Below are 42,850 nucleotides of genomic sequence, written 5' to 3'. Positions count from 1 at the left end.
TCCGGAAAAAACACACGCTTGCGGAAAATGCCCTCTTCCATTTCAAGGATGCCATTCTTATCGATACACCCTCCGGAAATGCCGGTGAGGAATTCGCCGAACTTGGCACAATCTCCGAAGGTAATCGGAAAAGGAGTACCATCAGCCTTGTTTTTGTGAAGAAAAATATCCTCCATTCCCTCAACAGAACCAGCTTTATCCGCATAGCCAGCCTTTATCTTTTGACCATTTACCAGCAGATAATCTTCAATATATGAAAGCAATTCAAGCAAATCATAGTTACGATGTTTATGACCGACACCACCGCCAGAACCAAATATGCGAGAAAAAAAGTCTGCGAGGTAATACCCAATTGCAGCTACATTAGTAGTTGACCATTCCTCTGAATATGGATTTTGTATGGGAAATAAGGCCCCCTCGGAAAGTGGTAAGCGGGGAAATTCAGCAAGCCGAGGGGGCACTGTAAAAGAACCGACTTCAGGTACGGTAATGTTGAGAACGTCTGTAGGGACATCGGTTCGGGGAAGATTTAGTAATGGACGAGCGTCGGCATACTTGAATGTGAACGTATAATTGCTTGGAAGTTCGCGGTCTGTATAGCTGACATTGCTGTCTGTTACAACTATCCGGCGCAAATAATTACCGGCGTACAGATACTTGCCATTTGACGGGAAGAAATCAAGCAGCCATTTGCGCTCATCTCCATTCAGGTAACCAGTATTTTTTTGAAACTTCCTCTCCGTGTCTACACGGTATTCTGAAAAAATTTCGTCAATTTCAGCAATATTATGCGTGTGTTCGCCATTGAATACAGTGTTACCATATGCTCGGAATGTATCGACACCTCCCAAAGAGTTTTCAAACAATATCCACTGTTCCTGCTCCGACTTCATGTTCTCAGCATAATACCGCTGGATATATGTGAGGCGTTGTCCGGATGTGCCCTCAACCCATACATCGTAATATGCAGGTAATTTATGTTCCAGCCATCCCGCAACGACAGAGTATTGTAGAGGCATGGTATAAGCTATACCTGGCATCAATTCTGTAACAGTATAATCAGTCTGAGATTTAACAGTTCCAGACTCATCAGTAAAGTATGCGCGGAGTTTGACTGTACCGGCAACCACAGCATAGTAGGTCAGGAACTCCGGAGAATAATAAGTGACCGGCTTTACATTCGGCTGCCAGGTGAGGAAATTCTGTGTCAGGAAATTGGTGGCGGAGTCAGTCAAGCGGTCCACTCCAGAGCGGATAACGCGAAAGGTGATTTCAGTGGAGTCGATGACTGCTGTGAAATCGGCAACCAGGTTGGTTTGCTGATATACCTCTCCGATGTCTTTCAAGCTGTATGACAGAAACGAGTGTACAATTTCATGTATATCTATCTCCATCACTCCGTTTTCGTCAGGAGCATATACCTGGGACACCAGTTCTTTGTCGCCGGCCTTCAGAGTGAATGTCGTCTGCCGGGAAGAGCCGATGATGAAATTCTTCAGGTTCATCGAGAGCGACAGCATGTCGGGCTGTTGGATGATATTCATTATACTTTCTGTTTTTGGTGCGAATTTATGTGGATTGATTGCATGCAGAAAGGACAACGCATCATCAACCGCCTTAATCTGTAATCAATTGGGGAGTCATGTAAACGGACACTCTTCTATAACAGATTTCACCTTCTCCCCGGCGCGGATAATACATATAGCTGTAGTAGTCCGTCCGCTTGTGGTACTGTCCGCCTGCGGCATACTGTTTCTCGGTGGGCGGTGCAAGATAAACGATGGTCATGTCCACCAACGCGCCCGCCTCGAAGCCTGCTGCTGTCCATTCGTCTTCCGTCATTTCGGATAGCGTACAGTTTACCTTCCACTTGTAGGCAGGCATCTTCATCCGTTCGCTCTCGTCCATGGCCATGGTTACGGGCTCCTGGAGCTGCGTAGTGAGCAACGTTGTATCCATTGGCATATTGTTGCCTCCGAGAGTGTACTTCAGCACGTCGATGAGGTATTCCGAACCGCCCAGTGCCACTTTCCGGTAGACGGGGAGGGCTTGCTTCATTGTGTTCGTCATCAGTAGCGGAACTGTTACCTTGTGCAGGGCATTGCGCAGCAAGGTGTCGAAGTCTCGCCAGAATTTTTCATAGATACCGATAGGGCCGTTGTACAGAAGGGAGTAGCCACGCGCGGCATCGTGGTTTGCCCCGACGGGCAGTCCGGTACTGTTACTCAAGGCGAAAGCCAGCATGGGATTCTGGTCATGGGAGGTTTCGGTCAGGTAGGGATCGCTTGTCGTTTCCTCACTTTCCTCACTTTTCGTACTTTCGTCCGCTACCCGGATAGTACTGTTGAGCATCCTTCCTTCTCCGATATAGGGGGCAGTTACGGAATTCCCGTATTCTCTTCCGTTGATAGTGCCCTGCACGAAAAACATTAGGCTGTCGAAACAGAACTGACTGTCGGGCACCTCCACTTCATAGTCATCCAGTCCTTCTTCTCCGGCATAGAACGGCAGGTTTCCGTCGGACACTACCCTGATGACGCCCTCCCTGCCATAGCCCATCCTTACGTATCTGCCGGATGCCATGTCATAGTAGGCCGTGGGGTATTTGCGCTCCAGCTCGGTGGTGCTGTCAAGAGTGCTTCCATTGCTGAGGGAGCTCTTTGACGATAGCTTCAGCTGACGGGCTGTCTCGTAATTGATTTCCGGTTGTCCGGCCAGACAAGCCGTCAAGTCTGTCGGGTTGCGTGCGGCTATCATGTCTTTGAAAAACTCTATGCGGACGGTCTTGGCCACTTCGTCTGGAACAAACTCGCAACAGAACTTCTTGCGGAAAACTTCGAGCAGGGTGGAGCATAGGCAGTCGGGCACCAGGTGGGCCAGCAGGATGGTGCCGTTCACCAGCGCATCGGCAGTATTGTTGATGAACACCATGCTTTTGAAAGGCTCGGTCTCGGTGAAAAAATTCGGTTGCAAGGTATAGCCGAAATAGGAAAAGATACGTTCCAGTAGGTAGGTGGCACGGATGAAGGGCGTAATGTAGTAACCGGGATCAAGTGTGATTATACGGCTGTCCACCTTCTCTGTACGGGCATATGAGTTGTATAAGCCTTGTTTCCTTGTGACTCTGGGACGGACCTGCATCGGCCTTCCATTCTCGTCCATTACGCAGGTGACGTTCACTCCGCGTTTTTCCCCGTCCAGCTCGATGATGACGGGGAAGAGGGTGAAATGCGGATTGGTGTTGTCGAGCAACGAACGGCACCAGCTGATGCCCTGCTCTACGGTTTCTACTCCGGGTACGGTCTCGCTGCCGAAAACGGCCGGTACGGCAACTTTCTCGATGCGCGAAAGGAAACTGCCCTCGTTCATGTAGAATGTCGTCGTTATCTTCTCTTTCCGCTTGGCACCGAGTATGGCTTGCCGGGCGGTCACACAGTAGTCACCGTCTCGGATGCTGCATGTGATGTCTGTCTGCGGCTTTTTACGGTTGGCCACCATATCGGGGTAACCGGTCAGTTCCCGGTTCAGGTCTGTATCCGGGAGATCCACCGGAAGTGACTGCTCACCATAATCATTGAAGAACAGATTCGGACGTTCGATTTCAATTTGCGTGTCAGGTATCAGTTGATAGGCTTTTCCTGAAGAATGTACTATTTTCATGATGAAATGTTATTTACTTCCTATTTTACGCGAACGGTTCCGCAATTCCTGCTTGCGTTCAAGTTCAGATAGAGTGACGGATGCCGGGATGCCTTCTTCATCAATACGGATGATTGCATTGGCCAGGCGTTCCATCAGTCTTGGAGGCAGAGAGGTTCCTGATGGCGCAGGCGGTACCGGCACTGCAGATTTCTGGGCATCAATGGAGCCACCGGATGAATAACCGGCCATTCGAGCACGGATTGCCTGGTTAAGGTCAAGTGTCCTTATGGTACCGGCCTGCTGGGACTTGTCCAGTATGTCAAGTATCGGTGCGACGGTAGGGTTGCTTACAGCTGCATTGCTGGCCACCCATTCTTTGGATTGTCCGGAAGGCCCTTCACCTACTATGACAGTAGGACGGTCAATGAATCCCCGTGCATCAGGGTCGTAGTCGGCATCGGGAAAGAGCTTTCCATCCTGGGCGCGCCGGACATCAATCTTGCCTCCGGACTGGCGACCGGTGGCAACGCGTGCGCCGGTACCGGAACTGCCGGAATTACTGCCGGAAAGAGTCATATTTTTGATTTTATCCCGTTCAGCTTTGGCACTGGCCAATTGTGCGGCTCCGGTCACGCCCATAAGGGCTGCTGCGATTGAACCCGCAATCGGTCCCAAATCTGCATATGCTTTCATGATTGACACAGCTGTGTCTGCGATGATTTGTGATGCCTTGATTGCAAAATTCACGTCCGCATATTTTTTCTGTATATCAAGCTTTTTCTGGGCCTTTTCGTTTTCCAGACGTTCCACTTCTTCCGTATTACCTTGGGCTGCCTCAATTTCCGCATCATATTTTGCATCGACCTGGTCCATTTCCGCTTGCTGCAATGCTTGAATGGCTCCGGAAAACAGACTGGAATAATAGTCAAACTGCTTTTTATAACTGTCCCGTTTGAGGTTCTGGACGGCTTGCTCATATTGTTCCTCAGTCAGAAACTGCTGTTCACGTGCGAGCCTGAGCTGTTCCAGTTCCGCATTGAACCGTTCCTGCTGTGTAGATAAGCCATACTGGTCACGAATGGACTGGATGCGTTGTTGATGTTCGGATTCAAGTTGTTCCTTAGCTCTAAGGTAGGCACTGTCCAATTCTGTCGTATCAAGATTGTTTTTCTCAGCCATTTCCTTACGCGCCTGGTAGGATGCCTCAAGAACCTTGAGTTGCGCGGCATAGTCTTCATCAACTGTAGTAATCTTGAACTCTGATTTGAAGTCCTTGACAAGTGTATTCAGCTTTTCCTGCAGTGAAGCACGCTTGGCATTCGCCGCCTTCTCCGCATCAATGACACGTTGATTGGACTTCCGGACGAGATTTTCCTTGGTTTCTGCATTGGAAATGGCCATGGATATGGCGTCCTCATAATAAGACTGTTCTATGATGAGCCTATTTTCCGCATACGATTTTTCAAGTTCGAGTACCAGCATTTCATTTTGTTCCTTACTCATTTTTCCTGATGCCAGAAAAGCTGAAAGAGCGGCAAACGATTCATTATACCATTTCTGTTGGGATTGCAGTTCTTCCTCCCTTAATGCTTCAAGAGACTTGGCGGCTTCCTGCTCCGTAGAGACTTTTGCTTTCTGCTCTTTTTCAGCAGCCGACTTTGCTTCTTTGGCAGCCTTTTCAGCCTTCTTCCTGGTCGCGTCAGAGTCCTCTGCCGGGAAACGTTTGTTGTATATTTCCTGGGCTATTTCTACATACTCACCGGCTGCATCCTTATTGTTCTTTATCCAGGCTTGCAACTGAACCTTCTCCATCTTGTTGAAGTTCTGGCGTACTTCTGCAAGCTTCTGCTGGTTCTTGACGGTTTCTTCAATAGTCTGGCCGTTCAGTTGTTTCAATTTCTCTTCGGCACCCAGAATGAGGTCACCATACTTTTTTATATCCTGCTCTATTTGCGGAAGAGCTTCCGTATTGATGTATGCTGTCGGTGCGGCAAACATACCGTTGTTCTGGAAAACAGTCCTTCCACCTTGTTTCTGCTGTTCCAACAGATTCTTATATGCCTGGCGGTATTCTTCCAATTGCTCTGTTGTTTCCCGGATGGCTTTCTGATTCTCAAACTTTAGCAGCGCCCTTTGTTTCTTAAGGAATTCCTCCACCTTTTCGCCTGAAATTTCGATGGCATTCCCGTACTGGTCGAATGCTGTCGCTGCGCCAGGTACCATGTTCCTTATCTGGGCTATGACATTGGCCAACTCTTTCTGTTCCTCAGCGGAACGGGAGGACTTGCCGGTCAGTTCCTCGTATCGGTTCAACAGTCCCGGCAATGCGCTCTCAAGCTGCACCATCTTGTCGAAATGGTTCTCGTAGGTTTCCGTATAAGTGGTGAACATTTCCCCAAGTTTAGTGAAGAATCCATTGGCATACTTCAACATGGATTTCCAGAACGGCTCCAGCTTTTTCCCCACTTTATTGAAAAAGACATCCATTGTGTCTCCAAGGTTGGACTGGATTCCTTCAAGTTCCTGCATCTGCACGGCCATGGAACCGGCAATGCCGTCGACACGACCGAGAGAAAGAAGATAATCCTTGATGGCATCCTCAGAATTGCGCACTTCGGTAGTCACTCCCCGGAAAGAGAACTTTGTAGTCTCCCCGGATTTGGAAGCCTTGATACCGAACTCCTTCAGACGTTCGTTCTCCCCGGTCATCGCATCAAGTATAGCCTCAATGAGCTGATCGACGGACTTTCCTTGGGAAGCGGCAAGGTCTCCCATGTTGACAAGCTCCTGGCTGGTAGGCTTGACCCCACGATTAACAAGCTTGATATATGCTTCAGTCCATTCCTGCAAGGACGATGGGGTGTCTGCTGCCAATTGCTGAAGCATCTTCATGGCATCATTGGCCTTCTTCTGCGACTGGAAAGTATTCCGAAGGACTGCCTCGTATTTGGCGAATTCCTTGCGTGTCTCGTATGCCTGGCTATGGACATCCTTAAGCCATCCGACAACCTTAACGGCAATGAAAGCCTTGGCTGCCATTTTTAACTTGGACATCCAATTCACGCTGTTGCCGAACTCATTGTTCATGTTGTTACCTGCGCTGCGTAACTCGCTCATACGGGCACGGACTTCTCTGAGACGGGTATTGAGCTTGGCATATTCTTCCGGATTCGCAGATTCAGTCATATCATCCAAAGCAGCGGAAAGCTCCTTAGCTTCTTTCTTGAGCTGTCTCATGGTGAGATCGTTGACTTTCAAGTTACGGGTCAGCAGACTTATTTTCTCATTGTTTTTGGAAATTTTGGCAGTATAGTCTTTGCACTCTTTCGCAAGGTTCTGATAGTCTTTCGTGTTCTTTTTGCCTTGGGCTTCGAGCTCCACCATAGCCTTGCGGCGTTCGGCCTCTTCCTTTTTCAAAGCCTTGGTTTCCTTGGTCAGTGTATGCAGCTCTTCCTGAAGCTTGGAACTGTCACCTGAGATTATGAGTTTGATTTCGTCTTCGGATAAATGCTTTTTTGCCATAATGTTACCAATTTGAAGTATTTTCGTATTGAAGTGCCTGCTCCAGTTCCTTGCGAATATTGGTACGAACTTCTTCCGTGAAACCGTACTTTATTTCCGGGAATGTCTCATGATACAGCACTCCCCAGACCACCCGGTTATAAAGAGCAAGATTACGGCGAATATGACGGGAAATACGGTCACTGGCTCCACGGCGGTAATGGATGTCAAGGAAGCGGAGATATGGGAATATACGCAGATAATAGGCTTGTTCCGTATCTGATTCCTGGGCAATGAACGGACGTTTCTGAAGATGTGCCACCAGGTCACCGGACTGTGAGTTGAGATATGTACGCACAACTTTTTCTTGTGTCTCATAAATAAGGTTGATGCCTTGAGACATTATATCATGGACAAAACGTTCTCTGATAAGCTGGTCTGTAATCATATTCACTGTTATTTCCAGCGAAGATAGAATAGGGGAGGGGGTACGGAAAGGACATAAAACGAAGGGGCAACTATTCATCACGAACAATTACCCCCTATATGACAGTAGTATTTAGTTTCTCGCTTGGAGCATCCACCGGAAGTCCAGTCCTGATGAACCAGGACGGTTCTGGTATTTATAACCGGCATCAAGCATGGCTTGATGAACCTGCTCCTTACTAATTTGCGCTCCAGGATCAATACGGCGAATGGCGTCGTAGACTTCATCCGTAGTGAACCAGTGGGTGGCATGGCGTGCATCTGGAGCTGGTTTGAACGATGCGGACAAGGATGCTATATGGATACTGATATCGGTAATTTTCTGTTCTTGCTCTTTATTTTTCATTTTGTCCTCCTTTCTCATTAACATCAAGCGCATGCTGCAGGCAGGAAATGATTTCACGGGCATCCTCCGCAGAGATGTCACACATCACAAAGTTGCCATAATAAGCAAGGCAATATTTATACTCACTTGTTTCAGTTCCTGTGCAAAGACGTTCGGCTTGAACATAAATGTCTTTTTGTGTTATAGACTTGATACGGTTCATTTGGCACCTCCTTTCTGGCACTTCTTTGCCTTATAAACGCACAATGCAGTGACCACAACCAATGGTGGGAACACCATCCCGGCACATGCCCATACGATGGCGCGGAAGTACCAGCGGTCTGCTTCGGTCTTGACTTCGCAGTCGGGAGCCAAAGCACGGTAGTAACGGCGCTGGAGGTTATTGACTTGCTCGGTAAGAGCGTTAACGGATTCGCCCACGGTAGGGATGCCGGAGGCAGGCACGTTGAGAGTGCCGGAAATTTGATTTTTCATATACGAATCGTTTTGTTTGGCATTAATGGCAAGTTCTCGAATACACGAACGGCTGTCATTTTCCCGTTAAAGTCGCCAAACAAAACGATTCGTATTCCCGAAGGGTCCGAAAATGGAAAAGACAGCCGTAAGTTTCGTATATGAATTTGCTAAATACTTAATGTTTAAGCAAATCGATGGACATAAAAAAAGCCCAATTTCGTATTGAGCGTCTACCGGACGCAACGGGATAGATGATACTATCGTTTTATTTGGCACTGCAAATATGGGATTTTTTTTTGAAATAAAAAAGAAAGCTGACGAAATATTGCAATATTTCGTCAGCTCTTAAATATATAAATACTTGTATTACCCTATATAAGTAACTTACCAATTATCATCTTCGCTTTGAATAGTGGCTCCTTCTTTTATAACCTTTTCAACATTAACAAAAATATCAGAACTGATTTTAGCCGCTTGTTCTTTCAGCATTAACCATACTTTATTGTGATACTTCTTTTGCATACCTTTATCAGTATATTCATCTGCCTTAGTAAGAACTCCTAATTGTGCTTTTTTCTGATTTCCTGGTTTGTTATGATGAAAAAAATGAGAAACTTCTACTCTTACCCGTCCATCACGTGCTTGCAACTTTAAATTATAGTCTAACCATCCTTCATACGCAGAAAGCATCATACTGGGAGAATCGAATACAGATGTAGCTTTCCCTATAAGAATTCCTGCGTCTTTATCATCCATTTGAATAACATTTTGGGAATTAGCATAATAAATAGCCATAAAACTACGTAGTGCAGCGTATAGGCTATTTTTGTCTGCATTATTTTCGGATTGAATCACTTTGAAAAATTTTAGTTCTTCGTAATTGTTCTCTTGTGCATGAGTGAATAAGGTCAAGCTCATCAGCACAAATAATAAAAGTGCCTTTTTCATACAGTATGAATATTAAGTTATAAGTGCAAATATACCCCATTTCTGCACATGTTAAAATTTTCATGTGCAGAAAATGCATTTTTGTTCAATAAAGAAGAAATACATAATATTTTCTTTATGGAATTTGTGCATAAAGAAATATTTATGTATATTTGCATTGTCATTAAAACAAAGAGATATGGAAAAAGAAACAAAAATGCAACTGGTTGCAAAGCTTACCCAGTTAAAATTGTTATCTAAAATGTATGAACACACTTTCAAGAATGCAGGAAACCAAATGAGTAGGCAGAAGATGGATGAACTCTTGGATGCAAAACTGGAAACAGACAAACAGATAGCACTTTTAGAAAAGGTTTTGAAAGAATTGGAAAAATGAAGTTAAACAAGCTCCCCATAAGGGGAGCACAAAACAATAAGCTTATGGCACTTAAAGATGATTTGAAGAAATTGCATGAAATCGCTCACTCCGGCACACCGGATGCCATGGAGAAATATGTTGCTCTCTCTGATGAAATAACCAGTAAATACACAGATCAAAAAGATGTTGATGCAATAGCCGATTTCCTAATCAATGGCTACAAGGAGGTTTCATCAGAAGCTGAAGAATTGAACAACTATATCACATTGAAGCAACAAATAGCTCCCTATACGGAAATCATTCCATTGGGATACATTGCCAAGAAGTATTTCGGTAAAAGTACCGCATGGCTTAGCCAACGTATCAATGGCAGCAAAGTTAGGGGTAAAGTTTATACGCTCAGCAAAAAGGATTTGGAGACATTCAACTTCGCTCTCCAGGATATAAGCAAACAATTAGGTTCACTCTCCATATCTTGAGAGACGTTTTATGACAACTTATCCCCGTAGTATGAACCGCTACGGGGATTTTTCGTTCTACCGACCACATCAATATAAAGAAGGCTTTCACACAAGTTGGAAGCCTTCTTTTGTTTGGAGGGGATTATTCTACTTTCATATACCCGTTGGAAAGCAAATCCTCCAAAAAATGCTCCGGGGTATCAGCTCGGACTACATGCCCCGTCTGGTCATGGAAACGGTCGGCGAAATGGTACATATACTCCTGGTCAGTACATTCGCTGTCGAAACGGCTGCTTTCACGGAGTTTGGTTACAAAGTCTGCAGGGCAGGAGGCGGCAATTATACCGCCATCCTGCAAAGTGTAAGTTGTCATCATATTATGCTAATTTTTTGGTTCTCAATTTGAAAAATACTTTTTGGTCGGCTGTCAGAAAGGGGATATTTGAAAGCGGGCATCCCGAATTCACCATGCCATGTTTTGCAAAGGTAATCATGTTGGCGGCAAACCGTATCCAATTTTCCATCTTTGTGAAATTGGTGGTACCCGAATGCTGGCGAAATTCAACTGTGCGGTGGCGTGCGTAAGCCTCAAGGTTCAATTTGTGGTAGCGGTCGTTTCCGAAGGCTGAACGTAGCTGCATGATGTTCTCTGCCTCCGTTATGCTGCGTTCCGAAATTCCGGTAAGGCATTTGCAATATCTGTTGTTCCGGCGGGTACCCGGCATAAAGGAGTCGATTACCGGTTCGAGGCGGCGGTAAGTTATTGCAAGGTTGCGCCAGGTTTCAATGGTAAAGTCTGCAGCGTCCATGTGTATATGAAGGCCGCAGCTGTCGTTCACCTTCACATTGCAATAATCGAGCACCCAGCATACCTTCTGAAGTTCCTGCAATCCGGCTTCCCCTTCAAGTATCGGGCTTACCAGCTCGAAAGTATCGTTCCCTCTAAGACTTCTGTCTGTAACCAGCTTCCAATGGTCGCGGGTGTTATGGTTGTAACCTTCCACTGCAACTGCAATTCCGGCCTCACGAAGTTCACGGGCAAGAACTCCCTTTTCGCAGTTATATGCCTCTATCTCGATGCCGAAACGTCTGTTGAAAGTATAGTCCAATTCGGGGCAGGCTGCGATGGCCGGTTGCTGGCCGAATCTTCCGGCTTCCAGCATTTTCTTATATACGTTCTGCACGAAACCGTAATTTCCGTTTGTTACCAAATCGGCTACCTGGCGGCGGGTCAGACCTAAAAGAAGGAGCTGCTGTATCTTTGCCGTCTTTGTTATGCTCTGGTTAAGAATGTTTGTAACTTGTTCGTTCATAATGTTTTATCCTTTATTTTTCGTACAGCTAAGGTAACACTATTAACGCGCATAACGTAGTAATATCTTGTTTATTATCAGTGTATTAGCTTTGTTTAGCTTGAGTAAAAAATGATTATTTTTCGTGGTAGGGATGACGGAAAAGAGTAATCAGGAGTAGCTCCTGACCGCGAACTTCGACAGCCCACAGCCAGGATGGAAATAAACAACATGAACAAAAAGTTTCTGAACCATTTAATGGCCCGATATTTGCTACTCACTAAGGGATGGTTTGACATTGAATAAATCGGTTGCTGCAGAACTGAACATGAGTGTCCAACCTATGGATTTGAATTCGGATGAGACAAAAGGGATAATGTCATGATTCTCCGATATCTTATCAAGCCATGGTAAATCCTCAGACCGTGAATCGAGAATAAGCCTTTTCCGAAGTGCCGCAAGGAGAGACAAGGTCATTTCCGAGGCAATGGCCGTCTCAACCATGTCTGCGGAATCCGAAACTTTCATGGCTATGGTAGCTGCAAGTTTCTGGCTGTCAAGAATGGAGTTGTGTGTGTCACGGCTTGATGTGAATTCTCCGAAATCCACGAACAGATAGTTGCCGGTAATATTATCGACGCGCTTCTTTACGTAATCGTATGACTGCCCGAAAACGAGATTCTCAAGTTCGGGCATTATCGGTTCCGGGAGTTTTTTGACATGCCCAAGCAGTTCCGCATATTGGACAAAGTCACTTGAGCCGTTGGCGAACATGGAGACAACCCCTTCCTTTTGGGGAAAACGGGCAAAATATCTGAGTAAATCAAGTATCATAGGATTTCATTTATTATGTGAATTGGAAGTCTGGTTTCTCTCGCAATATCCGCTTTATCCATTTTGGCCGCATGCAGGCTGCGCACCGTATCAATAATTTTTTTCCGGAGGATGGTCAAATACTGGATGACATTCATGTGTTCGATGGTTTCAATATCCCCAAACCCGTCTGAACTCAAGTTGTACAGAGACTCAAGTGCACCCGTGGAAATGGCAGAAACTTTGGTCTCCTCAAGTTCTGTAAGCAACTTGAACTCAGTTTTGGTAAACAGATAATTGATGAAGGCCTGAAAATTGAAGGCTATGGGAATAAGCTCATCCATCGGCAGCCCAGTGAACTTCTGTGCCAACTTATGCGCTCCGGCAGATGAATACCGGTCCGGATAGTAAAGGATAGCGGCCAATAACGGAAGCTGCTCTTTCGGACATACAAGGAGACCACGTGCCTCAATGAACTGGAGTGCCGTAAGCGAGCAAGTAAGACGGTTGAACATGGTTTCTATATTATAGGCAAAAAAAGTTTCATCCTCAAGATGTATCGCCGGAACCAATTGTTTGCAGAAACATGAGTCGACTGCATATTTGTAGTCCAGTCTGTCCAGATACCTGGATATGGTTATTCCATGCAACCGGTGTGGTGGTATCTTCTTACAGAGTCTGTATGTTTCAGAATCCAGTTCTTGGAGTGCTGCATCATTATCCGGATAGACAATTGTGAAGGGAAATGTCACCTGCTCTGCAAGCCAGGCCACATTTGCCCATCCATCCGTATTCCTTATTTTTTGAAGATTCCATCCCATAATCCGGCAAACATAATTCACACGAACCATGCCGACGGATATTTTTCCCTCCGCAAACCTTTGTATATCACGCATGAGTGCTTGGAAGTGATAAGGAGTTAATCCATCCCAGGAATTGGGGATGCTGTATTGCATTCCTTTTGCTATAAAATCTATTGTCAACATGGCATCAGCATTATTATGTCGTCCGGACGGTTAAAGGATGTGTTCGTATCTACAGAGCCGGAACTGTCCGTTGACAAAAGCAGATCTATATTGGCCAGTTCCCGCTTCACCTCTTCAAGCAGAGAAGCGGACAACTCAAGCATGCGGGCTTGCTCATCCTTCCCAGACCTGCTTGCCTTAGACTCGTCAAACAGACTTCTTATTGTCGGTGGAAACTCTATAATGTCAAATCGCCGCAGGGCAATGGCTATGGTCTGCTTGGCGAGGCATCGTTTGAGGAGACGCAGTACCTCTTCCTTTTTCTCTGCCCGCTCAAAATAGGCCGATATCCCGTCATCCAGCGCTTCGCTCTGGATCGGTATAGTCCGGAAAAAAAACAGATAGGACATGTCTATCGTATACAGCATGTCGAATTCCTCCGTACTCTTTATTTTAAGAACATCAAGCATCTTCTTGTATCTCGTTTCCTTCCAGGAAGGTACAGTTTGACTGTTGTCAAGCAACTGGATGACAGTATCCATGGCATTATAATAGTTCTCGATATACGACCTGCGCATGCTTTCCTGCTCATGCTTGTATATATCGACATCATCCTTACGTTTGGATACAACATCAAAAATGAGCTGTTTGGCCATGGTAAGATTGGCCATCGCAAGACGCAGGGCCTCCTTCAGTTCGCCCTCGTCTGCCGTCAGATCGGTGTAGACATCTTTGGTAAGGATGATAACCATCTGCTTTTTTGCAGAAATGGCAGACGAATTGAGCTGGTCGAAAGTGACATTGCTCTCTGCATAGGGAGCATACTTCCGGAATTCCGAAATGGTGGTAAACAGTTCTTCCAATATTCTCATGACTGTTGCTGATTTAGTCTGTTTTGAGGTGAAACATCTTCCTGGCGTGCCGGGACTTCGCGATAGAATCCAAGACGGTACCCCTGGCTGTATAAATGGGGAAAGTTTATCTGTATGGCCATATTGAACGGTTCGGAGCAGATTTCGTCTTCCGATGTCAGTGACATTATGTATATCAGATAGTTGTAATACGCATCGGCTCCTGATTTGGATATGACTCCGTCCTTGCTGACACTGGATATGGAGGAGTCAAGTCCCACGCTTGACAGCAGCACCTCATCGGCACGTTTGTCATAGGATATCAAGGCATCGATATATTCCTTGTATTTCAAATCAACCGTCTCTATCTTCCAGCGTTCCTCTTCGCCCTGGCTGTTCTTGAAGCTGATTGTCGCATATGCCTTACCCTGGTTGTCTGCACCGGACAGATAGCGGGATATCTTACGTAGTTCAGACTGCAGATACTTTATCAGGGTGGATTCCTTGAATTCCGAACCAATCACGATGCCATTGTACATCAGTTCTTCCTCATTGTTCTTCTTGCGCCGTTTATTCTCGTCGCAGAGTTTGGTTATCTGGATCCTCTTGGACTCAAGCCAGGCATTGGGGATGACAATGTGTATCTTGGCGGCAAGCGAATTACGTAAAAAGGAGTTGATATAATCAGCCGTATCGTTGGAACCCTTGATGTAGGACCTGGTACCGGCATGGGTTTCGTTCACACCGTAGAACTCATCCACGGATTTTTCCCGGTGATGGGAAATGGCCGCAAATCTGTAATTGGCAAGCTCCGAAAAGGAAAACTTCGGATAGATGCGGAAACTGGAGGTGCCATACCCCCAACGCCCTACGGCAATGTAGCGGAAATCCCGGTAGTAGACAACATCTGTCGCCACATCCTTCTTGGTGGTGGCCAGCCTGCAATGTCTGTTCTCCATGGCTTCAAGGCCGGCAACGGGCATCGTCCCTCTTGCTTTTCCCTTTGTGAAGCGCCACTTTACGAAACAGTCCCTGAAATAGTAGTAGTTCTTGATGATTGACTTCGCCACTTCCTTATAACCCGATTCAAGACCGCGCTGTTCCCAACTGTTGAGCCAGTCCATGATTTCCGGACAGTCAACCCACTGTTTCTGAAGTTTCCCGTCCACGATTGCCGGCTTGTACACGGCAAGCCCATGACCATACAGCATGTTGACCTGCTTGGTAATCAATCTCGGCAGAAGCCGGTTCTTCTTTATGTCGGACGCGACTTCCTCGCATTTCATGTTGTTGGAGCCACGGCTGCACACCTGGAATCCCTGGATGCTCTGCCACTGCGTATCCGGAAGACTTCCTCCACTCAGGGGGAACATCGGATCTGGTTCCAGGACTGAAGCCATCGGTCTGTCTCCAATCTGGAAAGATATTACATTGTCATCGTCAAGATAGCAACCGAAGTTGCCTACCATTTTGAGATTGCTTTTACTCATAACCAATCTATTTTATGAAGTTTGAAACCATCTTGAGGAAAGCCCATGTACCTGATGAGAATACGGTAGCACATCTTGGGTTCCCCGTCTGCATCTGTAAACAGAAAGAAGTTGTCACTGTCTATACTGAATCTTTCTTCAGGCAGTTGAGTACGCCATCTGCATCCTTCTTTAACTGTCAATGTGGCTGATGCCTCCCCCTTATGCCTGGAACACGGGAAGAAGGCAATGGTAAAGCAGCCGTCAGGCAGTTTTGATATCTCTTTGGCCCATTGCATCGCTTGAATACCGGTCATTGTCATTTCCATGCCCGAAAGTAGCAGGTTTCTACTGCGGGAAAAAGGACGGAAAGCCCCCTCCGTCATATTTCCGAGGAACCTCGAAGAATGCCTTGCAACTCCAAAACTCAGCGGTGCGTGCTGAACAACGCCTCACGAAGAAAACGCTTTCCTTTTTCAAAAGCATAAAAGTTTGGTTTCCAAACAAAAAGCGTTTGTTTTAATGTCAAACGATACCATTATTGTATCTATACTGACTATTTTTATAGTGAAAAACAGCCGTTATATAGCCAAATTATCAGGTAAATTGTCCGGCATGGACGATAATTCACTCAACACTTTGTTTCCATAACGCCCGAAAAGAAGATAAATCAAGGCACTGGGAAGCTGCGTTGTCAGCCCGGCCTGGTTCTTGAGAGGCACTTTCTTTTCCGAAGATTTGTCCAGCTCGATGCGGCCTTCCGTTTTTTTCAACGGTGACAGCATAATGGCACTACAAAGGTTCCTGCACTCGTTTTCGTCTATTAAAATTTCCGGCAAGGCATTGCTCCGGCCTCCAAACATAAGAAGCAACAACTTGAACTGCTGCCAATGGTAGACGGTGGCCTGCCCTTCGTTCATCAGTTCCACCTCAAAGCCATAACTTTCCAACTCACGCTTCAAGGCACGGCTGTCGGTGGTTATCTGTTCCAGTTCCTCACGGCGTTTGTTCCCGGCACGGTCAGGGTAGAGAATGATACGCTTATTCAGGGAATCAGCACCGAAAAACTCATAGAACTGACGGGCGAGTTCGGGCTGTTCATCCGGGTAACAGCAATAGAGTTCCTTTATAATACGGAGCTGACGGCCGTATTCCTTTTCCTGCCCGACAACAAGGCTGGAAAAGTGGCCGGGGTCATATCCTACCAGTAGCTCGTCACGCTTGTTGTAGTGCTTCAAATAGCGGGCTGTGAGTAGAAAATGTTCCCGCAGGTCAAGTCGTAGAATGGATTCATAAATATAGCTGTCTGAATACTGATGTTTCTCCTTGTTGTAGTTGGCGAAGAACTTATTGATAACCTCCTTATGGCGGATAGCGCAGATGGAAGTGAGGAATTCGTCCATATCCAAGGTCTCAAGCTGCGTCTTGAAGAACTTCGGACCGAGAATATCCTTGTTGCAGAAGGAACTGGCACGGACGTACAACGTGGTGTTACGGCGCATGTCCGCCAGGCGGGGCTGCCATAAAGATATGATGCGATTCTGCCTGATGATTTCAAGACGGATACGTTCAAGGGTAACGGGATTTGTAGTTTCCCGTTGGGAATTTATAAGTTTGTATTTCTGATAGATAGCTGCATTTACATGAAGCGCAACTGTAGATATTTCCCCCATCAGTTTCGTATCCATATTCTTCTCATATTCCTCGAACCAGTCATCTTCGCCGAGGTCCACACGCGCGGTATCGGATACGCCCGTGATTCCTTGGTAATAAGGTGACCGGCGTATTTCGGCACTGGCACCACGGAGGGAAGGGAACAAGCGGGTTTTCAATTTCTCCCCTTTGTTGTGTTTCATCTCTTCAATGATGGCGTGGACGGCAGAGCGTCCGGCAACGGACTCCGGCTGGTCCGAGCTTACCAACTGGATGTGATGGCCATCCCGGAAAACGACACTGTGTTTGGGGTAGGATATGGGATATCGGGGCTTGCGGAAATGAGAAGGGAGCTTATTTTCGCCCACCACATAATCGATGCCATACTCCAGCATGGAACGTACCTTCCCACCTACGGTGACTTCCCTGGAGAAATAAGCCTGAAGGTTGGGCCATACGTTCGTCATCAGGGCAACGTAGGTCTTATGTACCAGAAACGACAGCTCGCCTGGCATGTCATTGGCCACACGGATGATACGTGGGCCGGTGATACCTTCCGTCTTGCCACCTGCACGCGCCACTTCGGCAAATATGTTGTTGGCATCGATGACATTGACCAGTATCTGCATCTGGTTCATGTAGTATTCCTCAAACCGGGAAGTGGTTTCAATATCAGTTTCCATCTTACTCTTCATTAAGTTCTTCGTATTCAGCTTCCTCAATATCCGCATCGCGCAGCAGACGCTTCTTCTCGGCCTTCTCGATGGGAAGGTTCTCTATCAAGTTCAGATAGAAGCCTTTATTGTGCTTGGAGGCAATCTCCTTCAGGGAGGCCTTGCTGTATCCCAGGTCTTCCGGAGTAAGTTCGGGAGATATCAGGAAGACGATCCCCAGGTTACGGTCGGCTTCGGCAATCTCGGCGGCACGGCGACGGCACTCCAGGGCGGCGGCATAGCACTTGCCCTGGGTCTTGTAGTCACCGGCAGCCGCACATAGTTTGGCAAGATCCTCGTACTTGTCGGCATAGTTGGACTCCCACACCTTGATGGACACATTGTTGTCGATATTGAAGTAATTGATGGCCGCATAAATGCGTGCCTTACATGTACGTTCATCCACATTAATCTGCTGCTGGGCATTGATGCGCTGGCGCAGCTGCTTGGCGGCACGGGTGATGTTACGCTCGTATTCGTAAATCTCCGCCGCCCATTGCAGCTGCTTGAGGAATAACTGCACATCGGCAGGAATGCCATCACACTTCCCGGTGGTGAGGAATGCGGTTATCAAGTCCGGATGTATCTTATCAAGGGTGTCGAGTCTGGTCATATTCCAAAAAGTTGGTTTCTTAAGTCTTTGACTGTCCGTTCCTGCTTACGTGTTTCCAAGGTCTCAATGGCCGACACATCACCGGTCTCGGCTTTCTTGGCAAGTTCGGCATCGATATTGTATTCTCCCAGGGCACAACCGTTATGGTAGGCGTCGTAATATACGTCACCGGGTATCGACAGACGGACTATAAGTGCCGTTTTTTCTTTCCCACGCAGGCCGAGAAGCGTACATATACGGTGGGGAGTGTACCCCAAGGCACCGAAAGTACGCACTTGGGATACATATTCGTCACCTATCAAGGTGGCCTTATCGACATTTGAAGTTGGACTGATTTCATTTTTCATGTTATTGTTCTATTTCGTTGATGGTCTTATATATCTGATATATCACTTGCGGCACCATGGCATTTCCATAGGCTTTTATTGCTTCTGTCCTCCATCTGGAATAAGAGTTTTGACGGATGGACCGGGAGCCTTTAAAAATGGCATCAGTATCCAATAAGTCGGAAATCCCATCATCTCCTCGACAAATAGGGGGTTGAGTTGGGAAGTCTTCCCAATACCGTAATCCGCATGTATTTCCCCACGCAGACTCGTTCTCTGGAGAGAGGGATTTTTCCTTGTCGAGCCTCCCTTCCAATCCGACGCAGTCGGTGTGCTCATCAGATGGAAAATCCTTCCAAGTCCCACACTTCCGTTCGAACCGTTCTGATTCACTTTCCGAAACATCCCGTTCTTCGTAATGATAAAGCGGTCGTTCTGTCCTATTACTGCACCAATTGAACTGTCTGCCGCTTGAGGAGTAGGAAGAAGTCCCCCATAAACAAGCTGGCTTAGCAGACTGTTGTATGTCGTTCCGTTCTTGTACCCCTTTTTGAGTGTCCTTTCCTTCATTTTTTCCGGTGCTTCGCAACGTTGGACAGTCGTGGGAGTCTGCAACAAATTCGTACGGAGGTATTCTGCCATCCATATCCGATTTTCCTTTGCTCCTTTTTTTTCGTAATCTGAAGCTGTTGTTACAAGCGATGAACCAGACTCTGTCTCTTCTATGGGGCGCACCGACGGCACAAGCCGGTATAACAATCGGTTGGACAGTATATCCTTCGGCTTCAAGATCCTTGCAGATGGTTTCGATGACAAACTCTTGTTTATCCTCATGCTCCGTAGTCGGCATACTTTCCATGTCAGCCTTCTTGCTGGGTTGTACCATTGATAAGATGCCAGCAACATTCTCACCAACAACCCAAGGCGGTCTGATTTCCCGTATGGCACGTTTAAATTCCGGCCAGAGGTAGCGGTTATCTTCTGTTCCCTTTCTCTTTCCGGCCACACTGAACGGTTGGCATGGAAATCCTCCTGTGAGGACATCAATTTTCCCTTGCCATTCTCTAAAATCTGTTTTTGTGATATCCTCATAACTTTTTGAATTAGTGAACCAATAATTAAGTACTTGTCTGCAAAATGGGTTGATTTCGCAATGGAATACATTTTCCCAACCCAACCAATAAGCGGCCAATTCCGGCGCACCTATTCCGCTGAAAAGTGATGCATGTCTCATTGGATTACCTTGTTTGGGCCAGTCATAATCTTTGCTGTCTGTTCCACATCATGTGATTTCCCGTTCCGAATCAACCGGATGGGCTGTTCAGGGAACATGGCGCGGTACCTGTGAATGGTGGCTGTAACATATTTCGGGTCTATCTCCATAGCATGACAGATACGGTCTATCTGCTGGCATGCCATGAGTGTAGAACCGGATCCGGAGAAGATGTCGAGGACTATCTGACCGGGAGTGCTGGAATTGGATATAGGATATGCCATAAGGGCTATGGGCTTCATTGTCGGATGTATGGCATTGCGCTGCGGCTTGTCGAAATTCCAGACGGTAGTCTGCTTACGGTCGGAATTCCATTGATGTCCGGCACCCGGTTTCCAGCCATAGAGACAAGGTTCATGCTGCCATTGATAATCCTGGCGTCCCATCACCATAGTATTCTTTACCCAGATGCAGCATTGTGCAATCTTGAATCCCGCTTTCCTGAGAGAAGCCCGGAAATTCTCGCCTTCACTGTCCGCATGGAATATATAGTAGGATCCTCCCGGCTTGAGTACGGCGAACATGACAGAGAACACCTGCCTGAGAAAGGTGGCGAACAAGTCGTTTTCCATGGAATCGTTCTGGATGGTGAGTTCCTCCTCTGTACCGCCTTCATAGTTCACGTTGTACGGTGGATCCGTGACGCACAAGTCCGCATGTTGCCCATCCATCAGCGCCGTGATGTCCGATTTGGAACGGCAATCGCCACACATCAGACGATGGTTACCGAGTAACCATATATCGCCGGGTCTGGCAATTACAGTATCTTCAGATGCAGGAACATTAAAATCGATGGCATCTTCCTGCACATTTTCCGACTCATGCTCTTGGGCAAACAAGGGAGATACCTGCCCGAAATCAGTGGTCTTGACCTCATAACCCAGGTTGAAGCGCTGCAGGGTGTCAGAATCTATATTATATTTTTTGAACAGCAGGGTATCCGGATTCCTGGTGGCAAACTCGGAATTATAGGCTGCTATTTCCTCTACCGCTTCCTTCTTGTCTGCCGCAAAAATGGGTTCATAAGGTATTTCCGGTATTGTAAACCCAGACTTGCGCAATGCAAGCAGTGCCTTCCGTCTCTGATGGGCATCGATAATCCAGAGCTTTCCGTCCGGATCCTGCCAGGCTTTGAATGCATACTTGAAACCACGGGTGATGATAAGCATCTGCAGTTTCGATAATTTGTCAGGATCAGACTTCTTGAAGTCTTCCTGAAGCTCCAAGAACGAATCCAGCGGGGCAGTAGGCAAACCACCCAAATTAAATACTTCTATCAGCTTTTCCATTTTACTTCGAATTGAATTTTTGCAATATTGCTTTGAACAGTGATTCCCGTTCACGGTGACGTCGGAGATTCTCCTTGTCTTGGGTGCGCTTGTTTTGCCTGTCAGCGCGTTTCAGGTAACACTCGTATCTGCGGATATTGTCCGTCACATTCTTATGCAGGCGCAGGAACTCCTGCGGGTCCGTCTGCAGCAGCTTCTCCAGTTGTGCTCTCTCTGACTGGTGGGCTATGAGCGGATGAATGTAGAGGAACTTCCCAGTGTCGTTGAACGATTGCAGCTCATCGAATGCCTGAAGATTACGGATACGCAGTTCCACCATGTCCATGATGTCATGCTTCTGCGGTTTTCTTTCCAGACTTTCGTCGAGCTGCTTCATCTGTTTCCAAGTGACCACGCGGTCGTTGTAGATGAGTGTGGCTATTTGGACTTGCGGGTCGAAGAGGTTGTCCCAGTCGATTTGCGGGTATTCCTCTTGCTTTTGGACTTTACCGGAACCTTGGCCGGCTCTTTTTTTTTCTCTTCTTCCAGCGCCTGCTCAGTCTCCTGGGCACGGGCTTCCGCTTCATCCCTGGCTTCCTCCGCTTCATCGGCACGCTGTTCGGCTTCTTCAGCACGGGCTTCCGCTTCATCAAGCGCTTGTTTCAACTCTTCTGCCGAGTTGTCAGCCGGAACTGTTTCAGGCTTTTCAATGTCGTCATGTGGACCGGTTCCTTCAGCATGTGTTGTTTCCCCTTTGGGCATTTGCTGTTTTTTTTCGGCCGGTTTTTCCGCAGCAGGGGCTTCTGTTTTCTTTTCTCCGGCATCTTCTGCCTCTTTTGCGATCATAGCCCGGCGATACTCACGTATCTTCTCACGTGTAGCACAATCTAACAGTGCATAAAGGATATCATCGGCATAACGTTTGGGATTGCGTGAGAATGTGGCAAGCTGCGGAAATCCAGGAACTTCTTTAGCCAGTAACTCAAGGTCATATTGTGCCACATCCGGATTCCGGAGAGCCACGAAATGTGTCTTCTTTTCTTTGAAACTATACATAACATACAGATTTAAGTCTTACAAGCCAACACGCTGCCTATAAGGGAATTCTGCTGACTTGTAAGAGGTGTTTTTTACTAAGCTGTCTGCACACGGCTGCCGGATACCTCGACAAGTGTAGAGGCATCAAGCACCATGAAGGTGATGGAAGAACCCGCTTTGGCTGTCCAGGTAGCTCCATCCTCAAGCACAAAGCTGTTGCCGTCGGCAATGGTGGCCGCCTTGTCGGTACCGGTACCCTCAAGTGTGATGTAACGTCCCTTATCATTGGCTGTCAATCCGCTGACAGTGGAAATGGCGTATGTGCCTTCATTGCCATCGGGGATGGTATAACGGTTGTTGGTGGATTTAATGGCAAGTGCCGTTGCGCCAGCCGTGTGAGCAGCTGCCGGAGCACGGACAATATCGCCCGTATACTTGTAGTACTGGTCAATGCTTGTACGTGTGAAGGTATAGGTTACATAACGCCCGTCCTTGTCATTTTTGGACTCGAAGGAGGAGAGTACCATCGGACGGTCATAGTTGCCGAGAATATACCACTGCGCATCGCCCACTTCCTTGAAAAGGATGATGAACTTGCCTCCGGCATGCTGTTCAATGAAATCGAGCAGCTGGTCACGCATGCCGCCCATGACGGCAACAAAAGTGTTGGTACCGCTGGTGGTAATGTCTCCTTTCTCACCGGTTGAAGTGTAGGTGGGAATATCGTGCGCCGCAAAGTACTTCATGTATTGTCCGGCTTTCATCGGGATGGTGCTTATCTCACGCTGCTGGTTTGGAAGCGGAAAGGGGACATCGGAATTTATCTGGTCGACATCCACCAGGTAAATCTTGTAGGCTATATTCGAGCCGTGCGTCTTACGGTCGGATACATCGTCCACGTCACCGATGACCATCATGGCGGCCAGTGTGGTACCGGAAAATCCGTAAATTCCCAGCACAGAACCGGGAGACATGACCATATCAAGAATAAACACGAGTGCCAGAAGCACCATCAGCGAAAGGAAAAACCGGACCTGCATCTTACGGGCAGCCTGGTTCCCTTTACGGAAAGGATTTGAAATTCTTTTTGCTTTCATACAATTTTAGTTTTTAAGTTATAAAAAACGGAGCGGGCTTAAGTGGACCCGCCCCGCGCTACCTGAAAACAATCTGTTCTTATAGACAACCAATTATCTGACTCCAGGAATGTTGGGCTGGAGTGCAGCGTTCACCTTGCGTACACCGCCTACCTGACGTTCCAGTTCCAAGAAGTTACCCTTACTGTTCAGGATTACCATTATATAGTCACCCTCTTTGGTCGGAGTATAAGCTTCCGTAATGTCGGCAAACTTGTCCGACTTGGCGATGGTAGTGGCATTCTCCGTGCTGCCACATTCAATGATGTAGGCTACACCGGCTTTGGCATTCGTAATATCCGTAATCGCTTTGGCTCCAGTGTTGGCCGCTGTTATCTGCCAGAATCCCTTTGAAGCATCGACAGTGGTCGCGTCCGCTGCCATATCGACGGTAGGTTTGTTTATGAAGATCTGCTGCCATTCGTAATTGTTGGCCTTCAGTTTTTCCAGGCTGTCAAAACGGCGGCCGGTGAACGAAGCGGCGGTGCCTTCTTTCCAGGTGGACCATGCCTTTACCAGTTCCATGTCCTCTTTCACCTTGATAGAGAGCATCTCGCCCGGTACGAATTCCAGGAACTGGAGGTTGCCCGGAACATCCATGAACATGAGGGGAAGCTGACCGAGGTAAGGCAACCAGATGATACGCATATTCGTGTCAGGTACCACATTGCGGTAACTGTCTGGACCGGAAAAGTCAATGTCCTTTCCATATTTGGCGCGGACATTCTTAATCCACCAGGGAAGATGGGTCTTATTCAGATAGAGGACGTGGCGGTCAAGATCCATGTCTTCTGTGCAGGATGCCACCACATCGCCGACAAACTCCTGAACGGAATCCAACATGTTGGAAGCCGTGTAGCTGCGATAGGACTCATCGTCATGGGGAAGAATCTTAAACTCATGCATGTAGCGGACCAGTGTGTATATGATTCCGGTCGATGCGTTCAAGTAACTGCCTGCGACACCCGTTTCCGGCTTGACATAGATACCCCGCATACGGCGTTTATTCTGCTCCACCTGCGCAGTTTCCAATGAGTTTAGGATGCAGAACTCGATCATGGTCCACTTGATAGGATCGGAGCCTTCCTTGTTCAGATAAGCGATGTACATGCGCTCCAGTTCTTTCATCGGACCGAACTTGAGTTTGATCATCGCATCATCCACATGACCCATCTCGTTCTCAAGCTTCATGTCACCCTTCCAGATTTCACCCTGCTGGTAAGCTTGGGAAACTTCGGAGAAGAAGGCATTGAACACGAGGTCATGGTCTTGAATTCCATAGCGGACGGGAAAATACTGCGTGAGGTCGCGGACTGAGAGTACACGGGCAATCAAATAGTCCTGACGCAGAACCACATACTGGTTGCCCACACCGGCTGTATCCACCCCTTCGTAGTTCGTACTGAATTCTCCGGCTGCCAGACGTTTGGCGTCAAGCATGCCGTTTCTGTGCAGATAATCGTAACGCTGCTGCAGTGAACGGGAGAAAGTAACGGCCTGGCGACGGAAAGCGGCCCCTTCAATCTCTTCATTCCATGGACCGTAAGAAGAAGCGGAGGCCGGATTGACAGCAATTTTGTTCCAACGTTCGGACATGGAGAACATCTGGTTTTCGATACCGAAAAGATACCGGGACCGGTCTGCCGGTCCCGTGAACATGATGGAAGCGGCTGTCACTGTCCGGGAAGGGATATCATCCTCCGCGCGGTTGTTCATATTGTCAACCAGGCTCTGCACAGCGGTGGCCAGTTGCACCAGGCCTTCACCGTTGGCTGGCTGTGAAATGGTCTGCACCGGTCCATTCCCACTATTTTCCTCTTCCGTGGCTGTTGAATTGGTTTGTACCGGATTGACGATACTTCCAAGAATGGACTGTACCTGGTCAATCTGTTCCTGGGTGACGGCAACCGTTTGCCGTTGCGCCGCCTGGTCTGCAGCCAAGTCATCCTGAAGGATAGACTGGTACTCCTGATTATAGGAGTTGACTATCTGTCCCCATTCTTCCTGGGTCAGTTGATTGGCTTTCGCTTTGTCCAGCAGATTCATTTTCTGCAGGACGGTCTGAATTCTTTCCTTTAAATTCATGATAAACAAAAGTTAAGTTATAAATAGTTGAGAGCACTTCTTTTTATATTCTCAATCTCCATATAGCTGCGACCGAGCTCTACAGCCTTGACCACAGCTTCGGGAAAAGTCATGGAGGCGTCAACCAGCCCTTTATCGATGGCATGCGGAGTATCGAACGTTTCACCACGGAATACCGGATCGTCTTCCGGCAGGTTGCCCAGTTGCGGTCTGGACGCAAGAACGGCGGCAAGGAACTGTTCATTGGGTGGATCCAGTTCTTCTTTGATGTACTGTTCCGGTTTCCCTCTGAGCAAGTCATCCGTCTTTTTATTCTTCAGATCTGATTTCGTGGCTTTGGCCTGAATGAGTTTGAGACCCATCCTTTCGAACCATCCGTCATAGTTACAAGTGGAAATCATGGTTCCTATGCAGCCGATGGTATCATAGGCCGTGAGTGCGGCAATGAAACTGGAATGGCAGGTTATATAATAGCTGGCCGAACAGTTGCACTGCTCAACCAATGTCATGACGGGCTTGCCGAGTGAGCGCATCGTCTCACTGAGTCTGTCCATATACCATGCTTCCCCTCCCGGAGAGTTCACATGCAGGAAATGGCAGGTTATGGCCGGATTGGCTTCTGCCGCAAGCAGGTCCCGTTCGAACTGCTTGGAGGAGAAATACCACTGACAATCTGAGGTGATGAATCCCCAGATACGGTGATAGGCGATACTGCCTTCAGGAAGTTCGTCAGAAGAGAAGTCATCGGTGACGGTTATACCCTGGAGTTCTGAACGGGCCTTCATTTCCTGCTGAAGAAGTGAAAGGGCCTTTTTCGATGTCTCTTTATATGTGGGAGGATTTTCATTGAAGAAAAAGGATGTCGGCTGCAGACTGTCAGCGGGCACCAATGGAAAAGCCTCTATCATGGCAGAAGACAAGCCCTCTGCCGTGATAAGAAGCCGGTGTATATTTAAAGTAAGAAGCTGGCGTAGATAAGTTCTGTTCATTGCGTATCTTTTCAGCGAAGATAGGCAGCCTGCAGAAAGGGGTGAAGGACGCTACAATAGCGGGGAACTGAGCATTTTGCATTCAATTTTCAGAGTTGCCGAATTCAGATTGGGGGATATCGAGACAATGGCGGGTATTTTTTTGTCCCCGATCCGGAAACTCCGGTGCCTGGTGTCAGTGAACTCGACAATGCAGAACCTGCCAGCCAGGAAGTCTTTCATCACTCCGGATGGAGGAAGGCTTATGCTTATATCTTTATTGCAATTGAAACAGCGGCCCGCCTCTGAGGATTCCGGTACCGGAGTAAACTCAAACTCATCGGCCATGAACCGATAGACATCCTGGCGCATGTTACTCACCGGATAGACTTTAATCTGAATGGAAAGTTCTTTCATATTAGGATATTTATTTGTAATTCAACAAGTTCGCCATACATAGGACATTTTGTCCGCCATTTTGGGACAAAACGCATAGTTCGGTCGGTGATTTTTTAGCCGTTTTTTAACTTCTTTTTATATTCGCGGCGTTTTTTCCGCTTGCGGATGTTCTCCCGCCACCGATAGAAGTTCTTCAGCAACGCATCCTCACTGATGCTGTCTATGCAATACGCACATAGGAAATTGTGAACGATATCGAGATTGTTCAACTCATGCCCGTTCAAGTCGTTCTCGTCCATTGCCGTATGAAGTTCCCGGTTGAACATCCTGCGTATTTCCGTTTCTATGATTTTGGCCGACCGTGGAGACAGATAGTTGTATATTTCCGGATCCTTACCGATACGCCTCTCCGGGAGTATGATAGTCAGATTACCGTCATCTATGGGAGACTGGTTCTGATGACGCCGCGACATCAGCGTCCATATCACATGGTACAAGTCCGTATTGTCAGGAATACGGAAAGGTTCATCCGCACCGTTGTTGTACTTTCCACGCAGATATTCAGCCAGGTAAGGTGTAATTGAAATACTCGTCGTAATCATGCTCATTTCCTTAAAAAATTTTTTTGAAACCGTTTTTGTTTATTTTTGCTTCCAACTGTCCTACAGTCCAACAGCATTATTAAAGTTACTGATTATTATTTAGTTATACAAATTTACTATAAAGAAAATACTGTTGGAGGACGTCCAACACGTCCAACAAGCCGCATTTTTTGCCGTTTTTGTTGGACGGAGCCAGTTGGATGGTTGAAAAATGGCAATCCAACACGTCCAACAGCGTCCAACAAGACAACGCCATTGTAGTATATATATGATTAAATAGAAAATATATACTACTATACAACAGAGAGTTACATTTTAAAATTCTTTCTCTTGTTGGACTGTTGGACTGTTGGACGCCTCTTTTGAAATATTTTCTTTTCAAAACTCCCTCTATATTGCTTATCTTTTTATTCCAGGGGGTCCGGGGGATGGAGTAGGGAAGTATCATAAGATACCAGGAGGATGAAACCGAACGAAATGTCCGTAAATCAGAATATAAAAAAGCATTTATTCCCGATGGGGCGGCCACCGGGAATAAATGTCTGGTTTGTGATATAGGAAAATGTAACATCAGAACTTCAGTTCCTGGGGGGCACCGATTGCTCCGATAGGGTCATTGTCGGGATTATCGTCAACACGGGATTCTTCAGAACCGCGTTGCAAATCAATGCTATATAATTCTCTGAAAATTTCGTAGTTGATAGCTATGCAACTGGAATTGGTACACTTCTTCTCAACTTTACGCACCATGTCATTGTTGAGCTTTACCGGAATTCCGGTTTCATTGGGAGTATCTTCCTCGAAACCGCCGCGTGGTACCTCCACGACTTCATACCAATTGAACCGGCGTGCATGGACAAAGCCCAGGTAACTGGGATGGGAGCGGAGGTTCTGCTCGATGGTCGACTGCGTTGAGTCTTCCTGATTATAAGAAGAACGTGCGTACTGCGTATAGATGGTACTGACGCGTAGGAATAACACGCGGGTTCCTGCAGGAATAGGAACCTCTTTCTTCTCTCCTCCGGGCAGCTTGATGGTGATTCGTTCCGGTGTATCAATGGCGAAGTCCCTGCCTTCCCTGATTGCCTTGGTATCAATCATCACATCCATAGCCTTGAAGAATGTGGCCAGCTTATCCGTCTTGGAAATCAGTTCCACCTGGAATTTGATTTTATCGCAGGCTATTTTAAAAAACTCCTCATAGGTGAACGGTAATTTCAACTCTGTATAATCCTCAATCAGTCTGCATGTCGCCAGAAACAATGATGCAGTCTTCATGAGGCGGTCAATCTCACCGGCATTTATCAGCGCCTGCTTCAATTCATCATAGGATTTCTGTTTCAGTGCCCGGAAATGCTGCATTACCAGCGGACGCAGCTGAAGGACTTCAAAGAGGACATTCGACAACCCGATTTTGGCCGGATCCTCTATATCCTTGAGTTTGTTGAAAAGCTCCACTTCCTCTTGGGTTCGGTTTTTCGGTTTGGGGACTTCGCAGACTATAATACGTGACATGAGTGCATTATCATCACGTTGGGGAGTTTCCTGGCCGCAAATGACAACCGGCGCGTATACCTTGTCGTTTTCTATCTCCTTGCCGGATGTGCCTTTACGCTTCTGTCTTCCATCGCCATCATATACTATTCCTTTAAGTGCCTGGAACTTTATATCTGATATATCCTTATTGTTGTATTCATCAAGGACAACCGGAACATCCCGGAAAGTGCTCATCAATGTGGACATGGCGGCATCGGTACCGATGTTCAGGTTGAAAATCGGTATCTTGGGAGATATGAACAGGGAACGGATGGATATCGCAATCTGTGTTTTTCCGGATGACATCGGTCCCATAAAGAATGGCGCTGTAAACAAACGGTCTATGCAGTGTATATTGCTTCGGAAAGCACACATGATGGCAAAGAGAATGGCCCATTTCCCGTTGTCGTTGATTTTATATACACGGTCCATCAGTGAGGCCCATTCGTCGAAAGTGCAACGTTTGTCTATAGGGATTTCCTTATAGACAAGCTGTGAAATAAGTTCGTACTTGTCGGACTGCTTGCCGGAACCGGCATATATGGTGGAGAATGCCGGCAGATAATAATTCCGGCCATTGTGAGTGACCACTCCAAGCTCATTTACCGCATCAAATCTCGGTATTCCGTCAACAACATGGAAGATGCCGTTGGCGAAGGCAAAAAACTGCTGGTCTTCCCGTCGGGAAAAACCGTCTTCTTGCTGGTTCCCGTATGTGGAAACCTCTGTGCAAGTAACATAATGTCTGCTCATATATTCACGTATTTTAGTCCAATGTTTCTCTTCACCATTGGTGAAGTTGACTGCTTCCAGCATAATCAGCTTCTCCTCAACAGTGCTTTTCTTGGCCAGGATTTTGGAATTCACCTCAATGTAAAGCGGTGTCTTGTAATAACGGCGGTTTATTCTAAGGACACGCTTGTTTTCCTCGTCGTTGTCCGAGTAAATATGCAAAAGTGGAATCATATAGAAATCACCTACCATGGTATGGCCGGACTTCTCATTCTTGAAAAGGTAGCATACCGGTTCCCCCTGCTTGTTTAACTTCGGATAGTAATTGCATTGCTGGAACATCTGCAGATATTCCGGATTGTCCTGGACATAACGGGGAAGTTCGTCCGGGTCATAATTCTCTTCAGTATAGTCATCGTCCGTCCGTTGTGCATTGATGGCCATGCGTGACTTGCGTTTGGCCAGATAGGGCTTGAGTATTTCATTCAGGGCTTGCTTGGTCAGACCCAGGCAATTCTGAAAGTAGGTAAAGTTGATGATGCGTACCGAATCTTCCGCGTAGCTGATTATTTCGGCACAACGTTCGATATAGGGAGCACGCTCGCCATTATAGGTCTTAAAAAAAGATTTGTGCAGGAATACATAGAATTTCGCGAAATTGAAAGTCTCGATGATATCGTTTGCCTCCCCGTCCATATTTTCCTCGTCGTCACTTCCTTCCTCATCATTATCATCCTGGACATCCCGTTCGACCGTTATGGTGATATTGGAGAGCCCGGCACGGAAAATGGCAGATAATCCGGCAAGGTAACCGGATTCCGTACCGTCCTTTGCAATGGTAAGGCCATCGCTGTCAGAGGTGAACATCTGGCTTGCCTGACGCAACTGCTGTATGTCGTTCATTCCAGGAATGCCATGGACGTATGCTATGGGAGCATCTCCATACAAGGTGAGGAACTCCTGATAATTCGATGTCAGGATGCAAGGCTCATTCCCGCTACGTGCCTCCGCAATCATATCGATACCATATATGCCGGGAGCCATCTTGTCTTTCTCCTTGATGGAAGCTGTCTTCCGCTGCCGCAAGATGGAATTCACTTTCCGCTGGATGACTTCCGTGTTGCAGCCGAAAATCCCGGCCATTATCTCTATGCACTTGAGAAGAAGCGTTTCCGAAGGGATGACAGATATGAGGGTTGAAAGCCGTTGCATTGCCTCTTCCTCTCTGTTTGGATCGGTTCCGGGATTCTTGCCTCGTAAGGAGATGGCAAAATATTGAAGGAAATTTTGTTCCCGGTTTGCAAGCCATTTCCCGGTTTCAAGTTTCTGCTCCTGGGCAATATTATCAGGATCTTTCCCTTCAGGAAGCGGAACTGCACTGACCTGGAAACCCGCACGCAAGAAAGCCTCACAGTTGGCCAGTGACGCTTTCAGCCCGGCTGTATCCGCATCATATACAAGTATCACGCGATGGGTGAATCGGCCAAGCAGCTGTATCTGTTCCGGAGTCAGTGCGGTTCCGCTGGTGGCAACGGTATTGCAGACACCGAACTTGTGCATGGACATGGCATCGAACTGACCTTCGACTATATACGCACAATCATACCTTGCAATGGCAGTACGTGCCTGGTACAGACCGAAAAGGTGAGTGCCTTTCTTGAACAACGGCGTGTCCCCGGTATTGACGTACTTGCCGGTGTTTTCCTGCGGGGTCAGCCAGCGTCCGGTATATCCGTTTATGTTGCCCTTGATATCAAAATAGGGAAACATGATGCGGTCCTTGAAAGTGTCGAAGGTGAAGTTCTTCTCGCTTCTCTTCAGGATGTCCGTTTCAAGCAGCTTCTGTTCGGAAAATCCGGCTGCAAGCATCTCCTTTTTAGCCAGGTTACCTGTCGGGGCATATCCAATTCTGAAATCCTTCAGGACTTTGTCATCCAGGCTGAACCCTCTGTCATGCAGATAAAGTTGCGCTTCCGGAAGATGCTTCTCGAAAAAGAATGCGGCGCCTTTCATCGCTATACGCTGCGCTTCACGTTCTTTTACCCTGGCCGTTTCCTCGTCGGACATCACCCGTTCAGGAAGAGAGATTCCCGCACGGCCAGCCAGCCAGGTGACAGCCTCGTTGAATGACATGTTTTCATGATCCTGGACAAACTGGATGACATCCCCTCCCTTGCCGCAGACGAAACACCTGTATGTCTGTCTTGACGGACTGACGGTCATCGACGGATGCCGGTCCGGATGAAACGGGCAGATCCCTATATAATTGATACCTCTCTTGTGAAGGGATACAAACTGGCCGATCACGTCCGTAATCTCGTTGGCATCCTTTATTCTCTGTTTTAATTCGTCATCAATCATTGTTCTTCAAATATGCAAAGTTGACGCGCTGCGAATGCCTCCTCCAGTGTTATGCCGAAATACTTCGACAACGCGATATATTCTTCTTGGTTTATATTTTTTCGGCCATAGAAAATATCCCACCAGCGCATCTGGTTGATGCCTACCTCCTGGTAGAAGGCACGGTTGGGCATGAAATTTTCCGGATGCCGGAATTTCAGTCGGAGAATTTCCTGCACCATATTCCGTTTGACTGTCTGTCCCACTACAATATGCTTCCGGTGCATATATAACTGTACAGCCAATGCGGATCTTCCCAAATGCTCCGCCATTTGTTCCAATGTCTTCTTATTGACATTTTCCCGGACGTATCTGTCCTCATCGGGTTGCCATCTTCCATTGTTCATAGCTTTCTTTCCTCCATATCTGTGTATAGTCTTCATTGAATTCGTATTCAGGGTGCCCGGTGATATAGCAGCAACAGAATTTGATAAATAGTTCCTGCTGCTCCGGTATGACCGAGCCCCCGATATCATAGTAATGCATGACCTTGAGCTTGTCGAGGGCACTATATACCCTCGTCTCAAACTCAAGAAAAGCGTCGACGCCAAGCTTCTCCAAGAAACGGTCTATCCAATCAAGATTTTCCATTCTATATTTCAATAGGCTTTCCATATCGTCAAGGACGTTATCCGCTCCTACAGTTCCCGCGTTTCCTTCAGGCTCCTAATGAACAAGCTCATCAGTTTCACATATAGTCCGGAATCTTCCTTCAGATTATCCGGATTCTTGCCGGTAAGCTGCACCTTCATATTATCCTTGGAGTAGTCATGGCATATAGCCAAATGCAGCTCTCGGTTCCGGTCATCAACTACCGAGACCTTCACTTCCTCCACCACACTCCCCAGTTCTGAGGCATCCAACCACAAATATGACTTTTCATCTGTCTTCAGATGGCAGTACCGATGTACCTTGCCACCTTTACGAATTAACTCCACTTCGACGATTGTCGCTACTTGATTGGTACGCAGAATGCGTACCTTCTGACCTTTTTTCATTGATATTTCTTTTTTATTCATTACTTTTTAGTTTTACGCTAATAAATAATCTATTGTTATTAAAAACTCATATGCTACTCGCGGGTCAATCGCATTTCCGAGGGCGTGAGTTCTGTCCATCCAATTGGGAATCCCATAAACCACTCCATCCAGCCCGGAGTAATATCGGAGGGATTGAACCCAGCTCTCGAAATGTGTGCAGTCAGGTAATTGCTTTTTCGTTTGTCTGAATGCTTTAAAATGCTCTCCCGACGTAACTTTATCCTTTTTGCTTCCGAAGCTGTTAAGGCAGGCAACAATCCAAACTCGCTTCCTTTCTTGAAAAGAGTCCTTACCCGCAGCTGGAACAATAAACGGTTGTACTTCGTAGCCTTCACTTTCCAAATCAAAGCACACTTGCTCGAAGACCACTCCGTCTGCGTTACTAATAAGTCCGAGAACATTTTCAGCGACGACCCATGTCGGCCGACATTCTTGTATAACTCGATACATTGGCGGCCATAAAAAGCGGGGGTCTTCTTGTCCCTTTTGGAGTCCGGCATTACTGAACGGTTGACAAGGGAATCCTCCGGCCACAACATCAACGTTGCCTCTATATTTCTTTGCATTGATTTCATTTATATCTCCATATTTGGGTACATCAGGAAAACACTTCTTTAAAACTTGCAAACAAAACTCATCTATTTCAGACTGAAGTAAGATATCCCATCCGAGGACATCGGCTGCCAAGTCAAAACCACCAATGCCGGTGAATAGGCTTATCATCTTTCTTGTTTTATTCATTACTACTTAGTTTTACGCTAATTCTACAATAGTAAATTCAACTAATTCAGAGGGAAAAATATCAAGAGTTCGCTTTTTACCTTCAGGTAAAACTGAAACTCTTGCATTACCTAAATATTGAAATATACATTGTTGATATCGGTTAAGAACCTTAAATCGCTTTCCATTCTTCTCAATCACCATTCCTTTACTAACAGGTCTTCCTGTTGAATCAACCAACCATTTATCCAGAAAAGATTCCTCCAATTGAGCAATTTTTTGTTTAAGCGGAGCAATCTGTTTTTTATAAGCATCTTCAAAAACTTTAATTTCTGAATAAATAGCTTGTACCTCTTTCGTGAGTTGTTCAGCATCTGCAATGCGGTTGCTGTATTTATCATCTGATTCTTTCATATCTGTTCTGGTTATATTTAAAGTTCACGCATCAACAGAACATCATTATAAGCATCTGCATCTATTTTTTTTGAGCAGATGCTTTTAATTTTGAATCCAGCTTCTAAAATATCAGCAAGATCTTTATCTGATAAGAAAGAACACCTTATCTCAACGTATTCACCAGGCATTGTCAAGCCTACAATCTCTTTTTGTATCCAATACCTAACCCACCTATGTGCGCTTAGGAGATTGAAGATGATTTTCTCTATATTCATATTTATTCGATTACATTACAAAACATGTACAACAGTATGCTCCACTTTCAGGCATTCCCCCGAAGTCAACCCTAATACACAATTCTCCACAAATGACAAATGGCTTATCGCTTATCACTTTACCATAGACACCATAATGTTCGTGAAATACCTCAGAACCCGGTTTCATTGAGTCCAGTGCCTTTTTCATTTTCTCGGAGGTATAAACGGTTATCCATCTGTTTGCATAATTGTAATAAAGCAGTCCGACACCGAGAGAATCGCACATCTTCAATACGGTTTCTTCTACCTGCTACCTGCTGAAGACAACGCTGGTCTGCAGCTTCTGCACCTTAACGTCCGGAAATTTCTTTTTGAATGTTGTTTTGGTTACCATGATTCTTATTATTAGATTGTTATAACTCTTTAAATTCCTGCTCCATCCGGCACTTTCTCACGTAAAGTCCATCAATAATGTACTGGGTACAATACTTGGGAAGGGGGATAACAACAAGATCACGAGTACCCCTATCGGCATCGCGATACACACAACATTCCCTGCTGCTTTTTAGAATTGACTCAAGAAGAGAATTACACTTTTCAATCTCTTCCTTAATGGCTTTGGCCCTTTCAAATGATTCATTTTCCATAATATTCAAAAATAATGGTGTGATGTACATAGGGGTGGGAATTGTTGCTTGGTAGAATACCCCATCAGCTCCAGGTTAAAGATGTCCTCTCCGATTTCTTTCCACGCCGAATATACACCATACATACATTCACGCGCATAGAAAGGCGGCTTGTAGGGGTCGCATACACAGATTATCTGCACATGTGATTTTCTGTTGTATGATACCAGCTTCGTTCTGGAACTGTCGAATAAATCTCCAACGACATGTTGGCCAGGGCGGATATTGTAACAGTAACTGTTGTCCTGATACACGTCAAGGGTCTCCCAAAGATATGTCAGGAAATCTGTCATTTTCAAATCTCTCATATTACCGCATATTAGATAAACAACCAATTGCAAATCCTATTATCCCAATATTTATCATCAAGACGATAATATCAAAGAGAAAGAGAATTCGGTAAGATCCGGATGCTTTCCGCATTGCCCAGACACATAGTATCAAGACTGCCACTATCACAATTAGTGATATCCACAAAAAAACAATCACATTACTCATCACTGTCCTATTTTTGCAAATTGATCTATCTTATCTGCCAAGGTATAATAGCCCATCACCTTTTCATAGGATATGATGCAGACAATGCTGTCGCTGTCATGCTCCACAAGAATAGTCCACTGTCCACCCTTGGCATTCTCATATACCTCGAGCCGAACCGGACGGCTGCGTGGGTATTTCTCATTCATAACCTTAATCTGGTGCTCGATGTCACACTTCAGTGCATCCAAAGAACATTCGTCAGCAATCAGATGTCGGTCAAACTGTTGCACGTATATCTGTAATGCCCTGCCTTTTTTGTTGACACTGGCATAAGTCTTGATGTTGTCTATAAAGTATCTCATAGCATTCAGATCTTATGTATTTACCAAGTATTGCTCCATAAGTTCGGGGATATCTTCTATCATCTTCAGCATGCACTCATGCGGTGCATCGAGAAATGAAATAACAAGGATACTAAGGTCCTGGTCTATCTGCCGAACTTCGTCTACCTGCAGGTAGTCCAGCGCATCAACGGCATCGACGAAAGGAAGATGGCTCTTGAGTGCAAAGCCACAGTTGCATATTACTCTGCCCGAAGCCGTCGGACGTGGAATCCATATCCTGAACTGTCCGTCAGGAGTGGAAATGGAGGAAAAACCTTTGTTATTATTCATATATTCTGTTTATTAAGTTAGTAAATCATCGTCTCATATAGGGGAATCGAACCCCAGTCGCGGCAAATCTTAAGTATACCGCTACCATTTGAATGCAGTATGAGGGGCCGGACTATCTTCGCAGACCGCCACAGCCATAGAATACACATTAAACACAGATGGCACACCTCACGGTGGGCTTATTTCATTTGATTCCGATGCCAGTAGGAAATCATCTCACCCACATTGCGAACCTTGATTTTTGCCTTGATATTCTCCCGATGGCGGTTAACCGTACAAGGCGAGATATGTAGCTCTGCCGCAATTTCATCAGTTTGGCAGTTGGAGGCAATGAGCCGGAATACATCCATCTCGCGATCGGTCAGTGCTGTATCAAGCTCCGGTCTGCATATCACCCCTTCATGTTCACATTCACCCCGTAACGGGCATTTGACCTCCTCGAATACAAACTGTCCATCCTTGTTAATGTCAAGATTGTACTGGTCATACTCTCCGAAATTGCATCGGATGAAACGATGAACTACCCGGAATTCATAATGCCAACGATTCATCGTGCTGGCTGAATAGAGCTGCATCAGCCGGGCATGTGCTTTCGGATATCTGTCCCTGATGACAGCAAGCATGTGTTCGATAGTCGGGCGGTCAGCCTCCTTGAGAACAACAGCCGGCTGCCCGAACTCTTTCATCATCACATCACCTTCAGGGGTGTTGTAGAATTCAATATTGGAGATAAATGCTACCATATAATTTGAGTTGCTACACGTCCTTTTCTAATTTCATACCCAACACCTAACAAAGCTCTTTCATATTCAGGTTTTAAATGTCTGCTACTTATGAGGTATCTTGTTTTTCCGCTGCGTACCGCCGCCTCTACTCCAGACATTATACGTTTGAACTCTTTGGGTATCGTTTCCATCATCTTCTCATGTGCAGAAATCATTTGCTTGGATTTTTAATTTTGTTGAATTATGAAAATGTTCTCATATAGTTCTCTTTCCAAAGGTTTGAAGGAGTCTTTTCTTAATTTGTCATAGAATGTAATCAATGACATACCGCTTCTTTTTAGGAACTCGTTACGGAGCTTCAGTCTTGTGGCTTTTTCCATTTGGTCGTAATGGTTCTTAGGTACCATTTTTGATGTTTTTTCGTTCATAATCTTAAATATTACAATTCTTATTCTGAAATTTATAATGCAAATATAGAAATGAATTTTCAATATATGAAATTTATAATTGAATATTTTGAAATTTTGTTTCAAAATAAGTTATAACATATTGATAATCAATAGATATATTTGAGATATGAAAAAGAAAAGTGAATTTCCAATACACCCAGTCATAGATAAGATACGTAAAATCATATCAGATAGAGGTTTAACACAAGGTGCTGCTGCTGAATATGCAGGTACGTCTGCTTCTCAATTCAGTAAAATATTAAGCGGTGAGGTGCAGTTGAGTTTATGGCAACTTTCAAAATTTGCAAGTGCCTTGAATATGGATATAGTAGATGTTTTCACTTATCCACAGAAGTACACCTCTGACGGAAAGACATCCGAAGATGTAGAAGCAATTCTTCAGATAAAATTAAAAAAAGATCGGAAAGACCAAGTGCTTAAATTGGTTTTTGGTGATAACAACTTAGAAATACTAAATAAGTAATGAGAACAATAGAAATATTTTCTGTTTACAAAATTGATAGTTTCATAAAGAAATGGCGTAAGGCATTCCCAACTTTATCTATTCAGAAGGTGGATGAACCAACCTCTAATTGTTATGTACTATTTAAATATGATACTAATAAAACTATGAGATTTCCTTTTGAAGCTATACATGGAGCACATAAAGGGTTCATAGAAGGTTGGATAAAGGAATGCAATCCCCAGAAAATACTTCAGCCAGAAGAGCTTGAACATGAATTGCGAAAAATAGAAAAAGAAAATAATGATGATATACACTAATAGACAATAATAGAAGAATATACAGTTATACAGTTTTATACGCAACGGATTGTCAGCATCTTATTGTCAGTAGTGAAATTCCCGCTACCCCGACAGAAATTAAATAAGCTACTGATTTTTTCAGTAGCTTATTTTTGTATATACCCTCTTTTCCATTTATCCAAATAGCAACGTAAAGCAACTCCCTTTTCCCACAGCAGACTGCACCGTAATATTGCCGCCATGCCGATTCATCACTTGTTTACATAAACTGAGCCCGATGCCCGAGCCGGAAGGCTTGGTGGTGAAGAACGGTACAAAAATCTTATCCTGCACTTCCGGTAAGATACCTTCGCCATTGTCGCTGACAGTAATAAGGCATTGCCACGAGAGGGCGGGTAGCATCTTCACTTCTATCAGGGGATGTTCCTTCCTGCTACATGCTTCTTTGGCGTTTTTAATCAGATTAATCAGTACTTGTTCTATCTGTGTCCGGTCTATCTGGAGTATGCGGTCGGTCTCCGGAAGCTCTATCCGGATATACTCTTCCGAAAACAGCTTCTGCAAATCCTGCAGCAATTCGTGGACAGCAACCGGACGACGAACGGGGGCGGGAAGTCTTGTCAGCTTCCGGTAATTCTCCACAAACTCCAGCAAACCCTTGCTACGGCGGTGGATAGTTTGCATTCCCTGCCGCATGACGGGGTAGTTCTTTTCCGACACTTCCCGTTCGCTCAAGGTCTCGGAGAGGGAGATGATAGGAGTAATCGAATTCATTATTTCGTGCGTCAGCACACGTATCAGCTTTTGCCACGCTTCCATCTCATTGCGTTCCAGCACGCGGGTACGGAAATTCCTCATCGCTTCTGAAAGCTCATCCACCATATCCTCCATAGACCGGTTCTTGTAGGGAGAACGGAACGACAGCATCATGTCGTCATAGCGCAGGCTCTCTGCCAGATGGCGCATCATACGCACTTGCATCATCTGCAGGCGGTAAAGATGAACGGCAATCGCCAGCAATATCAAAAAAGCCATCAGCGTACTGAACCACAGTCCGGCATCCACCAGCAGATAAACGCCGACCGAAAGGAAGGCTATGCCGATGATGTGCAGTACCACAATCAATGAATATCGTTTCATAAGCCTAATTTTTCAAGTTTCCGGTACAAGGCGAAGCGGGTAATGCCCAAGTATTCGGCGGCACGGGTCACATTTCCCTCGCTGAGCCGCATGGCACGTTCCACCGCCTGCCGTTCCAATTGTTCCAGGTTGAGGACTTCTTCTTCCTTCTTCTGGCGGGAAGCCGAAGCTTGGAACATGAAGTTTTCCGGACGAAGCAAAGAGCCGTCTCCCAGTATCACGGCACGTTCCATGGTATGCTGCAACTCACGTACATTACCCGGCCAGGCATATTTCAGCAACTTGTTCTTCGCCTCGCGGGTCAGCCCGCGCATCTCTTTCTGATATTTGCGGGCATACCGTTGCAGAAAATACTCTGCCAGCAAGAGGATGTCGTTTCCGCGTTCCCGCAGAGGGGGGATATGGAGTTCGATGGTGTTGATGCGATACAGCAGGTCTTGGCGGAAGTCTCCTTCGTCCACCAGCCGACGGATGTCTGCATTGGTGGCGCAGATGAGCCGCACATCAATGGGCGTAGCCTGCGTACTTCCCAAACGACTGATACAACGCTTTTCGATGGCAGTCAGCAGTTTGGCCTGCATGGGCAGGGAAAGGTTACCTATCTCATCCAGAAAAAGCGTACCACTGGTTGCCACTTCCATACGTCCGGCTTTCGCCTTCCGTGCATCGGTGAATGCGCCTTTCTCGTAGCCGAACAACTCGCTTTCGAACAACTGTTCGGGAATACTACCGAGGTCTATCGTAACAAACGGCTTTCCATAGCGGGGAGAATTGCGGTAAAGCAGGCGGGCAATCACATCCTTTCCGGTTCCATTCTCACCCAATATAAGTATGTTGGCATCCGTATCGCGCAACTTCTCCACAGTAGAGAAGACTTGCTGCATGACAGGAGAATCACCTATAATAATCTCTTCGGAGCCTCCTGCTGTGACATTGCTCAGAACTTCCACCTGCTCTTTCAGCAAATTTATCTCAGTCCGCGAACGACGCAGCTTCATGCCCGAAGAAAGGGTGGCCAGCAACTTCTCCTTCTCCCACGGCTTGGGAATGAAATCCGTAGCCCCCGCTTTGATGGCACGCACCGCCTTGTCCGTATCCGCGTAGGCAGTCATGAAGATGACCACTGCTTGCGGGTCGATACTCAGAATCTGCTTCAAGCTGTCGAAACCTTCCTGACCACTGATGGCATCACGGCTGAAATTCATATCCAGCAGAATAATGTCCGGACGGAAAGTGGTCATAAAATGCTCGATGCGGTCGGGAGTCACTGCCACTTTTATCTTCTCGGCGTAGGGTTCGAGAAGAAGGTTCAGTGCAAAAAGGACATCCTCGTTATCATCTACAATCAATATTTTACCAAACTGCTCCATATCTGTTTTCTTTTCGTGCAGGCAAGGCCTACACAATCCCACATCTCTTGTATGGGCAAAGATAAGTATAATATCCATGTGTTGTGCGTGCATTATCGCACTATTTTTGTGCGCAACTGCACACGTTTGGGAAGCTTCGAACCATAACAAACACTTATAATACAACAACTTATACTTATGGCATAGAATTTGAACTTTATAGAGTAAAGAAAACAACTATGCACCGGAATATATTTTTATTGCTTATTACATTCAGTCTGATGTCGAGTGCCGTTGCTCAAGAGCACACGCTGGAGCTGACTTTGGAAGAAACCATCGAGCAGGCCCGCCAGCAGTCGCCCGACGCCCAAAATGCCCGCCATAGCTTCCGTTCCGCTTATTGGAACTACAAATACTACTGTGCCAACTACCTGCCGACGCTCAAGCTTACTTCCAATCCCTATCTGGACCGTGCTATCAACAAAGTGACCCAAAGCGATGGCAACGTCAAGTTCATAGAGCAGAACCTGCTGATCACTGACCTGACACTGAGCCTGACACAAAACGTGCCGTGGACCGGAGGAACCTTTTTCATTGAAACGGCTGCGCAGCGCCTCGACCTTTTCAGCAGTGACACCTATTCCTGGCAGACTTCACCCGTCAACATCGGATACAGCCAGTCCTTGTTTGGCTACAACAGCCTGAAGTGGGACCGGCGCATCGAACCTATCCGTTATCGCGAAGCCAAGAAAACCTACGTAGAAACCCTTGAGCTTGTTGCCGCCAATGCCACAGAGAAGTTCTTCAACCTGGCCAAAGCACAAAGCAACTACGAAATAGCCAACGCCAACTACGCCAATGCCGACACCTTATATATATATGCGCAAGGACGATATAACATCGGCACCATCAGCGAAAACGAAATGTTGCAGCTCGAACTCAACAAACTGACCGAAGAAACCAACTGCATGAATGCCCGTATCGAAGTGGAGAACTGCATGCAGGAACTCCGTTCCTACCTCGGCATCCAAGAAGACCTCCTTATAAAGGTGAGAATAGACAACCGCGTGCCCGACCTGCACATCGACCTGGATGCCGCGCTGATGCTTGCCAACGAAAACAGTCCGGAGATACAGAACATGCTACGCCGCAAGGTGGAAAGCGAGAGTGCCGTGTCGCGCGCCAAGGCCAATGCCGGACTGAAGGCAGACATCTACCTGCGCTTCGGCCTGACACAAACTGCCGACAAGCTGAAAGATGCCTACCGGAATCCACTGGACCAGCAGTACGTCAGCTTGGGCATTACCCTCCCAATCCTGGACTGGGGGCGCGGAAGGGGACAAGTACGCGTGGCCCGTTCCAACCGAGACCTTGTCTACACGCAGGTAGAGCAAGACAAGACGGATTTCGACTTGAACGTACGGAAACTCGTAAAGCAATTCAACCTGCAGGCGCAACGGGTAAACATAGCCGCCCGCACGGACCATACAGCCCAACGACGCGCCGAAGTAGCCCGAAAACTCTATCTGCTCGGCAAGTCCTCGGTACTCGACCTCAATGCATCCATCACGGAAAAAGATACGGCCCGGAGAAGCTATATAACGGCTTTGTACAACTATTGGAGTTTGTACTATGCACTGAGAAGCATCACGCTATATGACTTTGAAAAAAAGAGGCCACTGGCAGAAGACTTGGAAAGGGTTACTAATGAAGAATCTATACAGTAATAGAATCGTGGAATAGTTTTAGTAAAAGCTGGCCGGAGATTTACTAAAACTCCGGTGACGATTTACTAAATCTCCGGTAAAGTTTTAGTAAAACTCGGAACCCTTATTCAGA

The 42,850-nt window shown here is 46.4% G+C and carries 46 protein-coding genes and 1 pseudogene; 6 read left to right on the top strand and 41 right to left on the bottom strand.

Annotation, left to right across the window (positions count from 1 at the left end; translation table 11 throughout):
* From DWY57_RS08370 to DWY57_RS08335, 8 genes and pseudogenes are all read right to left on the bottom strand, one after another.
* A pseudogene (locus tag DWY57_RS08370) lies at positions 1-1,544 on the bottom strand (hypothetical protein); the annotation flags it as partial.
* Positions 1,545-1,617: 73 nt separating this feature from the next.
* On the bottom strand, positions 1,618-3,660 hold the full coding sequence (locus DWY57_RS08365; protein WP_119961586.1) for a hypothetical protein: 2,043 nt from the start codon (positions 3,658-3,660) through the stop codon (positions 1,618-1,620).
* Between the two features lie 9 nt (positions 3,661-3,669).
* Positions 3,670-7,164: a hypothetical protein gene (locus tag DWY57_RS08360; RefSeq protein ID WP_119961585.1), complete on the bottom strand. Its 3,495-nt coding sequence runs from the start codon at positions 7,162-7,164 to the stop codon at positions 3,670-3,672.
* A gap of 4 nt (positions 7,165-7,168) precedes the next feature.
* On the bottom strand, positions 7,169-7,591 hold the full coding sequence (locus DWY57_RS08355; RefSeq protein ID WP_119961584.1) for a hypothetical protein: 423 nt from the start codon (positions 7,589-7,591) through the stop codon (positions 7,169-7,171).
* Between the two features lie 111 nt (positions 7,592-7,702).
* Positions 7,703-7,975, bottom strand: a complete 273-nt coding sequence (locus tag DWY57_RS08350; protein WP_119961583.1) for a 5-formyltetrahydrofolate cyclo-ligase — start codon at positions 7,973-7,975, stop codon at positions 7,703-7,705.
* Positions 7,965-8,177 carry a hypothetical protein gene (locus DWY57_RS08345; RefSeq protein ID WP_119957856.1) on the bottom strand — a complete coding sequence of 71 codons (213 nt, stop codon included), beginning with the start codon at positions 8,175-8,177 and terminating at the stop codon, positions 7,965-7,967. Before DWY57_RS08345 ends, DWY57_RS08350 begins: the two co-directional genes overlap by 11 nt.
* A complete protein-coding gene (locus DWY57_RS08340) occupies positions 8,174-8,449 on the bottom strand; it encodes a hypothetical protein (protein WP_117599674.1) in 276 nt (91 codons plus the stop codon). The genes DWY57_RS08345 and DWY57_RS08340 overlap by 4 nt, the downstream gene beginning before the upstream one ends.
* Positions 8,450-8,815: 366 nt before the next feature.
* A complete protein-coding gene (locus tag DWY57_RS08335; RefSeq protein ID WP_118358100.1) occupies positions 8,816-9,379 on the bottom strand; it encodes a DUF4468 domain-containing protein in 564 nt (187 codons plus the stop codon).
* A gap of 178 nt (positions 9,380-9,557) precedes the next feature.
* Here DWY57_RS08335 and DWY57_RS20720 point away from each other — a divergent pair, with 178 nt between their 5' ends.
* Together DWY57_RS20720 and DWY57_RS08325 are read left to right on the top strand one after the other, a co-directional pair.
* Positions 9,558-9,755 (top strand): hypothetical protein, encoded by a 198-nt coding sequence (locus DWY57_RS20720; RefSeq protein WP_117599675.1) that lies wholly within the window; start codon positions 9,558-9,560, stop codon positions 9,753-9,755.
* Positions 9,756-9,799: 44 nt separating this feature from the next.
* Positions 9,800-10,216, top strand: a complete 417-nt coding sequence (locus tag DWY57_RS08325; protein ID WP_044467566.1) for a DUF5053 domain-containing protein — start codon at positions 9,800-9,802, stop codon at positions 10,214-10,216.
* Positions 10,217-10,340: 124 nt separating this feature from the next.
* On the opposite strand, the gene DWY57_RS08320 is transcribed toward DWY57_RS08325, so the two are convergent.
* From DWY57_RS08320 to DWY57_RS08160, 31 genes are all read right to left on the bottom strand, one after another.
* The gene (locus DWY57_RS08320; protein ID WP_044467563.1) at positions 10,341-10,574 is read right to left on the bottom strand and encodes a hypothetical protein; all 234 of its coding nucleotides are present in this window, start codon (positions 10,572-10,574) and stop codon (positions 10,341-10,343) included.
* Between the two features lies 1 nt (position 10,575).
* On the bottom strand, positions 10,576-11,511 hold the full coding sequence (locus DWY57_RS08315) for an amidoligase family protein (RefSeq protein ID WP_119961581.1): 936 nt from the start codon (positions 11,509-11,511) through the stop codon (positions 10,576-10,578).
* Positions 11,512-11,763: 252 nt separating this feature from the next.
* Positions 11,764-12,324, bottom strand: coding sequence for a hypothetical protein (locus tag DWY57_RS08310; RefSeq protein WP_119961580.1), 561 nt, complete (start codon positions 12,322-12,324; stop codon positions 11,764-11,766).
* Positions 12,321-13,289 (bottom strand): hypothetical protein, encoded by a 969-nt coding sequence (locus DWY57_RS08305; protein ID WP_119961579.1) that lies wholly within the window; start codon positions 13,287-13,289, stop codon positions 12,321-12,323. Before DWY57_RS08305 ends, DWY57_RS08310 begins: the two co-directional genes overlap by 4 nt.
* Positions 13,283-14,140 carry a hypothetical protein gene (locus tag DWY57_RS08300; protein WP_119961578.1) on the bottom strand — a complete coding sequence of 286 codons (858 nt, stop codon included), beginning with the start codon at positions 14,138-14,140 and terminating at the stop codon, positions 13,283-13,285. The genes DWY57_RS08305 and DWY57_RS08300 overlap by 7 nt, the downstream gene beginning before the upstream one ends.
* Positions 14,137-15,609 (bottom strand): hypothetical protein, encoded by a 1,473-nt coding sequence (locus tag DWY57_RS08295; RefSeq protein ID WP_119961577.1) that lies wholly within the window; start codon positions 15,607-15,609, stop codon positions 14,137-14,139. Before DWY57_RS08295 ends, DWY57_RS08300 begins: the two co-directional genes overlap by 4 nt.
* Entirely contained in the window at positions 15,606-15,917 is a 312-nt protein-coding gene (locus DWY57_RS08290; RefSeq protein ID WP_044467557.1) for a hypothetical protein, read from the bottom strand. Before DWY57_RS08290 ends, DWY57_RS08295 begins: the two co-directional genes overlap by 4 nt.
* Before the next feature lie 252 nt (positions 15,918-16,169).
* Positions 16,170-17,924 carry a hypothetical protein gene (locus DWY57_RS08285; RefSeq protein ID WP_119961595.1) on the bottom strand — a complete coding sequence of 585 codons (1,755 nt, stop codon included), beginning with the start codon at positions 17,922-17,924 and terminating at the stop codon, positions 16,170-16,172.
* Between the two features lies 1 nt (position 17,925).
* Positions 17,926-18,567 carry a hypothetical protein gene (locus tag DWY57_RS08280; protein WP_119961576.1) on the bottom strand — a complete coding sequence of 214 codons (642 nt, stop codon included), beginning with the start codon at positions 18,565-18,567 and terminating at the stop codon, positions 17,926-17,928.
* Positions 18,564-18,914: a hypothetical protein gene (locus DWY57_RS08275; RefSeq protein ID WP_119961575.1), complete on the bottom strand. Its 351-nt coding sequence runs from the start codon at positions 18,912-18,914 to the stop codon at positions 18,564-18,566. The genes DWY57_RS08280 and DWY57_RS08275 overlap by 4 nt, the downstream gene beginning before the upstream one ends.
* Position 18,915: 1 nt before the next feature.
* Positions 18,916-20,127, bottom strand: a complete 1,212-nt coding sequence (locus tag DWY57_RS08270; protein WP_119961574.1) for a DNA cytosine methyltransferase — start codon at positions 20,125-20,127, stop codon at positions 18,916-18,918.
* The gene (locus tag DWY57_RS08265) at positions 20,124-21,455 is read right to left on the bottom strand and encodes a site-specific DNA-methyltransferase (RefSeq protein ID WP_119961573.1); all 1,332 of its coding nucleotides are present in this window, start codon (positions 21,453-21,455) and stop codon (positions 20,124-20,126) included. The genes DWY57_RS08270 and DWY57_RS08265 overlap by 4 nt, the downstream gene beginning before the upstream one ends.
* A 1-nt stretch (position 21,456) precedes the next feature.
* A complete protein-coding gene (locus tag DWY57_RS08260) occupies positions 21,457-21,831 on the bottom strand; it encodes a hypothetical protein (RefSeq protein WP_119961572.1) in 375 nt (124 codons plus the stop codon).
* Positions 21,832-21,872: 41 nt separating this feature from the next.
* Positions 21,873-22,490 (bottom strand): hypothetical protein, encoded by a 618-nt coding sequence (locus DWY57_RS08255; protein WP_119961571.1) that lies wholly within the window; start codon positions 22,488-22,490, stop codon positions 21,873-21,875.
* Positions 22,491-22,567: 77 nt separating this feature from the next.
* The gene (locus DWY57_RS08250) at positions 22,568-23,569 is read right to left on the bottom strand and encodes a hypothetical protein (RefSeq protein ID WP_119961570.1); all 1,002 of its coding nucleotides are present in this window, start codon (positions 23,567-23,569) and stop codon (positions 22,568-22,570) included.
* A 93-nt stretch (positions 23,570-23,662) separates the two neighbouring features.
* Positions 23,663-25,693: a hypothetical protein gene (locus DWY57_RS08245; protein ID WP_119961594.1), complete on the bottom strand. Its 2,031-nt coding sequence runs from the start codon at positions 25,691-25,693 to the stop codon at positions 23,663-23,665.
* A gap of 17 nt (positions 25,694-25,710) precedes the next feature.
* Positions 25,711-26,682 carry a S49 family peptidase gene (locus DWY57_RS08240; RefSeq protein ID WP_119961569.1) on the bottom strand — a complete coding sequence of 324 codons (972 nt, stop codon included), beginning with the start codon at positions 26,680-26,682 and terminating at the stop codon, positions 25,711-25,713.
* A 51-nt stretch (positions 26,683-26,733) separates the two neighbouring features.
* Entirely contained in the window at positions 26,734-27,078 is a 345-nt protein-coding gene (locus DWY57_RS08235; RefSeq protein WP_117652841.1) for a hypothetical protein, read from the bottom strand.
* A 95-nt stretch (positions 27,079-27,173) separates the two neighbouring features.
* Positions 27,174-27,662, bottom strand: a complete 489-nt coding sequence (locus DWY57_RS08230; protein ID WP_119957919.1) for a hypothetical protein — start codon at positions 27,660-27,662, stop codon at positions 27,174-27,176.
* 570 nt (positions 27,663-28,232) lie between these two features.
* Positions 28,233-32,291: a DNA primase gene (gene dnaG, locus DWY57_RS08225; protein WP_119961568.1), complete on the bottom strand. Its 4,059-nt coding sequence runs from the start codon at positions 32,289-32,291 to the stop codon at positions 28,233-28,235.
* Entirely contained in the window at positions 32,288-32,677 is a 390-nt protein-coding gene (locus DWY57_RS08220; protein ID WP_119961567.1) for an XRE family transcriptional regulator, read from the bottom strand. The genes dnaG and DWY57_RS08220 overlap by 4 nt, the downstream gene beginning before the upstream one ends.
* Entirely contained in the window at positions 32,649-32,921 is a 273-nt protein-coding gene (locus tag DWY57_RS08215; RefSeq protein WP_052573191.1) for a hypothetical protein, read from the bottom strand. Before DWY57_RS08215 ends, DWY57_RS08220 begins: the two co-directional genes overlap by 29 nt.
* 47 nt (positions 32,922-32,968) lie before the next feature.
* The gene (locus DWY57_RS08210) at positions 32,969-33,328 is read right to left on the bottom strand and encodes a hypothetical protein (protein ID WP_119961566.1); all 360 of its coding nucleotides are present in this window, start codon (positions 33,326-33,328) and stop codon (positions 32,969-32,971) included.
* Positions 33,329-33,361: 33 nt separating this feature from the next.
* Complete coding sequence (gene dcm / locus DWY57_RS08205; RefSeq protein WP_117599692.1) at positions 33,362-34,111, bottom strand: DNA (cytosine-5-)-methyltransferase; 750 nt, start codon at positions 34,109-34,111, stop codon at positions 33,362-33,364.
* A 12-nt stretch (positions 34,112-34,123) separates the two neighbouring features.
* Positions 34,124-34,504, bottom strand: coding sequence for a xylulose kinase (locus tag DWY57_RS08200; RefSeq protein ID WP_117965736.1), 381 nt, complete (start codon positions 34,502-34,504; stop codon positions 34,124-34,126).
* A 17-nt stretch (positions 34,505-34,521) separates the two neighbouring features.
* Positions 34,522-34,761 carry a hypothetical protein gene (locus DWY57_RS08195; protein ID WP_119961565.1) on the bottom strand — a complete coding sequence of 80 codons (240 nt, stop codon included), beginning with the start codon at positions 34,759-34,761 and terminating at the stop codon, positions 34,522-34,524.
* 395 nt (positions 34,762-35,156) lie between these two features.
* The gene (locus DWY57_RS08185; RefSeq protein WP_120164389.1) at positions 35,157-35,390 is read right to left on the bottom strand and encodes a hypothetical protein; all 234 of its coding nucleotides are present in this window, start codon (positions 35,388-35,390) and stop codon (positions 35,157-35,159) included.
* Positions 35,391-35,395: 5 nt separating this feature from the next.
* Positions 35,396-35,737 (bottom strand): hypothetical protein, encoded by a 342-nt coding sequence (locus DWY57_RS08180; protein ID WP_119961563.1) that lies wholly within the window; start codon positions 35,735-35,737, stop codon positions 35,396-35,398.
* Between the two features lie 189 nt (positions 35,738-35,926).
* Positions 35,927-36,271 (bottom strand): hypothetical protein, encoded by a 345-nt coding sequence (locus tag DWY57_RS08170; RefSeq protein ID WP_119961561.1) that lies wholly within the window; start codon positions 36,269-36,271, stop codon positions 35,927-35,929.
* 12 nt (positions 36,272-36,283) lie between these two features.
* On the bottom strand, positions 36,284-36,583 hold the full coding sequence (locus tag DWY57_RS08165; RefSeq protein ID WP_119961560.1) for a hypothetical protein: 300 nt from the start codon (positions 36,581-36,583) through the stop codon (positions 36,284-36,286).
* A gap of 179 nt (positions 36,584-36,762) precedes the next feature.
* Positions 36,763-37,326: a helix-turn-helix transcriptional regulator gene (locus tag DWY57_RS08160; RefSeq protein WP_119961559.1), complete on the bottom strand. Its 564-nt coding sequence runs from the start codon at positions 37,324-37,326 to the stop codon at positions 36,763-36,765.
* Positions 37,327-37,416: 90 nt separating this feature from the next.
* Between DWY57_RS08160 and DWY57_RS21530 the strand changes: the two genes are divergently transcribed.
* From DWY57_RS21530 to DWY57_RS08140, 3 genes are all read left to right on the top strand, one after another.
* Positions 37,417-37,539 carry a hypothetical protein gene (locus DWY57_RS21530; protein ID WP_255425192.1) on the top strand — a complete coding sequence of 41 codons (123 nt, stop codon included), beginning with the start codon at positions 37,417-37,419 and terminating at the stop codon, positions 37,537-37,539.
* Positions 37,540-37,884: 345 nt separating this feature from the next.
* A complete protein-coding gene (locus DWY57_RS08145) occupies positions 37,885-38,241 on the top strand; it encodes a helix-turn-helix transcriptional regulator (RefSeq protein ID WP_230391780.1) in 357 nt (118 codons plus the stop codon).
* Positions 38,241-38,540 carry a hypothetical protein gene (locus DWY57_RS08140; protein WP_117599702.1) on the top strand — a complete coding sequence of 100 codons (300 nt, stop codon included), beginning with the start codon at positions 38,241-38,243 and terminating at the stop codon, positions 38,538-38,540. Before DWY57_RS08145 ends, DWY57_RS08140 begins: the two co-directional genes overlap by 1 nt.
* Positions 38,541-38,696: 156 nt before the next feature.
* Here the strand turns inward: DWY57_RS08140 and DWY57_RS08135 are convergent, their stop codons facing one another.
* Together DWY57_RS08135 and DWY57_RS08130 are read right to left on the bottom strand one after the other, a co-directional pair.
* Positions 38,697-39,662 carry a HAMP domain-containing sensor histidine kinase gene (locus tag DWY57_RS08135; protein WP_117599703.1) on the bottom strand — a complete coding sequence of 322 codons (966 nt, stop codon included), beginning with the start codon at positions 39,660-39,662 and terminating at the stop codon, positions 38,697-38,699.
* A complete protein-coding gene (locus DWY57_RS08130) occupies positions 39,659-41,032 on the bottom strand; it encodes a sigma-54 dependent transcriptional regulator (protein WP_119961557.1) in 1,374 nt (457 codons plus the stop codon). Before DWY57_RS08130 ends, DWY57_RS08135 begins: the two co-directional genes overlap by 4 nt.
* Before the next feature lie 218 nt (positions 41,033-41,250).
* Here DWY57_RS08130 and DWY57_RS08125 point away from each other — a divergent pair, with 218 nt between their 5' ends.
* Positions 41,251-42,738: a TolC family protein gene (locus DWY57_RS08125; RefSeq protein WP_119961556.1), complete on the top strand. Its 1,488-nt coding sequence runs from the start codon at positions 41,251-41,253 to the stop codon at positions 42,736-42,738.
* Positions 42,739-42,850 lie beyond the last annotated feature (112 nt).

Source organism: Bacteroides sp. AF25-5LB (genome assembly GCF_003602965.1).
In the GTDB taxonomy this organism is placed as follows: Bacteria; Bacteroidota; Bacteroidia; order Bacteroidales; family Bacteroidaceae; genus Bacteroides; species Bacteroides uniformis.
The sequence above is the reverse complement of the archived record's forward strand: the minus strand, read 5'-3'. Positions and strand labels throughout refer to the sequence as shown.

Coding starts and splice junctions, on each gene's coding strand:
- DWY57_RS08365 (WP_119961586.1), bottom strand. CDS start 3,660: ATGAAAATAGTACATTCTTCAGGAAAAGCCTATCAACTGATACCTGAC.
- DWY57_RS08360 (WP_119961585.1), bottom strand. CDS start 7,164: ATGGCAAAAAAGCATTTATCCGAAGACGAAATCAAACTCATAATCTCA.
- DWY57_RS08355 (WP_119961584.1), bottom strand. CDS start 7,591: ATGATTACAGACCAGCTTATCAGAGAACGTTTTGTCCATGATATAATG.
- DWY57_RS08350 (WP_119961583.1), bottom strand. CDS start 7,975: ATGAAAAATAAAGAGCAAGAACAGAAAATTACCGATATCAGTATCCAT.
- DWY57_RS08345 (WP_119957856.1), bottom strand. CDS start 8,177: ATGAACCGTATCAAGTCTATAACACAAAAAGACATTTATGTTCAAGCC.
- DWY57_RS08340 (WP_117599674.1), bottom strand. CDS start 8,449: ATGAAAAATCAAATTTCCGGCACTCTCAACGTGCCTGCCTCCGGCATC.
- DWY57_RS08335 (WP_118358100.1), bottom strand. CDS start 9,379: ATGAAAAAGGCACTTTTATTATTTGTGCTGATGAGCTTGACCTTATTC.
- DWY57_RS20720 (WP_117599675.1), top strand. CDS start 9,558: ATGGAAAAAGAAACAAAAATGCAACTGGTTGCAAAGCTTACCCAGTTA.
- DWY57_RS08325 (WP_044467566.1), top strand. CDS start 9,800: ATGGCACTTAAAGATGATTTGAAGAAATTGCATGAAATCGCTCACTCC.
- DWY57_RS08320 (WP_044467563.1), bottom strand. CDS start 10,574: ATGATGACAACTTACACTTTGCAGGATGGCGGTATAATTGCCGCCTCC.
- DWY57_RS08315 (WP_119961581.1), bottom strand. CDS start 11,511: ATGAACGAACAAGTTACAAACATTCTTAACCAGAGCATAACAAAGACG.
- DWY57_RS08310 (WP_119961580.1), bottom strand. CDS start 12,324: ATGATACTTGATTTACTCAGATATTTTGCCCGTTTTCCCCAAAAGGAA.
- DWY57_RS08305 (WP_119961579.1), bottom strand. CDS start 13,289: ATGTTGACAATAGATTTTATAGCAAAAGGAATGCAATACAGCATCCCC.
- DWY57_RS08300 (WP_119961578.1), bottom strand. CDS start 14,140: ATGAGAATATTGGAAGAACTGTTTACCACCATTTCGGAATTCCGGAAG.
- DWY57_RS08295 (WP_119961577.1), bottom strand. CDS start 15,609: ATGAGTAAAAGCAATCTCAAAATGGTAGGCAACTTCGGTTGCTATCTT.
- DWY57_RS08290 (WP_044467557.1), bottom strand. CDS start 15,917: ATGGAAATGACAATGACCGGTATTCAAGCGATGCAATGGGCCAAAGAG.
- DWY57_RS08285 (WP_119961595.1), bottom strand. CDS start 17,924: ATGGAAACTGATATTGAAACCACTTCCCGGTTTGAGGAATACTACATG.
- DWY57_RS08280 (WP_119961576.1), bottom strand. CDS start 18,567: ATGACCAGACTCGACACCCTTGATAAGATACATCCGGACTTGATAACC.
- DWY57_RS08275 (WP_119961575.1), bottom strand. CDS start 18,914: ATGAAAAATGAAATCAGTCCAACTTCAAATGTCGATAAGGCCACCTTG.
- DWY57_RS08270 (WP_119961574.1), bottom strand. CDS start 20,127: ATGAGACATGCATCACTTTTCAGCGGAATAGGTGCGCCGGAATTGGCC.
- DWY57_RS08265 (WP_119961573.1), bottom strand. CDS start 21,455: ATGGAAAAGCTGATAGAAGTATTTAATTTGGGTGGTTTGCCTACTGCC.
- DWY57_RS08260 (WP_119961572.1), bottom strand. CDS start 21,831: ATGAAGCAGCTCGACGAAAGTCTGGAAAGAAAACCGCAGAAGCATGAC.
- DWY57_RS08255 (WP_119961571.1), bottom strand. CDS start 22,490: ATGTATAGTTTCAAAGAAAAGAAGACACATTTCGTGGCTCTCCGGAAT.
- DWY57_RS08250 (WP_119961570.1), bottom strand. CDS start 23,569: ATGAAAGCAAAAAGAATTTCAAATCCTTTCCGTAAAGGGAACCAGGCT.
- DWY57_RS08245 (WP_119961594.1), bottom strand. CDS start 25,693: ATGAATTTAAAGGAAAGAATTCAGACCGTCCTGCAGAAAATGAATCTG.
- DWY57_RS08240 (WP_119961569.1), bottom strand. CDS start 26,682: ATGAACAGAACTTATCTACGCCAGCTTCTTACTTTAAATATACACCGG.
- DWY57_RS08235 (WP_117652841.1), bottom strand. CDS start 27,078: ATGAAAGAACTTTCCATTCAGATTAAAGTCTATCCGGTGAGTAACATG.
- DWY57_RS08230 (WP_119957919.1), bottom strand. CDS start 27,662: ATGATTACGACGAGTATTTCAATTACACCTTACCTGGCTGAATATCTG.
- dnaG (WP_119961568.1), bottom strand. CDS start 32,291: ATGATTGATGACGAATTAAAACAGAGAATAAAGGATGCCAACGAGATT.
- DWY57_RS08220 (WP_119961567.1), bottom strand. CDS start 32,677: ATGAACAATGGAAGATGGCAACCCGATGAGGACAGATACGTCCGGGAA.
- DWY57_RS08215 (WP_052573191.1), bottom strand. CDS start 32,921: ATGGAAAATCTTGATTGGATAGACCGTTTCTTGGAGAAGCTTGGCGTC.
- DWY57_RS08210 (WP_119961566.1), bottom strand. CDS start 33,328: ATGAAAAAAGGTCAGAAGGTACGCATTCTGCGTACCAATCAAGTAGCG.
- dcm (WP_117599692.1), bottom strand. CDS start 34,111: ATGAATAAAACAAGAAAGATGATAAGCCTATTCACCGGCATTGGTGGT.
- DWY57_RS08200 (WP_117965736.1), bottom strand. CDS start 34,504: ATGAAAGAATCAGATGATAAATACAGCAACCGCATTGCAGATGCTGAA.
- DWY57_RS08195 (WP_119961565.1), bottom strand. CDS start 34,761: ATGAATATAGAGAAAATCATCTTCAATCTCCTAAGCGCACATAGGTGG.
- DWY57_RS08185 (WP_120164389.1), bottom strand. CDS start 35,390: ATGGAAAATGAATCATTTGAAAGGGCCAAAGCCATTAAGGAAGAGATT.
- DWY57_RS08180 (WP_119961563.1), bottom strand. CDS start 35,737: ATGAGAGATTTGAAAATGACAGATTTCCTGACATATCTTTGGGAGACC.
- DWY57_RS08170 (WP_119961561.1), bottom strand. CDS start 36,271: ATGAGATACTTTATAGACAACATCAAGACTTATGCCAGTGTCAACAAA.
- DWY57_RS08165 (WP_119961560.1), bottom strand. CDS start 36,583: ATGAATAATAACAAAGGTTTTTCCTCCATTTCCACTCCTGACGGACAG.
- DWY57_RS08160 (WP_119961559.1), bottom strand. CDS start 37,326: ATGGTAGCATTTATCTCCAATATTGAATTCTACAACACCCCTGAAGGT.
- DWY57_RS21530 (WP_255425192.1), top strand. CDS start 37,417: ATGAGGTATCTTGTTTTTCCGCTGCGTACCGCCGCCTCTACTCCAGAC.
- DWY57_RS08145 (WP_230391780.1), top strand. CDS start 37,885: ATGAAAAAGAAAAGTGAATTTCCAATACACCCAGTCATAGATAAGATA.
- DWY57_RS08140 (WP_117599702.1), top strand. CDS start 38,241: ATGAGAACAATAGAAATATTTTCTGTTTACAAAATTGATAGTTTCATA.
- DWY57_RS08135 (WP_117599703.1), bottom strand. CDS start 39,662: ATGAAACGATATTCATTGATTGTGGTACTGCACATCATCGGCATAGCC.
- DWY57_RS08130 (WP_119961557.1), bottom strand. CDS start 41,032: ATGGAGCAGTTTGGTAAAATATTGATTGTAGATGATAACGAGGATGTC.
- DWY57_RS08125 (WP_119961556.1), top strand. CDS start 41,251: ATGCACCGGAATATATTTTTATTGCTTATTACATTCAGTCTGATGTCG.